General features: G+C 45.0%; 51 protein-coding genes (2 of these 51 running past the window's edge). 26 read left to right on the top strand and 25 right to left on the bottom strand.

The features are described from left to right. A protein-coding gene (locus tag ACYVD4_RS22705; RefSeq protein ID WP_460949648.1) for a class I SAM-dependent methyltransferase crosses the window boundary here: on the bottom strand, nt 1–714 show its 5' portion. Its footprint begins 30 nt before the window's first position; the window shows 714 of its 744 coding nt (coding positions 1–714); the start codon lies at nt 712–714; its stop codon lies beyond the left edge, outside the window. Nucleotides 715–883: 169 nt separating this feature from the next. Between ACYVD4_RS22705 and ACYVD4_RS22700 the strand changes: the two genes are divergently transcribed. From ACYVD4_RS22700 to ACYVD4_RS22655, 10 genes are all read left to right on the top strand, one after another. Continuing rightward, complete coding sequence (locus tag ACYVD4_RS22700; RefSeq protein WP_460949646.1) at nt 884–1273, top strand: c-type cytochrome; 390 nt, start codon at nt 884–886, stop codon at nt 1271–1273. 392 nt (nt 1274–1665) lie between these two features. After that, a complete protein-coding gene (locus ACYVD4_RS22695) occupies nt 1666–2154 on the top strand; it encodes a cold shock domain-containing protein (RefSeq protein ID WP_460949645.1) in 489 nt (162 codons plus the stop codon). 87 nt (nt 2155–2241) lie between these two features. Further along, entirely contained in the window at nt 2242–2598 is a 357-nt protein-coding gene (locus ACYVD4_RS22690) for a hypothetical protein (protein ID WP_460949643.1), read from the top strand. A 154-nt stretch (nt 2599–2752) separates the two neighbouring features. Beyond that, nucleotides 2753–2944 carry a cold-shock protein gene (locus ACYVD4_RS22685; RefSeq protein ID WP_460949641.1) on the top strand — a complete coding sequence of 64 codons (192 nt, stop codon included), beginning with the start codon at nt 2753–2755 and terminating at the stop codon, nt 2942–2944. 423 nt (nt 2945–3367) lie between these two features. After that, nucleotides 3368–3703, top strand: a complete 336-nt coding sequence (locus ACYVD4_RS22680) for a DUF6686 family protein (protein WP_460949639.1) — start codon at nt 3368–3370, stop codon at nt 3701–3703. 21 nt (nt 3704–3724) lie between these two features. Further along, the gene (locus ACYVD4_RS22675) at nt 3725–4060 is read left to right on the top strand and encodes a DUF6686 family protein (RefSeq protein WP_460949637.1); all 336 of its coding nucleotides are present in this window, start codon (nt 3725–3727) and stop codon (nt 4058–4060) included. A gap of 26 nt (nt 4061–4086) precedes the next feature. After that, nucleotides 4087–4371 carry a hypothetical protein gene (locus ACYVD4_RS22670; protein WP_460949635.1) on the top strand — a complete coding sequence of 95 codons (285 nt, stop codon included), beginning with the start codon at nt 4087–4089 and terminating at the stop codon, nt 4369–4371. Nucleotides 4372–4461: 90 nt separating this feature from the next. Then, nucleotides 4462–4947 carry a Fur family transcriptional regulator gene (locus ACYVD4_RS22665; RefSeq protein WP_460949633.1) on the top strand — a complete coding sequence of 162 codons (486 nt, stop codon included), beginning with the start codon at nt 4462–4464 and terminating at the stop codon, nt 4945–4947. Between the two features lie 163 nt (nt 4948–5110). Then, nucleotides 5111–6172, top strand: coding sequence for a glycoside hydrolase family 43 protein (locus ACYVD4_RS22660; RefSeq protein WP_460949631.1), 1062 nt, complete (start codon nt 5111–5113; stop codon nt 6170–6172). Nucleotides 6173–6206: 34 nt separating this feature from the next. Further along, nucleotides 6207–7355 (top strand): cellulase family glycosylhydrolase, encoded by a 1149-nt coding sequence (locus tag ACYVD4_RS22655; RefSeq protein WP_460949630.1) that lies wholly within the window; start codon nt 6207–6209, stop codon nt 7353–7355. Between the two features lie 103 nt (nt 7356–7458). Here the strand turns inward: ACYVD4_RS22655 and ACYVD4_RS22650 are convergent, their stop codons facing one another. The 3 genes from ACYVD4_RS22650 to ACYVD4_RS22640 are packed head-to-tail and all read right to left on the bottom strand — an operon-like array spanning nt 7459 to nt 12052. Further along, nucleotides 7459–10578, bottom strand: a complete 3120-nt coding sequence (locus ACYVD4_RS22650; protein WP_460949628.1) for a PAS domain-containing sensor histidine kinase — start codon at nt 10576–10578, stop codon at nt 7459–7461. A 32-nt stretch (nt 10579–10610) separates the two neighbouring features. Beyond that, nucleotides 10611–10967: a VOC family protein gene (locus tag ACYVD4_RS22645; protein WP_460949626.1), complete on the bottom strand. Its 357-nt coding sequence runs from the start codon at nt 10965–10967 to the stop codon at nt 10611–10613. A 47-nt stretch (nt 10968–11014) separates the two neighbouring features. Continuing rightward, the gene (locus ACYVD4_RS22640; RefSeq protein WP_460949624.1) at nt 11015–12052 is read right to left on the bottom strand and encodes an aldo/keto reductase; all 1038 of its coding nucleotides are present in this window, start codon (nt 12050–12052) and stop codon (nt 11015–11017) included. A 710-nt stretch (nt 12053–12762) separates the two neighbouring features. Between ACYVD4_RS22640 and ACYVD4_RS22635 the strand changes: the two genes are divergently transcribed. Then, on the top strand, nt 12763–15042 hold the full coding sequence (locus tag ACYVD4_RS22635) for an NADP-dependent malic enzyme (protein WP_460949622.1): 2280 nt from the start codon (nt 12763–12765) through the stop codon (nt 15040–15042). Nucleotides 15043–15139: 97 nt separating this feature from the next. Here the strand turns inward: ACYVD4_RS22635 and ACYVD4_RS22630 are convergent, their stop codons facing one another. Continuing rightward, on the bottom strand, nt 15140–15784 hold the full coding sequence (locus tag ACYVD4_RS22630) for a response regulator (protein WP_460949620.1): 645 nt from the start codon (nt 15782–15784) through the stop codon (nt 15140–15142). A gap of 11 nt (nt 15785–15795) precedes the next feature. After that, nucleotides 15796–18915, bottom strand: coding sequence for a ligand-binding sensor domain-containing protein (locus ACYVD4_RS22625; protein WP_460949619.1), 3120 nt, complete (start codon nt 18913–18915; stop codon nt 15796–15798). Between the two features lie 671 nt (nt 18916–19586). On the opposite strand from ACYVD4_RS22625, the gene ACYVD4_RS22620 reads away from it, so the two are divergent. The 5 genes from ACYVD4_RS22620 (at nt 19587) to ACYVD4_RS22600 (ending at nt 23110) form a co-directional block, all read left to right on the top strand. Continuing rightward, the gene (locus tag ACYVD4_RS22620; protein ID WP_460949617.1) at nt 19587–19877 is read left to right on the top strand and encodes a hypothetical protein; all 291 of its coding nucleotides are present in this window, start codon (nt 19587–19589) and stop codon (nt 19875–19877) included. A gap of 152 nt (nt 19878–20029) precedes the next feature. Beyond that, a complete protein-coding gene (locus ACYVD4_RS22615; protein WP_460949615.1) occupies nt 20030–20515 on the top strand; it encodes a hypothetical protein in 486 nt (161 codons plus the stop codon). Nucleotides 20516–21600: 1085 nt separating this feature from the next. Further along, nucleotides 21601–21834, top strand: coding sequence for a hypothetical protein (locus tag ACYVD4_RS22610; protein WP_460949614.1), 234 nt, complete (start codon nt 21601–21603; stop codon nt 21832–21834). 4 nt (nt 21835–21838) lie between these two features. Next, on the top strand, nt 21839–22144 hold the full coding sequence (locus tag ACYVD4_RS22605; RefSeq protein ID WP_460949613.1) for a hypothetical protein: 306 nt from the start codon (nt 21839–21841) through the stop codon (nt 22142–22144). Between the two features lie 63 nt (nt 22145–22207). Then, the gene (locus ACYVD4_RS22600) at nt 22208–23110 is read left to right on the top strand and encodes a transglutaminase family protein (RefSeq protein WP_460949611.1); all 903 of its coding nucleotides are present in this window, start codon (nt 22208–22210) and stop codon (nt 23108–23110) included. 9 nt (nt 23111–23119) lie between these two features. Here the strand turns inward: ACYVD4_RS22600 and ACYVD4_RS22595 are convergent, their stop codons facing one another. The 4 genes from ACYVD4_RS22595 to ACYVD4_RS22580 form a co-directional block, all read right to left on the bottom strand. After that, nucleotides 23120–24016, bottom strand: coding sequence for a bestrophin family protein (locus ACYVD4_RS22595; protein WP_460949610.1), 897 nt, complete (start codon nt 24014–24016; stop codon nt 23120–23122). A 189-nt stretch (nt 24017–24205) separates the two neighbouring features. Beyond that, the gene (gene rodA, locus ACYVD4_RS22590; protein ID WP_460949609.1) at nt 24206–25486 is read right to left on the bottom strand and encodes a rod shape-determining protein RodA; all 1281 of its coding nucleotides are present in this window, start codon (nt 25484–25486) and stop codon (nt 24206–24208) included. A gap of 35 nt (nt 25487–25521) precedes the next feature. Further along, nucleotides 25522–27468, bottom strand: a complete 1947-nt coding sequence (locus ACYVD4_RS22585) for a penicillin-binding transpeptidase domain-containing protein (protein ID WP_460949607.1) — start codon at nt 27466–27468, stop codon at nt 25522–25524. 131 nt (nt 27469–27599) lie between these two features. Next, the gene (locus ACYVD4_RS22580; RefSeq protein ID WP_460949605.1) at nt 27600–28643 is read right to left on the bottom strand and encodes an SMP-30/gluconolactonase/LRE family protein; all 1044 of its coding nucleotides are present in this window, start codon (nt 28641–28643) and stop codon (nt 27600–27602) included. A gap of 121 nt (nt 28644–28764) precedes the next feature. Between ACYVD4_RS22580 and ACYVD4_RS22575 the strand changes: the two genes are divergently transcribed. Together ACYVD4_RS22575 and ACYVD4_RS22570 are read left to right on the top strand one after the other, a co-directional pair. Then, nucleotides 28765–29205, top strand: a complete 441-nt coding sequence (locus tag ACYVD4_RS22575; RefSeq protein WP_460949603.1) for a DUF5990 family protein — start codon at nt 28765–28767, stop codon at nt 29203–29205. Between the two features lie 110 nt (nt 29206–29315). After that, nucleotides 29316–30752, top strand: a complete 1437-nt coding sequence (locus ACYVD4_RS22570) for a Gfo/Idh/MocA family protein (protein WP_460949602.1) — start codon at nt 29316–29318, stop codon at nt 30750–30752. 48 nt (nt 30753–30800) lie between these two features. Here the strand turns inward: ACYVD4_RS22570 and ACYVD4_RS22565 are convergent, their stop codons facing one another. Next, complete coding sequence (locus tag ACYVD4_RS22565) at nt 30801–33269, bottom strand: TonB-dependent receptor plug domain-containing protein (protein WP_460949600.1); 2469 nt, start codon at nt 33267–33269, stop codon at nt 30801–30803. Between the two features lie 72 nt (nt 33270–33341). Here ACYVD4_RS22565 and ACYVD4_RS22560 point away from each other — a divergent pair, with 72 nt between their 5' ends. The 3 genes from ACYVD4_RS22560 to ACYVD4_RS22550 are packed head-to-tail and all read left to right on the top strand — an operon-like array spanning nt 33342 to nt 35430. Continuing rightward, nucleotides 33342–33992 (top strand): oxidoreductase, encoded by a 651-nt coding sequence (locus tag ACYVD4_RS22560; RefSeq protein ID WP_460949598.1) that lies wholly within the window; start codon nt 33342–33344, stop codon nt 33990–33992. A gap of 56 nt (nt 33993–34048) precedes the next feature. Continuing rightward, nucleotides 34049–34504: a GNAT family N-acetyltransferase gene (locus tag ACYVD4_RS22555; RefSeq protein ID WP_460949596.1), complete on the top strand. Its 456-nt coding sequence runs from the start codon at nt 34049–34051 to the stop codon at nt 34502–34504. Next, a complete protein-coding gene (locus tag ACYVD4_RS22550; protein WP_460949594.1) occupies nt 34504–35430 on the top strand; it encodes a serine hydrolase in 927 nt (308 codons plus the stop codon). The genes ACYVD4_RS22555 and ACYVD4_RS22550 overlap by 1 nt, the downstream gene beginning before the upstream one ends. Nucleotides 35431–35500: 70 nt before the next feature. Here the strand turns inward: ACYVD4_RS22550 and atpH are convergent, their stop codons facing one another. The 5 genes from atpH to ACYVD4_RS22525 all read right to left on the bottom strand — a co-directional run bounded on the left by atpH (nt 35501) and on the right by ACYVD4_RS22525 (nt 39047). Continuing rightward, nucleotides 35501–36040, bottom strand: a complete 540-nt coding sequence (gene atpH, locus ACYVD4_RS22545; protein ID WP_460949592.1) for an ATP synthase F1 subunit delta — start codon at nt 36038–36040, stop codon at nt 35501–35503. A 5-nt stretch (nt 36041–36045) separates the two neighbouring features. Then, a complete protein-coding gene (locus ACYVD4_RS22540) occupies nt 36046–36540 on the bottom strand; it encodes a F0F1 ATP synthase subunit B (protein ID WP_460949591.1) in 495 nt (164 codons plus the stop codon). Between the two features lie 195 nt (nt 36541–36735). After that, a complete protein-coding gene (gene atpE / locus ACYVD4_RS22535) occupies nt 36736–36984 on the bottom strand; it encodes an ATP synthase F0 subunit C (protein WP_394355941.1) in 249 nt (82 codons plus the stop codon). A gap of 138 nt (nt 36985–37122) precedes the next feature. Next, nucleotides 37123–38238, bottom strand: a complete 1116-nt coding sequence (gene atpB, locus ACYVD4_RS22530; protein WP_460949590.1) for a F0F1 ATP synthase subunit A — start codon at nt 38236–38238, stop codon at nt 37123–37125. 437 nt (nt 38239–38675) lie between these two features. Beyond that, a complete protein-coding gene (locus tag ACYVD4_RS22525; RefSeq protein ID WP_460949588.1) occupies nt 38676–39047 on the bottom strand; it encodes a CoA-binding protein in 372 nt (123 codons plus the stop codon). Between the two features lie 282 nt (nt 39048–39329). Between ACYVD4_RS22525 and ACYVD4_RS22520 the strand changes: the two genes are divergently transcribed. Next, complete coding sequence (locus ACYVD4_RS22520; RefSeq protein ID WP_460949586.1) at nt 39330–39923, top strand: HNH endonuclease; 594 nt, start codon at nt 39330–39332, stop codon at nt 39921–39923. A gap of 37 nt (nt 39924–39960) precedes the next feature. Here the strand turns inward: ACYVD4_RS22520 and ACYVD4_RS22515 are convergent, their stop codons facing one another. Both ACYVD4_RS22515 and ACYVD4_RS22510 read right to left on the bottom strand, forming a co-directional pair. Further along, on the bottom strand, nt 39961–43797 hold the full coding sequence (locus ACYVD4_RS22515) for an ATP-binding protein (protein ID WP_460949585.1): 3837 nt from the start codon (nt 43795–43797) through the stop codon (nt 39961–39963). Between the two features lie 160 nt (nt 43798–43957). Then, complete coding sequence (locus ACYVD4_RS22510; protein WP_460949584.1) at nt 43958–44248, bottom strand: iron-sulfur cluster assembly accessory protein; 291 nt, start codon at nt 44246–44248, stop codon at nt 43958–43960. Nucleotides 44249–44380: 132 nt separating this feature from the next. On the opposite strand from ACYVD4_RS22510, the gene ACYVD4_RS22505 reads away from it, so the two are divergent. Further along, nucleotides 44381–44905 carry a DUF7935 family protein gene (locus ACYVD4_RS22505; RefSeq protein WP_460949583.1) on the top strand — a complete coding sequence of 175 codons (525 nt, stop codon included), beginning with the start codon at nt 44381–44383 and terminating at the stop codon, nt 44903–44905. Between the two features lie 106 nt (nt 44906–45011). Here the strand turns inward: ACYVD4_RS22505 and ACYVD4_RS22500 are convergent, their stop codons facing one another. From ACYVD4_RS22500 to ACYVD4_RS22490, 3 genes are all read right to left on the bottom strand, one after another. Further along, a complete protein-coding gene (locus ACYVD4_RS22500) occupies nt 45012–45851 on the bottom strand; it encodes a hydroxymethylglutaryl-CoA lyase (protein ID WP_460949581.1) in 840 nt (279 codons plus the stop codon). Beyond that, complete coding sequence (locus ACYVD4_RS22495; protein ID WP_460949580.1) at nt 45848–46198, bottom strand: transmembrane 220 family protein; 351 nt, start codon at nt 46196–46198, stop codon at nt 45848–45850. The genes ACYVD4_RS22500 and ACYVD4_RS22495 overlap by 4 nt, the downstream gene beginning before the upstream one ends. 62 nt (nt 46199–46260) lie before the next feature. Further along, nucleotides 46261–46980 (bottom strand): tetratricopeptide repeat protein, encoded by a 720-nt coding sequence (locus ACYVD4_RS22490; RefSeq protein WP_460949578.1) that lies wholly within the window; start codon nt 46978–46980, stop codon nt 46261–46263. 334 nt (nt 46981–47314) lie between these two features. On the opposite strand from ACYVD4_RS22490, the gene galK reads away from it, so the two are divergent. The 3 genes from galK (at nt 47315) to ACYVD4_RS22475 (ending at nt 50001) form a co-directional block, all read left to right on the top strand. Beyond that, the gene (galK, locus tag ACYVD4_RS22485) at nt 47315–48484 is read left to right on the top strand and encodes a galactokinase (RefSeq protein ID WP_460949576.1); all 1170 of its coding nucleotides are present in this window, start codon (nt 47315–47317) and stop codon (nt 48482–48484) included. Nucleotides 48485–48581: 97 nt separating this feature from the next. Then, nucleotides 48582–49241: a fructose-6-phosphate aldolase gene (gene fsa / locus ACYVD4_RS22480; RefSeq protein WP_460949575.1), complete on the top strand. Its 660-nt coding sequence runs from the start codon at nt 48582–48584 to the stop codon at nt 49239–49241. An 82-nt stretch (nt 49242–49323) separates the two neighbouring features. Then, nucleotides 49324–50001 (top strand): cell division ATP-binding protein FtsE, encoded by a 678-nt coding sequence (locus ACYVD4_RS22475; protein WP_460949573.1) that lies wholly within the window; start codon nt 49324–49326, stop codon nt 49999–50001. Nucleotides 50002–50022: 21 nt separating this feature from the next. On the opposite strand, the gene ACYVD4_RS22470 is transcribed toward ACYVD4_RS22475, so the two are convergent. The 4 genes from ACYVD4_RS22470 to ACYVD4_RS22455 form a co-directional block, all read right to left on the bottom strand. After that, the gene (locus tag ACYVD4_RS22470; RefSeq protein WP_460949571.1) at nt 50023–51336 is read right to left on the bottom strand and encodes a vanadium-dependent haloperoxidase; all 1314 of its coding nucleotides are present in this window, start codon (nt 51334–51336) and stop codon (nt 50023–50025) included. After that, nucleotides 51333–54740, bottom strand: coding sequence for a VCBS repeat-containing protein (locus ACYVD4_RS22465; protein ID WP_460949569.1), 3408 nt, complete (start codon nt 54738–54740; stop codon nt 51333–51335). The genes ACYVD4_RS22470 and ACYVD4_RS22465 overlap by 4 nt, the downstream gene beginning before the upstream one ends. A 117-nt stretch (nt 54741–54857) precedes the next feature. Beyond that, a complete protein-coding gene (locus tag ACYVD4_RS22460) occupies nt 54858–56462 on the bottom strand; it encodes a SusD/RagB family nutrient-binding outer membrane lipoprotein (RefSeq protein ID WP_460949568.1) in 1605 nt (534 codons plus the stop codon). Between the two features lie 8 nt (nt 56463–56470). Continuing rightward, a protein-coding gene (locus ACYVD4_RS22455; protein ID WP_460949566.1) for a SusC/RagA family TonB-linked outer membrane protein crosses the window boundary here: on the bottom strand, nt 56471–57671 show its end. 1901 nt of this gene lie beyond the right edge of the window; the window shows 1201 of its 3102 coding nt (coding positions 1902–3102); its start codon lies beyond the right edge, outside the window — the gene reads right to left on this strand; its stop codon occupies nt 56471–56473.

Genomic DNA, 57671 nt, shown 5'->3' with positions numbered 1-57671 from the left:
AATTGGGAACAGGACGCTACGTTCTCCTTCCCCCCAAGGTGCTTTCAACTGCTCTCCTAGCCCGATAATCGGGTCTTCTTCATTTTCATGAACGTACTGACGTACCGCCGACCAGGTCCGTAAATAATTCAGGAAGCGGTCGAGTGTCCAATTACGAAGGGCTGAGAACGTAGCGCGTTGAACGTTCATGAATGGAAAAGGTAACGTAGCATACGACGTATCAATATACTGGCGTTGTGGGTCCCAATACGGGCCGATACGATTCCGATAAAAATCCAGCATAATCGGGTCGAGATCATCTCCAAGCTGTACCAACCCATACCCCCATTCAGCAATTGTAGCACCGGGCTTAGCCACTCGTCTGACTTCCTGATGGAAATCCTCAATAGCAAACCAGTGCAGCGCCTGTGCTACTGTAATCAGATCGAACGTCTGATCGGCAAAGGACGTTTGTTCGGCCCGGCTAATCTGATAATAAATATTCGGTTTCTGAACCGCCAGTGCCAATTGTTGCTCGCTAATATCAGTTGCATCGACCCTATCAACGCAGGTTGCCAGTGCTCCTGCTACCTGCCCGTTACCTGTTGCACAGTCCCAGGCAGCCTGTCGTTCAGGCGTTTGGGCAAGAATGAAATCATATAATTCGGTTGGATAATCAATACGAAACTGGGCGTAAAGGTCAGCGTGCCCAGAAAAACGGTCGAGCGGTTGCATATAAATCTATTTTCACAAATTTTAAACGTTTCCTAACAATAACTGTCTAATGTTTAGTTTGATAGGAAAAACCGAAGCCAAAATTGGGTTATCGTCCGAAACCATATATTTTTGCGAGGCTGACCTAAAGTCCTTCATTAATCAGTTTACTCATTATCCGATTACCTACATGAAAAAACCATTTGGCATTCTCATGGCTGCGGCTGCATTCGTCGTAGCCACGTTCGACGCTAACGCTCAGGCACCCGCCGACATCCCGGCTGATATGAATGCCCTGATGACAAAATACACCTGTATTGCCTGCCACCGCCCTAACCAAAGGTTAGTAGGTCCAGCTTATGTCGACGTAGCGAAGAAAAAATATAGTGATGAAAAGATCGTTGAATTAATGTATAAGCCAGATCCATCGCACTGGCCAGGTTACCCACCAATGGCACCGATGACGCAGGTTCCGAAGGACGATGCGTTGAAACTGGCGAAGTGGATTAATTCGCTCGATGGTGGTTCGAAAACCACCACAAAGAAAACCACTACCAAGAAAACCACTAAGAAATCGTAATCTGGTTTTCAGATACCTAAAGCCCTTTCTCGGCTTGAGAAAGGGCTTTTTTAGAATTTGATTCTTTACTCAGAAACCGATGCCAATCATCGGTCTTCAGAAGTAAAACCCAACTTACCAGCAAGGCTATTCGTCGACGTAATTGACAGGCCAAGCTTTGGTACTATTGCAAAAGAGAACTTCTTTCATCTATCGTTAGTTACAACTACATACGCTCTTCATGTAAGCTTCTCTTTCGGCTGTATCCAGGCATTCCCACTCTCTCCTTCTTCTGGTATACAGTCGACCGATTTCCTTGTACTTGAACCGGAAATAATTTGCCCGGTTTTGCTGACTCGTATTGGCATGGCGTTAATAAATAGTTTTGATCACGAAACCAACAGGTCATATATATGGGTACATCCAGTGAAACTTTCAGTAAACGCGAAAAAGAAAAGGCACGACAAAAAAAGAAGCAGGATAAGCAAGACAAAAAGCAATACCGAAAAGATCAGGGCGGTAAAGGTCAAAGCCTGGACATGATGCTGGCCTACGTAGATGAAAATGGAAATATTTCGTCGACTCCACCTGATCCGCAAAAAAGCAAACCCATCAACCAGGAAGACATTCAAATTGGCATAGCCCGTCAGGAAAAAGAGGATTTACCAGACGTAGAACGACTTGGCATTGTGACCCTGTTCAACAAATCGAAAGGCTATGGCTTCATTCGAGATCAACAGAGTCAGCAAAGTGTGTTTGTTCACCAGAATGAACTGATTGACCCCATCCAGGAAAACGACAAAGTTACCTTCGAGATAAAAATGACCCCAAAAGGCGCTAGTGCTGTTCAGGTAAAAAAATGGGTCAAAAGCCCTCCTACTCCACCCGTTAATCAAGAGTAGTCATATAGATATGGTAGTTTTTGCAGATAAAATCCACTTATCATTGCAACAACATATTCATAAGCTTTTCATAAACCTTTTTTTACAATGAATAAACAGGCGTATATTGAGCAAGTAGCTAATTGGGCCAGGATTCGCGGCTTCGTTGATATAAAAGCCAATATAGAAGGATTCCCAAAACCGGGAGGCTACGGCCGCAAACAGGATGGTCAATCCTTTATACCAGACGTAACAGGGAGCCAATTTGATCACAAATCATATTTTGAAGTAGTTCTGAAGACCAACAATGTTGATGAACTACTTTCTAAACTAAAGCTCCTATCCCAATTGGCGGCTTTAAACGGTGGTCAACTTTACCTAATGGCGCCAAAAGGCCATATGCCATTTACAAAAAACCTCATAGCTGACAGCCGCATAACAGCAGAGCTGGTCAACTTAGTGTAATACACTTTTTCACTACGTTATTGGAGATAGAAGTTACTCAAATGATAAAAATAACGTAAGTGATCCTAGAAAAAATACTAAGTGCTCAAAATTTAGTCAAATTGCTTGCAAATTTGATTTATTATATAGTACTTTGGTGGAAACATAATATATAATGCAAACAGGAACAGTAAAGTTTTTTAATGAGACCAAAGGGTTTGGCTTCATTAAGCCAGACGACGGAAGCGAAGATATTTTTGTTCACGCTTCGGGCCTCATTGATCAAATCCGTGAAAACGACAAAGTAAAGTTCAATGTCGAACGCGGTAAGAAAGGGCTGAATGCCACTAACGTCGAAATGGAATAACCAAACATATTTCGTTCAAATAGAAAAACATGCTTCATAAGAGCATGTTTTTTTTGTTTTATTCCTATTCTAGAAAAGCCTATTTACAAACCTAGGTTAAAATCAACGTTCATTATGTGCAAACAGAAATTTTACGTATCTCTTTAGCATACTATCCATATAATTGGTAATCAATACATTATAATAAATATCTGTTAAATTTCTCTAAGAAAATTCTTCAAAAGTTTGCGTCTGACAAATTAGGCGTTTATGTTTGTTTAAAATTAGTCTAAATAAGCAATTGATAAGGATCAAGTTATATTAATCCTGTATTGCTAAATGATCTTAAGTCCTGTAGTCAGTGTGCATTCGTGATTCGTTCACTCTTCACCAAATTGGACACAGGCACAAATTTCGAAACTGAACCCACAACCGTTTGAGCCTATGACCACTTGCCAGCCAAACATGCTATTTTATCAGGAGCGTTTTTGCATCGCCCAATGTCAGCATTGCCAACGAGTTGGATTAACATTTCAAAACTTACTTCTCGGGTTTACTCAGGATGAATTTACGGTTTTTTGCCGCATCATTGATGGCGTTAATTTCGACAAGAGCAGTGCAGTTATGCCCGATGGCCAGCCGCAATTAATTGTCAATACTGGCCATTCTGATATACAGTTCAGCCTACTGAAACCCGAATTTGAGCGACTTAAATCTGGATTGCATGACGCCCTCCGGCGCATGAACCTTCATAAGTTACTCAAGCTACAAACGAATTAGTTCAACCCGTCTGAACCTCGTATGGAACATAAGCATCAGCTCAAATCGCTTTCCCAAACCGATAACGGATATGTTGGCTACTGCGCGGGTTGCCAGTCGTATAACGTAGCATTTAAAAATTCGCTGTTTATTCTGTCGGAAGAAGAATTTACGTGTTATCGACAGGTAATGCTGGATCGGACGGCAATGAGCCCTTTTTTTACCACCCATGGCAAAGAATGGCTGCTCAAAACACCGATGCCTAACTACTTTATTCTGTTTTCTGACCCCGAAATCGACGAGTTGATTCAGATGCTGAACGAAGCTCATCTGCTGCGCGAAGTCGAGCAAATTCTGGAAGCACCTACGAATCGTTAGTTCGACCTCATAACCTTTTCAACGTCATGAACATACCTACAACCCTTAACCGCCCTTATATAATACAGAGTGCCAGCGGATTAATCGAAATTCCGTTTAAAGGAAAATTACTCCGATTGAGCCAGCAGGATATCGATACGTTGCTGAGCGGATTGTCTAATGCGTGGTCGGTACTATACCGGATCGGTCTGTTCGACGTGTGGGATACCTGCATTCGAACGGGCTTTCAATCTAAAAATCTTCAGATAACACTTCAGGAATATGACGAACTCAGTCTGGCTTTGCAGGTAGCCTATCTGCAGTTCGACTAAAACGAACTTCACCAGGTAATCATAGGTTAGTAGAGAAAGAGCAAAGGAACTGGTTGCTGACCAGTTCCTTTCTGATAAAACTAAATTTGTATGCAGGAATCCGTTTCACTTTTAGACACCGCACGGGCCAAACTGGAAGAAATGTTGCTGGCCAAGGGACTACGTCGTTCCTCAGAGCGGTTTGCCATTCTGGAAGAAGTCTACTCGCGCAATGACCATTTCGACGCCGAGGATTTGTTTCAGGCAATGCACCAAAAATCATATCCCGTTAGCAGGGCAACCGTTTATAATACGTTAGAAGTACTGGTTGAATGCGGGTTGGTAAGCCGACACCAGTTTGGCGACGATGATAAAGTTAGAAGTCGCTACGAAAAATCGTTGGGACGGCAGCAACACGCCCATTTAGTTTGCACAGTTTGCCATCGTGTCACTGAATTTTGCGACCCGCGCTTACACCTCATCAAGACCAATGTGGGCCAATCCATGCAATTTCAGGTCGATTCGCATTCACTCATTTTTTACGGACACTGCATTGATGGCTGCGAACCTAAAGTTCCGAATACGGGTAATAACTAATTGATAATGAGAGTATAGAATAATGAACTGAACGATAATCTGTTTAACGTAGTGGCAGCTATCCTTTCATCATTCATTCCACATTATCCATTATTCCTTACATCACAAGAGGGGTAAAAACGTAGATTTTGGTCTTTACCTACCAACTACGTATCATTGCCTCATGACCTTTTCCTTCTTCTTAAATCGATTTAGTATTCTGGCTATACTGAGTTTTTGTCTGATAAGTCAGTTTGCCATTGGTCAGCGTACCTTCACCAATCCCATCAAAAATTCTGGCCCCGATCCGTGGGTTTATCAGAAAGATGGCTGGTATTATTACATGAACACAACGGGCCGAAACCTGACGCTCTGGAAAACCCGAAACGTAGCAGACCTTAGCACCGCCGAAAGTAAAGTTATTTATACCCCTCCAACGGGCAAACCTTACTCCCGCGAACTGTGGGCACCCGAAATTCATTCGTTCAATAATCGCTGGTACATTTATTTTTCAGCCGATTCACTCAACAATCTGACCCATCGCGTTTGGGTTATCGAAAACACATCGCCCGACCCCATGCAGGGCGAGTGGATCATGAAAGGCAAAATCGGGGATAAAGACGACCACTGGGCCATTGATATGTCGGTAATTGATTTCAACGGTCAGTTATATGCAGCCTGGTCAGGCTGGGAAGGACGTACCAACGGTCGGCAGGATATTTACATTGCCCGCCTGAAAAATCCGTGGACCATCGATGGCGACCGTGTAAAACTCTCCCAGCCCGAACTACCCTGGGAACGTCATGGCGATGTGCCACAGGAATGGCAGAAAAACGGCGAAGTACCCAAAATTTACGTAAACGAAGGCCCGCAATTTCTACTCAATAAGAACAGGCTCTTCATTGTGTATTCGGCCAATGCCTGCTGGCTAGATTATTGTTTGGGCTTACTTACTTATAAAGGCCAGGGCGATATACTCGAACCGAAAAACTGGACCAAAAGCCAGCGACCTGTCTTTACACAGTCGGCCGAAAATGACGTATGGGCACCGGGACACGGCGGTTTTTTCCGCTCGGCCGATGGAAAAGAAGACTGGATGATTTATCACGCAAATCCGTCAGAAACGGATGGCTGCGGCAACAAACGTGCTCCGCACATTCAGCCTTTCACATGGAATGCCGATGGGTCGCCTAATTTTGGCAAGCCCTCCCCCAAAAAACCAATGCCCATCCCTTCAAGCTCTTAAACTGACGTATTACCTTAACTCCAATTAACTATACATGAAGCGATTATCAATTTTAGTTCTCTTTTTTGTTAGCACATTCTCACTAGCGCAACAAAGTGCTCCGGGCCGCTGGTCGGCCGCTAAAGCAAATGCATGGTACGCTAAACAACCGTTTTTGGTAGGTGCCAACTACGCTCCTGCCAACGCCATTAACGAGTTGGAAATGTTTCAGGCCGATACGTTCGACCCTGCTACTATCGATAAAGAACTGGCTATGGCAGAAGGACTGGGCATGAATACCATGCGCGTGTTTCTGCACGATTTATTATGGAAAGATGCCGCAGGTTTCACTAAACGGCTCGATCAGTTTCTGGCACTTTGCGCTAAACATAAAATTAAGCCAATGCTGGTTCTATTCGACTCCTGCTGGGACCCGCACCCAAAACTGGGCAAGCAGCGCGATCCACAGCCGGGCATTCACAATTCGGGATGGCTACAAAGCCCCGGTGCCGATGCCATTGCCGATGCCTCTCAATATCCACGACTCGAAGCATACGTAAAAGGCGTAGTGGGCGCGTTTAAGAATGATAATCGTATTCTGGCCTGGGATACATGGAACGAACCCGACAATGGCAACGATAACAGCTACGGTAAAAATCACCTGAAAACCGAACTACCCAAAGACAAAAAAATCGAGCTGGTCACCAAGCTCTTACCACAGGTATTTCAATGGGTTAGGGCTGCTGGTGCTACGCAACCTCTAACCTCCGCGCCCTGGATTTTTAATGGTACGCACGACTGGAGCAATCCTGCCAAATGGACGCCAATGGAAAAAGTACAGTTCGAAAATTCCGACATCATTACGTTCCACCAGTATTCGACAACCGACGATTTAGAGAAAATTATTCCGGTGTTGCAGAAGATGGGCCGTCCGGTTATCTGCACCGAATACATGGCTCGTGGTGCTAACAGTAAGTTTCAGACACACCTACCCATAGCCAAGAAAGCAAAAGTTGGTATGATTAACTGGGGATTCGTTGCCGGAAAAACACAGACTTTTCTACCTTGGGATAGCTGGCAGAAGCCTTATGTAAATGGCCGTGAACCTGCGATCTGGTTCCACGAAGTATTCAAAACAGACGGTACACCTATCGACCCGGCAGAAACTGCGGCTATTAAGCAAGCCACTGGAAAAGGAAAATAAGGATTTAAAAAGTTGTAGGTTATACGGTTGTACAGTTGGTTGACGCGAAAGCAATTCGCGCGTCAGCCAACTGTACAATCGTATAACCTACAACTTTTTAACCCTAAGCAGGTAGGTAAATTATAAACGTAGCACCTTCGCCCGGCCGGCTGTGAGCAGTAATGGCTCCGCCGTGATTTGAGACTACTTTTTCGCAGATAGCCAGCCCTATACCGGTACCCGCATATTCGTTACGTCCATGCAACCGCTGGAAAACCTGAAAAATACGGTCGATATACTTTTGATCGAAACCAATTCCATTATCAATAATCTCAATACAATGATATATTGGACTCAGGCGCACAGGTCTGGCAGTAGCTGGTAGCTCATTCAAATCAATTTCGTGCGACAGTATCTGTATAATCGGAACAACGTCTGGTTTCTGAAACTTGAGGGCATTACTCAATAGATTCTGAAACAACTGTCGAAGTTGTGATTCATCTCCCAAAATAGTTGGCAAGCCTGTTAACCGAATCTGGGCGTTCGCCTGTGTGATGGCAACCTCCAGATTGTCGATCACTTCATCAATCACCCGATTGAGGCTCACCGGATTGGCGGTTTCCTGTCGGGTAGAAATCCGGGAAAATGCGAGCAAGTCTCTTATAAGCAGCGACATCCGGCTCGATGCCATTTGCATACGTTCCAGATACGTAACACCCTCACCCAATTGCGGCCCATATTGTCCTTTTAAGATATCGCCAAACGACTGAATCTTACGTAGCGGCTCCTGCAAATCGTGGCTGGCAATGTAGGCGAACTTCTCCAGATTTTCATTTGAACGCCGAAGGTCGTTATTAATTGCCGTCAACTCTTCAGTACGTGCCTGCACCTGTTGTTCGAGACCCGTAGCGAGCTCCTCTATCTGTTTCCGAATAAGCACCTGATCCGTTACGTCGATAGCCATATTCAGAATAGCATAAACCTGCCCTTCGTCGTTGGTTAATGGTTTGTAGGTGAAGTTGAAATAGTAAGTTCCAAGCACTCCATCCACAAACAGATCGGCCCGCGCTTCTTGCGTATGGTAAGTTATTCCAGTCGTAAATACGTCATCCAGAATGTTCAAAAATGGTTGTCCTTGTAGTTCGGGGATAGCTTTGTGCAAAGGTTGCCCAACAACCGATTTCTCCTTGCCCCACAACTTCAGCATAGCCTCGTTGGGCATGTCGATGATAAATTCCCGACCCAGATAAATGGCTGTAGCCACTGGAGCTTCGGCAATCAGATCCCGAAAACGCTGTTCACTCTTTTGAAGCGCTATTTTTGCTTTTACCTGCGTAGTTACTTCCGTTGCAACCACCATCACACCCGTGATACCCTGCTCATTCCGAACAGGCGCGTAAACAAAATTGAAATAACCATCTTCCAGTTGCCCTTTCCGGTACAAGCGAGCCAGAGTTTCCGTACCATAATAAGGAATACCGGAGTCGTAAACACCTTCGAGCAGTTCCATAAACCCCTGTCCTTCAAGCTCAGGAATCGCATCAAGCAGCGGAAGGCCAATAATGGCTGGCATTTTTCCCCAGATTTCCAGCATCGACGTATTCGCCAGTTCGATGGCCATGTTACGTCCATCCAGAATACTAATTGCCACAGGTGCCTGAGTAACCATATTTCGGAACCGCACTTCAGAAGCACGTAGCTTAGCCTCTGTCTCAATCTGTTCCGTAATATCGTAGGATATAATGACCATCCCCTCGGCATCATTCTGTGAATCGATCAGACGCGTTACGTTCATCTGCACCCACCGATACGTTCCATCTTTACAGACGTATCGTTTAACCAGATTGAAGAATGGCTTTTTCCCCTGCGCAACTTCCTGAAACAATACTCGATTATACTCGCGATCGTCGGGGTGCGTCAGTTCGATACTATTTAGTCGGCTCAATTCTTCGACCGTATAGCCCAACAAATGGGTGTAAGCTTCGTTGACCAGCGAGAAATTAGCATTCCGATCGGTAAAAGCCATTCCAACCGACGTATTGGCAAAGGCAATCGAGAAGCGTTCTTCAGCTTCTTTCAGCGCACTCGCTTTCTCTTTCTGCTCAGTAATATCAATCACAATACCCGAGAAAGAAGCCGCTTTCCCAGACGTATTGAAAATGTATTGTCCAAGTACTTTGATCCAGTGCGTAGAGCCATCGTTCCAGATAAACCGGACTTCATACGTAATCGTACCATTATGTGCTCCATCTTTGTAGGCCTGATCACGAATGGCACGGTCATTGGGATGAATATATTCAATAAATACGTTTCGGGTAATACCGCTGACTGCATCGCCAGTTAATACACGGGAGAATGTAGGCGAATAAATAATTTCATCGGTTTGCAGATCAACCAAAAATGAGCCTGCTCCCGAACCTTCGAGCGCAATTTTGGCCTGTTGTTCCGACAAATCCGATTTTTCTCTCGCTATTACTTCTTCTGTAATATCTTGAGCGACACCCGAAAACCGATACGCCTGCCCGTTTTCATTGAAGTAAGTTTGGCCAATAAATCGAACCCAGCGCGTTTTTTTGCTAGCTTCATCAACAACCCGAAAACTCATGTCGTAACTACCCCCAGATTCGACATTAAGCGCCCATTCAACAGCGTCCTGCACCCGTTTTTTATCTTCAGGATGAATAATCTTCAGACTCTGGGTGTAGGAAAGGTTTTCTATATTGGCTAAACCCACAATTTCCTGACAGCGCACATCCCAATGAAGCACTCCCAGTATAGGATCTAGCTCCCAAGTACCCAACTGTGCCGATTGCAGCGCAAACTTCAGGCGTTCTTCACTTTCTGCCCGCGCTTTTTGTAACGCAACGCGCTCCGAAATATCCTGCATCGCGCCAACCATGCGCACGGCTTTACCATCGCGGTGTAAAATATAGCCCCTATCGAACACATAAGCGTATGTACCATCGGCACGGCCAAATCGGTATTCTTCTGACCAGTGCGTCCCCCCCCTTTCAATAACATCGTGGATCGAGGACCATACGCGCTCTTTATCGTCAGGATGAATATTATTATACCAGGATTCTGGCCCGCTTTCTGTCCGAATATAGGCATGGCCAAACAGTGTGGAGAAACCTTCGTTCCACCAAACTGTATTTGCTACCAGATCCCAATTCCAGACAGCGTCGCGTGTGGCTTTGGTGAGCAGGTCAAACAGCTCACTGGTTATTGCTGAGTCGGTATTCAAGCGCTTATGCTACGTTAAAAGAGTATGTTAAGTTATTCAGAATATTCCAGCATTTCGAAGCGATTGCCAAATGGATCGCGAAAGAAAAACCGTTGCCGACCTTCAATAAGTGACGAATATTCAATGGCAACGCCTTTCTTTTCTAACGCTCCTTTGGCAGATTCCAGATTGCCAATTTCAAAAGCCGGATGGCGCTTCGAAAAATTGCCGCCCGCTTCTTCCCGAATGTGCAATTCAATATCGCCCATCTGAAACCACATTGCTCCATCAGGATGCTGGCCCACTATTTCCGGAAGTTCCAGTACGTCGGCATAAAAAGCATGCGCATCGGACGTAGCACCTACCGGAATACAAATCAGTACGTGGTCTAGTCGTTTAAAATCAATCATATTTCTGGTTAAAGAAAAGTTCGTTTTGCAGTATATCTAACTGACTATCAATAGAATTTTGGAGGGGGATTCAACGTCAGATTTTGCCGCTGGTGCCAATACGGATAAATGGTTGGTACTTCGCTCGCAGCGTCGAGTTTTTTCAATTGGTCTGTGGTCAAATTCCAGCCAACAGCACTCAGATTCTGCTGCAACTGCTCTTCGTTACGTGCTCCAATTATAATGCTCGAAACGGTTGGGCGTTGCAACACCCAGTTTAATGCTACCTGCGCTACGGTTTTTCCGATTTCGGCAGCTATCTCTTCCAGAATATCGGTGATGTTATAAAACGTTTCTTCGGGCACTACCGCCTGCGGCACCGGACTCCCGCCTTCTACAACCCGACCTTCAGTTGGCTTTGGTTTGTTACGTCCGTATTTACCACCTAACCGACCACCAGCCAGCGGACTCCAGACCAACGCGCCCACCTGCTGATCAATACCTAACGGCATCAACTCCCATTCATATTCCCGATTCACCAGCGAGTAATACACTTGATGCGCTACGTAGCGATTCCAGCCGTATTTTTCTGAAATCGCCAGCGACTTCATCAGATGCCAGCCCGAAAAATTCGAACAGGCAACGTAGCGAACTTTACCGCTTTGTATCAAATCGTCAAGGGTACGTAGCGTTTCTTCGACCGGCGTATTTCCGTCGAAACCATGCATGTGGTAAATATCGATATAATCCGTTTTGAGTCGTTTAAGGCTACTTTCGCATTGACGTAGCAAATGAAATCGCGACGAACCCTGATTATTTGGCCCCTCACCAAACGTAAATGTAGCTTTGGTTGAAATAAGGACGTTATCGCGTTTTCCTTCCAGTACTTTTCCCAGAATTTCTTCCGAAAGGCCATTCGAATAAACATCGGCCGTATCGAACAGATTGACACCCGCGTCCAGACATAGGCCAACCAACCGGTCAGCTTCATCTACCTGGGTATTCCCCCATGCTTTGAAGAATTTTGTTGTGCCTCCAAATGTGCCCGTCCCGAAACTAAGCACCGGTACGTTGAGCCCCGATGCTCCTAGTTGTCTATACTCCATAAAGTTAGAATTAATTCAGCGCTATTTTTCCGCAAATTAGACAACAGAATCACTTCCACAACGTAACCAGCCCGCCAGTGTTTCGGCTCAATGGGTCCGTTTTAGGTAATGGCACAGCCGCAATATTTTTATCGACCTGCGGGCGCTCACCAGTTCACCACGTAATACGTCATAATCTCGCTCGTCAGGAGAGTCTCCCACAACACCAAAATCGGGCGACGATTCCAGTTTTTCAGGCCCAGCACCTGCTGAAATCACGATAATATCGCCCGCCCGATACGTTCACTTTACAGGTACGTTGTTTCGTCTATAGCCTTCAGGTCAATGCTATAAATGCAACAACTTTTTCTTGAATTACGTCAGGATTTCCTCTCTCAGCTCCTCCAATCACGTTACGTTCAATCTGCCATTGGGGCCGCTGTTGCTACGTACTACAGCCAATTACCAATCCCAATCTATTTAAATTCTCAAAACCAACTCACCCAGATAGTTGTGCAGATTTTTACTTTGGGCCCAAATCAATCAAATCTATATCTAAAAATTTAGGCACATAGACAGTATTTATTGTGTCGCTGACACTTATGTACAATTTGCTGTAAATCACTCGATTGGCAATAGCAGCGTTAAGTAGCGTTGCTATACAGTCTCAAGAAAACACACAGCTAACCGTCTGGTAGTTAACGTAGTAAACCACAACTTTTTCCTGTTTCATGCAACAAAAAATTCGCCGTGAAGATGCCCTTGCGTATCATGCAAAAGGCCGCCCGGGTAAGTTAGAAGTTATTCCTACGAAAGAATACAGTACGCAAACCGATTTATCGCTGGCGTATTCGCCGGGAGTAGCCGAGCCTTGTCTGGCGATTGCCGAAAATCGCGAAGATGTTTATAAATACACTGCCAAAGGGAATCTGGTAGCCGTTATCAGCAATGGAACCGCCGTGCTCGGTTTGGGTGATATTGGCCCCGAAGCCAGCAAACCTGTGATGGAAGGTAAAGGGCTGCTTTTTAAAATCTACGCCGACATCGACGTATTTGATATTGAACTCGATACCAAAGACGTCGATGAATTTGTACGCATGGTCAAGATTCTGGAGCCAACTTTTGGGGGCGTTAATCTGGAAGATATAAAAGCGCCGGAATGCTTCGCCATTGAAGAGCGACTCAAAGCCGAGCTGAACATTCCGATTATGCACGATGACCAGCACGGAACGGCTATTATTTCGGCGGCTGCGCTGCTGAATGCATTGGAAATTGTCGGCAAAAAAATTGGCGATGCTAAAATTCTGGTCAATGGTGCCGGAGCATCGGCCATTTCGTGTACAAAACTCTATATCTCCCTCGGTGCCAACGTTGAGAACGTAGTAATGTGCGACAGCAAGGGCGTAATCCGGGCCGACCGTACCGACCTCGATGAACGGAAAAGTCTGTTTGCCACAAAACTTGATCTGAACACGCTGGAAGAAGCATTCGTTGGCGCCGATGTATTTATTGGTTTGTCGAAAGGAAACACGGTTAGTCAGGATATGGTACGTTCGATGGCCGAAAATCCAATCGTTTTTGCGATGGCCAATCCAACCCCCGAAATCAGCTACGAAGCGGCTCTGGAAGCCCGTCCGGATATTATTATGGCCACGGGTCGTTCCGACTATCCGAATCAGGTGAACAACGTACTGGGTTTTCCGTACATTTTCCGGGGAGCGCTCGACGTTCGGGCCACCGAAATCAACGAAGCGATGAAGCTGGCTGCCGTTCACGCACTGGCTGATATGGCGAAACGGCCTGTCCCTGATTTGGTCAATATGGCTTATAGCACTGATAATCTGCTTTTTGGCAAGAGTTATATTATTCCAAAACCTGTTGATCCTCGTCTGCTCGAAACAGTAGCTCCGGCAGTAGCAAAAGCCGCAATGGAATCGGGGGTAGCTCGTCAGCCCATTACCGATTGGGATGCTTACGAACAGCAACTCGCCCGGCGGCTGGGGCAGGATACGCGCATTTCGCGGGTAATCAACAACAAGGCACGTAGCAATCCGAAGCGGGTTGTCTTTGCCGATGCCGAAAACTTAAAGGTGCTGAAAGCTGCTCAGCAAGTGAAAGATGGCGGTATCGCCCACCCTATTCTGCTGGGCGAACGTGCAGTTATTCAGGAAATGATTACGCAGAATAACCTCGATCTAGGCGACGTACCGATTATTACGCCCCGTAAAGAACAGGAGTTGATCGACCAGTTTGGCGACCTGCTTTATAAAAAACGACACCGGAAAGGAATAACAGCCGCCGATGCCCGCAAACGTATGTTGTCGCGAACGCATTTTGGTGCCATGATGGTTGAAACGGGTCAGGCCGACGCGCTGATTTCTGGTTTAACGCATAACTACCCCGACACGATTCGTCCGGCGCTTCAGGTTATCGGTAAAGAGCCGGGCGTCCGGAAAGTGGCCGGGATGTACATTCTGCTTACCAATCGGGGGCCATTGTTTTTCTCTGATACAACGGTCAACATGAATCCGACGGCCGAAGAAATTGTCGAGATTACCGAGTTAACCGCCCGCGCCGTTGAGCGATTCAATATCAAGCCACGTATCGCACTGGTTACGTACTCCAACTTTGGCAGTGCCAACGGTGAGGATGCCGATAAAATGCAGCAAGCTGCCGATATACTTCATGCCAAACATCCTGATATGATTGTGGATGGCTCGATGCAGGCTCACCTCGCGTTTAATGTCGATTTGCTACGTCAGAATTACCCCTTGAGCAAACTCGTCGATGAGGGTGCCAATACGTTGATTTTCCCGAACCTGTCGGCAGCCAACATCGCCTACAACCTCATGCGCGAAGCGGCTGGCCCGCGTTCGGCTGGTTTTGATGCCATTGGCCCAATCCTGCTAGGTATGCGCAAGCCAGTCTACGTATTACAGCTTGGTTCGTCGGAGCGCGAAATTGCCAATATGGTTGCGATTGCCGTAGTAGAAGCGCAGGCAACGACGTAAGAAAAGTATGATGTATGATGTAGGGTATATGATGTATCATCTCATTTCATCATATACCCTACATCATACATCATACTTCTTATATCGTACATTCCATTCAAATTCCCTGTTCATTGGCAAAGCGGATGAGGTCGGCCAGATTGTTGATGTCGAGTTTGAAGTAAATATTTTTGCGATGTGTTTTTACCGTTTCTTCGGCCAGAAATAGCTGTCGGGCAATATCCTGACTCGATAGTCCCCGTTTCATCAGCCCAATGATTTCGATTTCGCGTGGAGAAAGCTTAAAGCGTTTTACAAACTCATCTTCCTGAACTACACCATCGTTTTTCTCGGTAAGTTTTGAATCGAAGTAGGACTTCCCATTGCGAACATTTCGAAGACACGCGATCAGTTCGTTCTGCGACGCACTTTTCAGCAAATAGCCCGAAACGCCTATCTCCTTCGCTTCCTCAACAAACTTCTTGTAGCTATACATCGAAACCATCACAACGCGAATACCTGAAAATTCGCGGATAATTTGCCGGGCAATGTCGAGTCCATTTCGGTTCGGCAGGTTAATATCCAGTAAGACAATATCGGGATTAGCTTTGTGAATGGCCGGAATGACGTCGTTGCCGGTATATACCTGATCGACAACCCGATATGGGGAGCCATCGAACGCTAACAAATTTCGCAGACCGTCATTAAATAACTGATGATCGTCGGCAATCAGGATATTGGTGAACGTAGCACCAGATTTCATTTTTCAGGTCGCTAAAGAGGCACTTCCAGCGTAATGGTTGTCCCTCTTTCGCCAGAATCGATAAGTAGTTTCGAATGCAGATAGGCCACGCGCGAACGAATGTTACGTAGTCCTATACCAACCTGATCTTCAGTATCGGCGGCCTTATAACCCTGCCCATCATCTTCGATGAGTAAAAATACCTGTTTTGGGTAAAAAATCAACTGAACCGTGATATGTTGCGCTTTGGCATGTTTCATGGCATTACTAATAAGCTCAACGGCTATTCGATAGATAGTCAGCTCGGTTTCATCATCCAGCCGACGTTCTTCGCCATGCGTAATAAACAGAAACTGAATAGCCGAACCCGCCTGAATCTGACTGACAATTTCCCGAATCGACTCGGCCAGACCGAGTTTTCTAAATTCCGGGGGCATTAGATGGTGCGAAATATGCCGGAGATCGACAATAGCTTTCTCCATCAAACGGATTGGTTTTGCTAAACGCTCCGATGATTGCGAAATGGCCTGCAATTGCCCTTTGATAACCGACAACGTAGCACCCAGATCGTCGTGTAAATCGGCCGCCAGTCGTTGCCGTTCTTCTTCCTGTGCCTGCAAAACCCGCTTCATTTCGCTACGTTGCCGACGCAGTTTATTCTGTGTATAGATTCGAACACCCGCATAGGCCACCAACAATAGCGCAATAGTAGCTATCAGCCGAAACCAGTTTGTTTGCCACCAGGGCGGTCGGATGATTACCTGAATCGACGTACCAGTTTCGTTCCAGACGCCATCGTCATTCGATCCTTTGACCCGGAGTGTATACGTTCCCGGATTAAGATCGGTGTAACTAACGTAACGTCGGTTTTCGCTGTAAACCCAGCTTTTATCTACTCCTACTAACTGATAAGCGTACTGGTTTTTGGCGGGACTGGTATAATCAAGTGCGGCAAACTCAAACGACAGGAAGTTTTCGTTATGATCTAGTTCAATTTTTTGCTCGTTCTCCGCCCTAAGAATAGGCTTATCGAAGAGTTTCACCTGCGTGATACGTATCGGCGGAACGTACTGATTCGTTGTTAAACGATTGGGGTTGAAGGCCGTGAACCCATTATCACCACCGAAATATAACGTACCATCTTTGCCTTTGCAGTGGGGCCTACCAAAGGAGTTGTTTTGCTGGCCATCGTTAATTTCATAGTTGCGGAAGGTTTTATTTTTGACCGAAAAACGCGACAGTCCCTTATACGTACCAAGCCACAAAAACCCCTGATCGTCTTCCTGAATGGAAAACACCGAATTATCGGCCAGTCCGTCCGCTTTTGTAAACGCTTGAAAGGTTTCCTTTTCATAATTGAACAGACACAATCCTCCGCCAATTGTGCCTAGCCACAGATTCCCTTTTGTGTCCTGAACGATGCATGAAACACCATCGGAAGATATACTACCCGACTTCAGTCGATCAGGCCGATAATGAGTAAAGCGGCCCGTTTTTCGATCCAGCCGATTGAGCGCCATACTTTCGGTGCCTAGCCACAGATTTCCCCGATTATCTTCCAGAATGGCCCGCACATAAGCTTCACTAATTCCGGTTGTGTCTTTTGGGTTATAGGCATGGTGAACAACCTTGCCCGTCTTTGCATTAAACGACTTCAAGCCATTAGTCGTGCCGAGCCAGAGCAACCCCTGTCTGTCCTGATAAATCTTAAGAATCTGGATGTTATCGCCAAGTCCCGGATATCGCTGTCGATTACAGCTAAGGCAGGAAAATTCGCCAGTTTGCCGATTAAAAAGAGCCAGTTCACCATTACTGGCCACCCACATATTTCCGTCCCGATCTTCGAGCATGGCCTCTGCATCCTCGTTGGGCAAACTCTTCAGGTTATTCGATTCGTGTCGATAGTGGGTAAATTCGCTGGTTTGTTTGTTCAATCGATTCAAGCCCTTACCTGTACCAACCCAAACCGTTCCGGCCCGATCTTCGCAGATAAAACTCACGAACTTATAACTTAACGAATGATCATGAAACGGCAATGGCCGATAATACGCAAACGATTGCCGGCTTGGATTGGCCTTGTCGACCCCTTCGCCCCAGGTACCTACCCATAACAACCCAGATTTATCAATAAGCATCGACCGAATATGCACGCTACTTAACCCGGCCGGATCGGCCGGATCGGGCAGTTGATGCGAAAACAGCTTCCGCACCGGATCAAATTTGATTAACCCGGCACTTGGCGAACCAATCCAAAGATTTCCCTCCTGATCGTCGGCCATATACCAAAAGCTTTTTTCGAGCGACCTATTCGCTTCCATTACTGGATTTAGGGTATACCGATGATGGGTAAACGTTTCGGTTTTGGGATCGAACCGATTCAGGCCATTATCGGTGCAAACCCAAAGTATACCAGCCTTATCTCCGTATACGCGCCAAACCTGATTATGACTTAAACTATGTCTATCGGCGGGGTCATGGCGATACGTAGTAAAGCTTACCTGTGACGGTTTCCCTAGGTTGTTCGTTTTCAGATTAAGGCGGTGAAGCCCTCGTTCACTACAGACCCAAATGGTTCCTGCACGGTCGCGATGTACGGACGTTACTATAGGTGTTGCAGACGTATCGTTCTTTTTATGGGCCAACAGATTAGCATAGTTTACCGTGGAGAACGTACCATTTTTTTTGTCGAATCTTCGCAGTTCATCCCGCCAGTTCGATACCCATATATACCCTTCCCGGTCTTCGCCCATTGTAAAAATAGTTCCCTGACTCAGCGTTTTCGGGTTAGGCCCATAATGGGTAAATTTTTCGGTACGTGGGTCAAACTTACAAAGTCCCTGCCCAGCCATACCCAGCCAGATATAGCCCTCCTTATCTTCCATCAACTGGTAGATAACATTACTCACCAGCGACGTAGTGTCGCCCGGTATTTTCTGGTATGTCGTAATGCTGTAACCGTTGTATTTGTTGAGCCCATTATCCGTCGCAAACCACAGAAAACCATTTCTGTCCTGAATTATGGCATGAACAATCGGGTTCGAGAGTCCCTGATTAATGGTCAGGTGCTCAAAGCGAAGTCGCGGGTTTTGTGCGTTACTCCATGAATTCAGGAGCATGAAGTAAATCAGCACGAAACCCGATACGCGGTTCATAATAAAGTTTTCAGAAGGAAATACAAGCAATGATCACGAAAATACAGCTTGAATTACTACCGAAAAATACCCCGAAAGGGGTATAGACTTGTGTATTCGATAATACCGAATTTTACATATGAAATAGTAGTTCTTCTGATCGACAAAACGGAGCAGATGACATTTATCACTTATCTAGTTTTGGGTAACTGAATCGTACGTACTTATTTTTCTATTTACATGAATTAGCAATCACTTTCCGCTTTATACCACACCATTGCCGTAACACAATCGCCGTTCAATCAAAGCTTTATGCATTGTATTGAATGGCGATTTAGCTTTCGTAATCAGTCGGCTTTAGTTAATCAATAACGCGGATTCTTATGAAAAAGCCCCGTGGTTGCCTATATAGTTTGGTTGTACTTGTCGTTGTTACGTTTACTCTGGGGAATATAAGTTTTTATAGCAGCAAATTTTTCGACCGTTTTAGAAGTCCCTGAGCCTATAGCTCTACCGAGCCACTCCTGATTGGTCATTGGAAGGGTCATTTTCGAGACCCTGACGGCGTTTCAAAAGATCTTGACGTAATAATTTCCCCGCCTGATTCAGACGATGAACGTTGGAAAAAAGCGTTCAGAACCCGCCGTCGTCGCCACAGTCGTTCGTCGAGTGCTAAACGATCTTTCGATGGTTTGGCCAACGTAGTAAGTCGGTTAGGGCGCGAAGAATATGAACTATCCGGATCGGTCGGGAAAGATGATTATCATCAAATCAGGCTGAGCTTTACCGCCGACGAAAAACAACCGCTCAACGTAATGAATTTCTACATCAGCCATACCGAACAAGGGCACTGGCAAAACGACGAACTAAGTTGTCTACTTAACTTCAGTTATCGTCGCCCCGACAATTCGAGCTACTCCTCCACCGCCGATCCACGTTTTAGTAAACAAGTTTCGATCCATCTGGCGCGTGTACCCGATTGATGTTCAGATATGCTACGTTACTTATTTGCCAATAATCTCAATAGTAATGTTAACAATAATCAACAGAAAAGTACGAGTAAAAATACGCATCAATTGATCGAAATAATAGTAACTTCACAACATCCTGAACTCCCTTGAACGCAAGCGTTATTATGGCTCAACCTGCCTCATCGAATCGGTCAAAATCTTTAGCTACTGTTATTCGGGCTGGCTTGATTGCTGGCATACTGGACGCTATTGCAGCAATGGTCATGCTTATGGTACGGGGTGGTAAAGACCCGTCGGCGGTTTGGTTATACGTAGCCAGTGGTGTATTTGGTCAGGATGCTTTTACGAGTGGTGCCTCTATGGTTATCTGGGGATTAGCTTTTCACTTCATAATTGCACTGGCCTTTGCCGGCTTTTTCTTTCTGATTTTTCCGCTTATTCATCAATACATCAGTCAGCCCGCCGTTATCGGTTTACTGTATGGTATTCTGATCTGGCTCATTATGAACCGAATTGTGCTCCCACTAAGCAATGTCTCTCCGGCTTCGCAGGTCGATCCGATTCGAGTGGGCATTGGCATGGTTATTATTATGGTTTGCGTAGGATTACCTATTGCGCTCATCGTGAATCGACACTACGTAGCACGATAAAAACTCAGTAGCTAAACAGTGCTTGCCAGTTAACAACGTCTATTGTTCTAGCCAGCGGTTGCCTGCTTTTCTATTTTATCCTGATGTCAACCTCTATGAAATCTGGGGCTTCAGCCGTTTCCTTTGATTTCAATACGTTCAAACCACATCGAGATGAATGCCTTTGAGTACTTGTTTCTCTTCTGTCGGGCTGAAGAGTTTCGCCTGATTCACATGAAATATTCGCTTAAAAGTGGTGAACGCACGTTCTATTAAGTTATTTCCCTGTTCAATTTCAGAGATTGAATAACTTGCTCTTGCCCACCTTCCTATAAATTTACGCACAATACTCCTCCACAACGCCAGAAGCAATTCCTTCGTTAAAATCAGGAATCAAGTACGTTGTCGCTACGACGGGTTACGCATAGACTACTCCCCTACTCTTTCTTATTACGATTTTTGTAGGAGCTGTTAGCTTGACTGAGTTTTCTGGCCTTTTGTTTTAGTTCCTTGTGAAGCTCTTTGTCTCTGGGTACAAAGGTGATGCTACGATCTAGCCCATTTGGCTTTATAATCCAGTAAGCAGCATCTGAAGTATCTGGAATTGAGGTATACATAGATTGAATCATTAGGCAAAGGTAACTCTTAATATTCAAAGAGTTACCCTTTTTATATTACTAGCAGGTATTTAAGTGAAGTAGGCATTCAACAGTTTCTAGTTTTGCCAACGTATGGATATATGGCGACTATATTGTAGTTGTTGGTTGAATTATTTCACTATAGCAAGCTTATCGATAAATGGCCAATTTAGGTATTTTGGAAAAGAATTAGCGTATTCGTAATCATTTTCAAGATTACTGAGTTATAACAGATGAAGCCATGTTGCGCACTTTTGCTCGGCTGTCAACTGCCCCCTTTACTAGTCAACTTCCCTGATTTACTCCAGAAAATAAACGGATTGGTTTTATACATAATCCAGCATTTCTGAGTCATTATGGGCTAACAGCCTGCTTTTTCTAGCGGCTACCTGCATATTCCCCTTTATAGGTCAGTTGTTTTTGCATTTCTTAAGAACCCTGACCGACTTACTCCTTTATAGAACAGTTATGCGAATAAATTTTGATGATCTTTTCACGGTTATAGATCAGGTCATGATTCCCAAAGTACGGATTAACATTATGAGCGTAATCCGGGGTGGCCCTGAAATGCGACTAGCTAAAGATAGTCTAACAATTAATGGCGTAGATCCGGTTAGCTGGCAAGGAAAAGACCTGCTTGTTGATCTGCGAAAATTTGGCGAAGTCAAAGAATACTATATTCTGGGCTTAGCTGTTGCCTAACTATATGAGCGTCTGTTTATCTATTTATCTACCTGATAAACAGACGCCTTTAAACTTACTATCGCGTACCAGTTTATCACTAAACGAAACCACAGCTATGGCTACTAATACGTTAGTTATCATTACGGGCTACGTGTCAATCAAGCCCAAGCCCCATAAACGAGCTTACCTCAACACGAGTATCGAAGAAGCAAATCAACGATTTAAGAAAGAATACCCGCAAGCCCGAGATATTACTACAGTAAGTGTTTTATTCGACGATGAATTTATAATCAGTGGTAATGGAGATATCTCATCCGACTATTATTAGTCTGATTTTAGCAAGATATATCTATACTGTCTGGTATATAGGCATTTAACTTCTCCCTTCTTAATGGATATTCGAATCCAGCTTAATCACCAGACGTTATACCAATATGATCAAACGGTACATCTGTCAACCCAATTAATCCGACTCAAGCCGAACGCTTATTGTCAGGCCATTATTGAGGACTATTCCTTATTAATTAAGCCAGACAATCACGTACTACGCTGGCAGCAAGATGCATTTGGTAATTTTATCGCCCGTGTTGATTTTTCAGGGGAAGTATCTTACTTGTTGATTCAGGTTCAGATAACGGTCAGCCTCCAACCAGTCAATCCTTTCGATTTTTTAATTGATGACTATGCTCTCTTTTTCCCGTTCCAGTACACTGATTCACTTCAGCATGATTTAGCCCCCTATCGAGGTGCTACTGAGCAGGGATCTTACCTTACCCAATGGATTGGACAGATAAAACACCAACCTCGTCAGGAAACGGTTTCCTTTCTGATTAACCTTAACCAACAGGTTTTTCAGGCTATTTTCTATCAAGTACGGCTTGAGCCTGGTGTACAGTCTGCTGATGAAACGCTCCGGCGTTCTATTGGTACCTGCCGCGATAGTGCCTGGCTATTAGTTCAACTGATTCGCAAATTAGGACTGGCAGCCCGCTTTGTATCAGGCTATCTGGTTGAATTATCCCAGTCATCTAACAACACCTCGGCCGATGCTATTAAGGATTTACTGGCCTTACACGCTTGGGCAGAGGTATACGTACCGGGAGCGGGTTGGATTGGGCTCGACCCCACTTCGGGAATGCTGGTAAATGAAGCTTATATTCCACTAGCTAGTACGCCTTCTCCAGCCGCTGCCGCTGTTATTACCGGTACGACAGATATTGCACAAGCTACACTTTCTTATTCAAGTACTGTCGTTCATTTACCTAATCTCAACCTGACTAATCCATTACGATAACGTATCGTTTTATAAAGAATAGTATTTTTCAGGGACTAGCGGTGCGGGAATTGGGCTATATCCACTCATACTTTTAAGACTAATTTCAATCGAGCGAGCTATCGTGGTGACAGGCGTATCGGTGGGTTTGTTCTCGAATGGGTCTTGTAATTGAATCGCGCTTTTTTCGATTAAAATAAAAGCAGACGATATAAGCGTCACTAAGGGTACATCCAGATAAAAATACTGTTCATCAAAACAGAAAGGAAGAATTGTCGCAAATAAGTAGATAAATACCTGCATATTGAAGGTATAGGTCCGGGGGAAAACAGTATTTTTAATACGTTCACACCGGCCCATAGAATCTGTCAGATTATTGAGTGTAATGTTTAACTGTACCATCTGATAGTCAGTAATCAACCCATCGTCATACAGCCGCCGAGCCGCTAAAGCATGGTTTACTAGTAGCATATTCGGTGGGTTTTGAGAATCAGCAATCTGTTTGGCCTCGTGTGTAGGCAGAAACTCCTCCAGGCGCTGCAATACCGGCTGTTTACGCAATGTATCTCCCAATACGTAACACCAGGCACATTGACGCTGAACAAAAGTATATAGATAAGTTTCTGGGTTCACGTTAGAAGGCAAAAACATTTGAAGCTGACGAATAAAACTACGACTATCATTAACAATAGCTCCCCAAGCTATTCTAGCCTCCCACCAACGATCATAAGCCTGATTGGTACGAAAAGCCAGTAACAGCGAAATACAGGTTCCCAGAATTGCAGCAATCGAAATGGGAATCTGAAAGGACCAAGGGATAAACCATTTACTGATGACAACCAGATTTGCAAATAAAAAAACCAGAAAAGCCTGTCGAAGTATATGTCGAAGATAGAAACTTATCGAAATCTTATTGTTGAGTAGCATGAGCCTATTTTATGCTAGTAGCTATTGTAGAAAGCACTAAAATAAGCTTGTAGAAACCTTCGCTACCATACGATTTATGTAAAGCTAGGCCGTTTTAAACTAATTGAAGGAGTTTATCGTATTCTTTTCTGCCTAGTTGCTCCTAATGAACTGCTTTTTATTACATATATGCGTATCGACATGATGTAATTACCTGCGTGTAAGCGCTGTCCGGCGAGAATCAAGTTTTATAAAAATGAATAACAGTATCGAGAACGACCAGAGCGACGACCCACCATAACTAAAGAACGGCAAAGGAATACCAATAACGGGCATCAGACCGATGGTCATGCCAATGTTGACCAGTACGTGAAAGAAGATAATACCAGCCACACAATAGCCATACACGCGCGCAAATTTGGTACGTTGTTTTTCGGCAAGTATAACAATTCGGGAAAGCAAGCCCACGAAGAGCGCAATAATTACTAGAGCACCAACAAAACCGTGTTCTTCGCCAATGGTACAGAAAATAAAGTCCGTACTCTGTTCGGGCACAAAGTCAAACTTGGTTTGTGTTCCTTCCAGAAATCCCTTTCCCTGAAGCCGGCCCGAACCGATTGCAATTTTCGCCTGTGTTACGTTCCAGCCTACGCCGAGCGGGTCAATAGTTGGGTCAACAAGCACTTTAATCCGGTTACGCTGGTGCTTCTGTAATACGTCGTTCACAAAGAAATCGACACCCGTAACAAACACCATCATACCCACACCAACCAGCCCTATCGACAGCAAATTCTGAACAGACCGATTGTGACGTGGCATCAAAAGAATAACGATTACAGCCAGAGCTGCAATGCCGATAAAGATGTATAGCTTAGGAAAGACCAGCGCCAGAATCAACAGTGCTACTGCCGCAATACCAAGAGCCGGAATCCAGCCGGGTAGTCCCTCCCGATAAAGCATAATTACAAACGAGGCAAAGACCAGCGTAGAACCCGTTTCGTTTGACGCGATAATCAGAATACAGGGCAGCAGGATGATGCCCCCAACATAGAGTAAATCTTTCTGTTTTGACAGATTGATGCCCGGTACGTCCAAATATTTTGCCAGCGCCAAAGCCGTTGCTACTTTGGCAAATTCGGCCGGTTGAAGTAAAAACGAACCAAGTTTAAACCATGACCTTGATCCTTTTACATTGCTCCCGGCCACCAATACCAGCAAAAGCATCAAGATCATGAAGCCATAAAAGACAAAGGCAAACGTATCGAAAACGGTATGATTAATGACCAGAATACAGATAATGAGTATTAAAGCCGTACCGATCCACATGAGCTGTTTCCCGGCGTTGGTCGACATATCGAACAAGCTGGTATGGTCTTCGGGGCTGTAAACTGCCGCGTACACATTGAGCCATCCCAACGTAACACAGGCAAAATAAAGCAGCAGTGTAAGCCAGTCGATGTTTTGAGAAAAAGGGTCGTTTCTACGAGCCACAGTACGTTATGAATTAGAAATAGGAGTGCGACTGATTAATATCCGGCTACTCCTGTTGATGTAGTTGATTTGGGTTGCGTTGCCGCCATTGGCTTGACCGGCTGTTTCTGCGTCGTATCTTTTTTCGGCGCAACGGGCTTTCTGGCTCCCGGCATCATGTTGGCGGGTGGTAAATAGCTTGATGCTTTCACTTGTGCATCGAGGGCCAGCGCTTCTGTTTTGCGCTTCAGATACCGTTCGGCAACCAGAGCCGCCACCGATGCAGCCGCTTTACCACCCCAGCCAGCATTTTCCACGAAAACAGCCACAGCAATCTTGGGATTATTCATCGGCGCAAAGCCAATAAAAATCGAGTGGTCAAATTTATGGCCGTATTTGGCGTTTTGCGACGTACCACTTTTACCGCACAAATCTATGTTGGTTGTATTTACCAAAGGCGTAACTGTTCCGGCAAGTACCGCCATCCGCATACCATCAATTACAGGCAGGTAATGTTTGTAATCAATTCCTGTTTCATGCCGTTCTCGATACTGGTTTGGCACGCCAACGCCCGATTTTCCGAATCCTTTTATATAGTGTGGAGTAATGTACCAGCCCCGGTTTGCAATAGTAGCCGCCAGATTAACCAGTTTCATCGGGCTGATAAGCAACTCACCTTCGCCGATACTGAGCGAGTATACGTTCGAAAACTTCCAACGTAACGCGCCCCGATATGCTTTGTCGTAATATTCGGGAGTCGGTAAATTACCTTTCAGCTCACTGGGCAAATCAATACCAAGACGGTCAGCCATACCAAATTTTTCGACCATGTCATGCCATTCGTGCAAACCAATTGCCGACGCTTTGAACGTATTATGATTGCCGTTATGGTAAATAAATTTGCGGAATACGTTGTAGAAATAGGGATTGCAGGAGTTCTGAACAGCTCCCCGCAGGTTATTTCCTCCCCGACAGTGGCACCGCATTGGCGAACCACCATGTCCATAGAACGTACTGGTAAACAGTGTACCCTGTTGCTGAGCAATAAGCGCCTGTATCAGCTTAAACGTAGAACCTGGCCGGTAACTCGCCGTAGCCGGGCGATTGATAAGCGGCTTATACGGATTTTTGAGCAGTACCCGATAATTCTTAGAAAAGAACCGGCTCGACAGCATATTCGGGTCATAAGTTGGTGCCGACACCGAAACCAGAATTTCACCCGTCGAAGGCTCGACCGCCAGAACGGCTCCCACTTTATTCTTCATCAACGTATCGGCATATTTCTGTACTTCTACGTCAATGCCTGTAATGAGGTTCTGCCCAGCTACTGCTAACGTATCGTATTCGCCGTTTTTCCAGGAGCCTTTGTTCACACCGTGAACGTTCTGCATCATGAATTTTACGCCACGTCTGCCACGCAGTTGCTCTTCATACTGCTCTTCCAGCCCGTTATGACCGATATAGTCGCCCTGCCGATAATAGAGAATATCCTGTTCGTCGAGTTGTTTCTTGGTAATTTCACTGACGTAGCCCAGCGCATTTGCCATTGTATGCGCCGGATAGGTACGCATGGAGCTAATGACAGGTTCAAAGCCCCGATAATCGACAAGAGCGTCCTGAATTCGGGCAAAATCTTCTTTGGAAAGCTGCCGCAGAAACAACGACGGTTTCACCTTTGAATAATTTACCGCCAATCCCATAATACTGTCGAACTCAGTACGCGTAAGATCCATCATCCGGCAGAAAGCCAATGTGTCTGGAATCTTAACCTGTTTTGGGGTGACGTATAGGTCGTAAACGGGGGTGTTGTAGACAAGTAATTGATTATTACGGTCATAAACCTGCCCTCGATACGGTATCTCAACAACTCGCTTAATGGAGTTTTTCGAGGCTCCCAGCGAATACGTATCGTCTAAAACCTGCAAGTAGAACAATCTGGCCAGATACGTTAACCCAACCAGGCAAAAAACACCAATGATAACCCACTTCCGATTCTCTAACATGAGAATTAACTCCTTTCAATCAAGCTATATAAACAAAGTTAGTGAATAATGGATAATGAAAAATGGATAATGACGATTAAAGAATGCATCTCTTCGTCATTATCCATTTTTCATTATCCATTATCAATTTTTCACCAGCCTTTTGCGGTAGTTCGGATTCGGCAGAGGTACATATCGGCGGTGATGTAAAGTACGGTTCCATCGTCGCCCCAGGCGCAGTTTGCCGTAGCAGCACCAATTTTGATGTGGCCTAAAAAGTCGTAAGAACCTGTTCCCTGCGTGGGAGCCAGTACAAGAACTCCCCCACTTCCAGTTACCCACAAGTTACCATCCCGGTCAACTTTCATTCCATCGAAACCGCCTTCAAGGCCCTGCTTTTTCATGTTGTCAGGCCCAAAAACGATACGTCCTTTTCCTACCGAACCGTCGGCCTGTAACGGATATGCCATCACTACGGGACGCATTGGGTCTGATTGAGCCACAAAAAGAGTTTTCTCATCGGGCGACAAAGCAATACCGTTCGGACGGGTAAGATCGCTCACTACAATCGATACCACGCCCGGAACTCCTCCCCGTTCAGGAGCAATCCTGTAAACACCATAGCCATCTGTTTCACGACCGGGATCTTTTTCTTTTTTCGGCATGCCGTATGGTGGGTCGGTGAAATAATAGCTTCCGCTTGAATGTACCACTACGTCGTTAGGACTGTTGAACCGTTTGCCGTTAAAATTATCGGCCAGCGTCCGTTTACCTCCTCCACCAGCCAGCGGCATCGCCGAGATACGTCGGTCACCGTGCTCACAGGCAATAAGGCGCCCCTGTTTGTCGATGGCTAGCCCGTTTGAGCCCGGTTCATCGCCATACGTACCAACGCCACTAAAGCCGGATGGTTTCAGGAACGTAGTGACGCCTTCCTTATCGGTCCATTTGTAAATCGTGTTCTGTGGAATATCGCAGAAGAGCAGATAGGCTTCGTTTTTCACCCAGACCGGTCCTTCAGTCCACATAAACCCATCGGCAAGCACTTCAATTTTAGATTCGGCCGGAATTAGCTTATCAAGGCGCGGGTCAGCCCGCACTACCTGACCAATTGTCGGTAATGGAGTGGTTTGAGCAACAGCCGGAGCCAGCGACGTAGCGAGCCAGCCAGTAAACAGTAAAACGGTGGTTTTCATAGATCATGTCAGGAATTCAGGACAATATATCATTAATGAAGCAAAACGGAACGAAGGTACATTTTACTATATGCTACGTCGTTATCAGTCTATAAAAAGTAATCGAAAGCTAAGAAATAAGATGGATCAGGAAATTCGACTACGTATCATTCTGGAAAAACCAATGCCCGATATTGATTTTGGTCTTCAGAAAGGAAGTGGACGTATATACGAAACCGTTCAGAAGCAACGCGCCAACGTAGCAGATCTGGTTTTTGATTTTAGCATACGTATCAAAGGCAATCCGGACGAGCAACAACCTCCCGGCTTAAGTGGGCACTACGTACAAGGGCCATCTAACAGCCGATTCGTTTACATCGATATTGGTACGTATGCCGGACAACAAAACGCTTCCTGTTCAGGTCGATTAAAAATTCCGCTTCAGAATATAAGCTGGGATATGGTTCATCAAATTGCCGCTGATTCAAGTTTAGTTTTACAAACACGGGTTTCTGGAACAACCAAAGATGGGAAACCTGCTTTAGGTACAGTGAAGCCATTTAATGGCTGGCACGTAACGTAGCATTTCTAGTAATGTTCGGTTGGGAATCGAAAATCCGGCAGATTTCAGGTTACGACTTTAGCCGATTTCGCTTATTTTTATAGGATTTTTCTTCCCAATCCTAGTTGTACATGAAAAACAAGAAGCAAGCGAACTCGCCGAATAATCAGGAAGATTCTTCCCGGCGGTCGTTTCTGAAAACGCTTGGGCTGGCCGGTACTGCCGCAGCCACGGCTCCAGCCGCACTGGCCAACAGTACCTCACCTACCGTTATTCCTCAATACCTAAATCTGGTACGTAGTCACAGCAGCACGGCGGCCAATGATAAAATACGTATTGCGCTAATCGGTACGGGTGGTATGGGTATTGGCGATACGCAAACGGCGCTGATGGTCGATGGAATCGAAATGGTAGCCGCCTGTGATCTTTACGACGGTCGCCTTCGTCGGGCCAAAGAACTTTGGGGTGATAACCTTCCCGTAACGAAAGATTACCGCGAGATTCTTGAACGGACGGATGTCGATGCTATTATCAATGGTACAACCGACCACTGGCACGAAAAAATCTCGACCGACGCTATGCGCAAAGGCAAGCACATTTATTGCGAAAAGCCGATGGTGCAGAAGGTTGAAGATGGGCATACGCTGATTAAAGTAGCAAAGGAAACCGGTAAAGTTTTTCAGGTTGGTAGCCAGTTTGCCAGTTCGTTACTCATCTCAAAAGCGCGTGAGCTTCTGAAAGCTGGCGATATCGGTGAGCTTGTGTTTGTCGAAGCTATCTATGATCGGCACAGTGCGCAGGGAGCGTGGCAGTATTCGATTCCGCCTGATGCCTCCCCGCAAACGGTTGATTGGGATAAATACCTTGGCTCGGCACCAAAACGCCCTTGGGACCCGCTCCGTTTTTTCCGCTGGCGTAACTATACCGACTATGGTACCGGCATTGCTGGCGACCTTTACGTTCACCTGCTGACGTCATTACACTGCATCACCGGCTCAAAAGGCCCAACGCGTGTGTATTCGACGGGTGGTACACGTTATTGGAAAGATGGTCGTGATGTGCCTGATATTCAACTAAGTATCTACGATTACCCAAAAACAGCCGAACATGGCGAGTTTAACCTGACCACCCGGTCTAACTTCGTTGATGGTGGCGGGGGTAATTATCTGGTACGTCTGGTGGGTACCGAAGGCGATCTTTCGCTTGGTTTCGATAGCCTGACGGTTCGCCGGAATAAATTCCCGAAGGCACCGGGTATGTCCATCGATAATTTCCCGAAAGATCAGAAAGAGCTGTACATCGCCGAATACAACAAGCTTTATCCGCAAACACCGGAACTCGTTGGGCCGAAGGAGTTCAAATACTCGTTCCCGAAAGAGTATAAAGGAGATCGGTATGAGCACTTTGTAAATTTCTTCAACTCGATTCGTACGGGAGCGCCAAATGTAGAAGACGCTACGTTCGGGTTACGTGCCTGCGGACCGACACAGTGCGGAAATATGAGTTACTTCCAGAAAAAAATTGTTGGCTGGGACCCCATCAACATGAAAATTCTGGGAGCCGTTTAACAAAAAACCCCCACCCCGAAAACGCTACGTTCCGGGGTGGGGTTTTTTTTATTCTACCCGCAACGTAGCACGACCAACGCCGGGCATTCCAGATAACGTAGCACCTTCGGCCTGAAGCCGAATCGTTGTTTTTGCATCCGATGTAAAGAAAGAAACCGTTGCTTTTCCTTGCGCATCTGTCTGAATCAAGGGAGCCCAATGCAACGTAGTACGGTAATCGGGTCTGATATGTTCGGGCTTCTGCACATCGTAACGAGGGGTATAAAACTCACGTATCGGAGCATATCCGGGTATTTTAGCCACTAATGTTCCGGGCGTTTTATCCTTCGAAAAATCGTAATTGGGCGAACCGCGCTTCGTCAGCACAGAGATAACCCCTCCCGACGATCGTGAGCCGTAAATAGCCGCCGACGCGCCTTTCAGTACGTCGATTCGATCAACATCCTGCACCGATATACTCATAATACCCTGCAAATCCATTGGCATACCATCTAACAGAAACAAAGGCTCAACAGGTCCACTGAAATTAGTCGCTCCCCGAATTTGCACGCGTGCGTTGAAACCAGAGCCAGTTACCTGCACCCCCGCAACCTGCCCCTGAAGCACATCCAGAATTGTCATTCGACCGGCTGTGTTCATATCATTAAGTTTAACAGTAGCATCGGGAGAGCCATAAATAACGCGCGAATCACGCTCCGGTGTTTTTTTAGCTTTTACCATAACCGACTGTAACAGAACCTCGCCGTTACGTCGAATTTGTCGTTCAATTTCCTGATATTCCTTAGTACGTCGGATAAATTCGGCGAAGTCATCACGTTCAAATTCGAGCGAATTGTACGGAACTTGGGTAATCGTTACGGGCGGTGCCAGTAATTGATCGAGCGAAATAACAAGGTTGCGATTGGCGCTCCCCTTTACCCCTTGAATCAGCACGGTAGTCGTATCTTGTAAATCGAGATTGTAAGCCCCGAAGTTTCCTGCCGGATCGGTTTCACCCATCAGAAACTCACGGGTGCTATCTCGCTTAGCCAACAGAAACGTTAATTTCACCGCGCCACCAATATCTTTCTGATTAGGACGTACTACACGACCCGTCAAAGATAATCCAGCTTCAACCGGAAATTTTGTGGGCGGAATATTTCCAGACAACACGTCGGTCCACATAAATCGACGCCAGCCCTGCGTCATGAGTAAAAGGTCAAGGTTAATCAAACGGTCTTTATGGTCTGGATTGAAATAATAACCCGGCTGTTCAATAATTCCGGCAAGATCCGACGTTAGCAATAAGTGAGAAACAATGGTCGTGCGATTGGAGTCTGTTTCAGGCGCTAATCGATTATCAATGGCCGAAAGTGATACGTTAGCTGCAACTGGTTTTCCATCGGCATCGGTGGTGGTAACAGCAACAGCAACCCGCTCACGATTCCGAAACAAGGGTTTTGCCGTACTCAGCTGAACGTTTATCTGCTCTCGCTTATCAATAAAAACCAGCCGTTCGGCCACCGGCTTGCTTGTCTCGTCGAAAATGGTCAACTGCGCAATTCCCTCCGGAAACTCTTTTCTTGGTAAGCGCACAACCAGCATTTTTTTAACCACCGGAATTTTAGCGGCCTGTACCATTTGTCCACGTGTTTGAGCAACCAACGTCAACGTAGCGTTCGCATCTGCACTTGATTTGTTATGGATCACATATACTATTACGTTGTCTTTATTGCTCAGATTATCTACCTGCATCGTTACGCCCTGTGGCTGTACGGCAAGCATCGAATAGGTCTCTAAAGAACCATTTGTTGTTTGAACAAACGCCGTATATACTTGCTCAGGCTCGGGTTTGAATGTAAAAAAGCCCATTCCCAAATGCCGACTTGCGAAACCAATGACCGTATCTTTCTGAGTATTCAGGACAAATCCTTTTATAGCTACACTACGTCCAGAGGCATCAAGTGCCTTAAAAGCAACTCGTCCTTCAATACCTGCCACCAATTGGCCACCCTCAGGCAAAAACTGTACATCGAGCTTGCTGGCGGTTACTGACGGTGTGCGTTTGTTTACAGCATTACTTTCTTCCGGACGTAGTACAGTTATTGTTTTCGTAAAAAAATAGTCATCCGGAAAATTTCGCATGTAATTCGTATACGCACGAAGCTGATACGTTCCGGCAGCTAATGTATCAGGCAGATTGAGCTGGCCCGGTGCATAACTATTCGTTGACCGAAGTGCCATTCGCAATCGCGTTTTTCTGGCCGCTAATTCAACCAAGTCAACATAAACCACGTGACTTGACGTATCAGCATTGTGGGTGTTACCATGAAAAACCGATCCCTTCAGCCATATTGTTTCGCCAGTCAGATAGGTGTCGCGGTCCGTATGAATATAGACCTTTTCAGTGGGTCGCTGCTCATTAAACAGCCGCAGGCGCTCAAGCAACTGTTTAACAAAATCGTCGTCTTTAAGACGAAATGCAACCAGCAATGCAGTAACAATAAATGAGAAAATAAAAAAAAGTGTGTGACGCATAGAATAGGTTTCGCAGGAATGTATCTTCCTATATAGACATTGCAACTAAATTAGCAGAAATCCTCTTTCGACATGACTGGTTCAATGCATAAAACCGCGCTGGTTGTCGGCGCAACAGGCTTAATTGGAGACTTATTAACCCACTATCTTGTCGATTCCCCCATTTATGAAAAGGTAAAAGTATTAGTCCGTAAATCGTTAAACTGGCAACATCCCCGCTTGCAGGAAATCCAATTCGATTTCGATCACCCTAATGGATTACTCACTCAAGCCGACGATATATTCTGCTGTCTGGGTACAACCATAAAAAAGGCAGGCTCAAAAGACGCTTTTCGAAAAGTTGACTATCAATACCCGCTTGAAATAGCCAAATTAGGTCTGGCTAACGGAGCACAACAATTTGCAATCGTTACGTCATTAGGAGCCGATCCTGATTCTTCAATTTTTTACAATCGGGTAAAAGGTGAAATTGAGCGTGATTTGACGGCGTTGAATTACCCTACTCTGCACATTTTTCGTCCTTCCATTCTGCTAGGTAACCGCTCCGAAAATCGTTTGGGCGAACGAATCGGGATTGGTTTTGTAAAATTATTCAACCCACTTATTCCGGCTAAATACAAAGGAATTGAAGCCAGTAAAGTAGCGAAGGCTATGCAAAAAACCATGCAGGAAGGACTACAAGGAAAGCACGTTTTTGAGTCGGATCAACTCCAGAATTTTTGAATAACCCGATTTCATTCGGCTGTAACTAGTATCTTTAATCTATCAATCAGCATCTTGTGTCCGCTTCTTCATCTGCTCTGCTATCTATTCGAAAAGCGACGCTTGCCGATGCACCTGTTATTTATGATTTCCTCTGTACGCTTGAAGAAATAACACTGGATGTCATTGCATTTAATCAGGTTTTCAGCCAGAATTTGGCGAATCCAGCCATTCATTATCTGGTTGCCGAACAGGAAAATAACGTGCTTGGGTTTGTAAGCTGCCATATTCAGGTACTCCTGCATCATGTTGGTAAAGTGGGCGAAATTCAGGAATTGTTCGTCCGTCCCGACGTTCGTAATCAACGTATCGGTCATCAACTTATAGAAGCACTTACTACGTTAGCTAAGCAGGAAAATCTTGTAAATCTGGAAGTTACCACGAATCAGAAACGAGTGGATACCGTCCGGTTTTATGAACGGGAATCATTCAAACAGACTCATTTTAAATTGGTTAAACCGATTCATACGTAATGCGTTTTATACTTTTCCCTTTACTTATTCTCTTATCATCAGAATCAATTCAAGGTCAATCCACACCGACACCACGCCTACATAACGATGCAACACTGGAGCGAACACTTCAAACGGCACTGGCTGGCTTTCAAGGGCAAGTCGGTATTTATGTTCGTAATCTGCGCACAGGACGTAGCGTAGCCATCAACGCTGATACGTTATTTCCAACAGCCAGTACAATCAAGGTTCCGATTCAATGTGGCCTGTTTGCTAAAATCCATCAGGGCGAATTGACCTACAATCAGGAATTGATTTATAAAGATTCGTTGCACTATGACGATGGCATTGTTGGTTCATTGAAAGATGGTGCCAAAATACCACTCAGTCAGGTCGTTATGCTGATGGAAACCATTAGCGACAATACCGGAAGTTTATGGTGTCAGGCACTGGCCGGTGGAGGAACTGCAATTAATAACTGGCTCGAAACCAACGGATTTCATCAAACTCGGCTTAACTCGCGCACGCCCGGTCGCGAAGCAAATCGAACGCAATACGGTTGGGGCCAAACAACGCCCCGAGAAATGGCAGAACTGCTGGTTTACATACGAGTAGGGAAAGCGGTTAGTGCCGATGCCAGCGAAGAAATGTATCGAAATCTGGGTCGGCAGTTTTGGGATAGTAATGGCTTGTCGCAGATTCCACCGGATGTAAAAGTGGCAACTAAAAATGGGGCTGTGAATCAGGCACGTTCAGAAGTATTGCTGGTTCATGCGCCCCATGGCGAATATGTTTATTGCCTGATGACCAAAAACCAGAAAGATGAAAGCTGGGAACGTAGCAATGAGGGTTCTACGCTTTTACGCAACGTAGCGTCCATACTCTGGCACCATTTTGAGCCAAAATCTACATGGAAGCCAAGCGAAGGCCACGAAAAATGGTATTAGCTTCCATTTACTGAAATCAAAAAAGCCGCAATCTGTATGCAGATGGCGGCTTTTTTTCTAATCGAATTTATTAATTCAAGAACTTCAAACGCAGATCGTTTAACTGGCTGCGAATCGAACCGTCGACTTGCTGATCACCAACACGTAGTACATAACCACCAATCAGTCGCGTATCGATTTTCTCATCCAGCTCAACCAGCTTTCCGCCAGTTGTTTTGGCTACCATGTCTTTGAATTTAGTACGTAGCGCATCGGTCAATGGTACGGTAGTGATAACGGTAGCCCGTTCTACACCTTTTTTCCGGTCATACTGATTGATGAACTCATCGGCAATGGCATCCATTATGCCTTCCCGATTCTTTTTTCCGATGATCTGGAAAAACGCCATCGTTACTGGATCGACATGACTGGCAAAAACAGCTTTGATAATTGCGCTTTTCTTTTCAGCCCGGACAATGGGGTTCTTCAACATTAGTAACAGTGGACGGCTATCAGCCACCGTTTTTTTGAAGAACTGCATGTCTTTATACATTTTCTCGGTCAGGCCCTTTTCTTCTGCCAAATCTAACAATGACTTGGCATAACGGGCGGCTACAGTAGCGACTGCCATATCAGTTAGTTAAGGTTTGAATTAGCAACCAGATCGGCAACTAGTTTCTCCTGTGTTGTTTTATCGCTAAGTTCTTTACGTAATACTTTCTCGGCAATATCGAGCGACAACGTAACAACTTCTTTTTTCATTTGCATCACCAGCGCCTGACGCTCATTCTGCATCGATTCGCGGGCTTGTTCCAGAATTCGCTTGCCTTCAGCCTCAGCTTTGTCACGCGAATCAGCTACCATTTTGTCGGCAGTTTCTTTCGCACCACGCAGAATAGCTTCACGCTCTGAACGAGCTTCTGCTAACAATTTCTCATTGTCGGCTTTCAGTGCCGTCATTTCCAGACGGGTTTTTTCGGCCAGATCAAGGGCACTTTGAATATTATTTTCGCGCTCATTCAGACTTTCTGTAATGGGTTTCCAGGCAAAGGCGCGAAGGATCAGAAACAGGCCGAGGAAAACAATTACCTGCCAGAATAAAAGACCAAGATCGGGAGTAAGCAAATCCATGGATTTACAGTTTATGTTTTTTGACTTACAACTTATGTTTTTGTAGTACGGCACAAACCGTACAAAATACGTTTCAATCTTTTGTTAGATATTGTTTGCCCACCGGCAACCCCAAATAGGCAAACAATCTCCAGAAATTGGCGAGTAGTGGCGCCAGTGCCTAATGCAACCAGCCTACTCAAGTTGAGTTGCTGCTTAAGCCGTAGCGACCAGCAGACAGATTACAGCTGCGAACAGAGCAACAGCCTCGATCAGAGCCGCGATGATCAGCATGGCGGTTTGGATACGACCAGCCGCTTCTGGCTGGCGAGCAATACCTTCCATAGCACTACCACCGATACGACCGATACCCAGACCAGCACCGATAGCAGCCAGACCAGCGCCAACAGCAGCACCCATAACCGAAACACTACCAGTAGCTTCTAAAAGCAGAGCAAATAACATGGCAAACATAAAACTCAAACAGATTTATAAGTGAAACAAAAGATTGCAAACTAAAAAAATGGATAATGTGAAACGGGGAATGAATAATTGTCTTATAACTAGCACTTTACATTATCCATTTACACTATTCATTATGAATTAATGCGCATCTGCGCCTTCGTAACCGATACCGTGGTCAGCTTCGTGGTGTTCTTCTACCGCGCTGCCGATATACATAGCTGTCAGCAGGGTAAAGATGAACGCCTGAAGGAAAGCAACCAGCAGCTCAATAATATTCAAAAACAAGGTAAAGAATAAAACGACTGGACTAATAGCAATACTGGTGCCCATACCGCCCATGTGATTGGCCATGAAAATCAGGCCTAATAGGCTCAGGATAATAATGTGCCCGGCAGTAATGTTAGCGAACAGCCGAATCATAAGAGACAAGGGCTTCATAAATACACCCACAATCTCAACCGGAATCATGATTGGCAGCAGAGCAACTGGCACACCCGTTGGTTTCAGAATGTGTAGCCAGTAATGTTTATTTCCGCTGAACGTAACAATCAGGAACGTAATAACTGCCAACACCAACGTAACGGCAATGTTGCCCGTCAGGTTAGCCGCGCCTGGTAATAAACCAAGCAGGTTATTCGTCAGAATGAAAAAGAACAACGTTAATAAATAAGGTAGGTATTTGGTGTATTTAGGTCCAATACTTGGCTTTGCAATCTCATCGCGAACAAACAGGATGATTGGCTCCAGAAACGATTGAATCCCTTTCGGCGCTTTCCCTTTGTTTTTGGCATACCCCTTGCTCACAGCCGAAAACACCAGCAACATGATCGTAGCACTCAACAATAAAGACGCTACGTTCTTGGTAATTGAGAAATTGTAAACCTTGGCTTCGTGATCTACTTTACCAGCTTCATCAACACGGTGAATTTTACCATGTTCATTCTTGTAACCGTTGTAGATTTCACCATGAGCTAACCTCGACGAAGAGAAAACTTCAAGTCCCCGATCGCTTGAGTAAAGTATAACCGGAAGTGGCAACGTAACACCGTGCGCAAACTCCCAGCCATGATCGTCTTTAATGTGGTGCATGATCATGCTACCTACATCAAATTTTCCTTTTTTTTCTGCACCTTCTCCAGCGTGCTCCGTATGCGGTTCTCCCGCGTGTTCGTGCTCCTGCGCGCGAACTCCAACTAACGAACTCAAAACCAGAGCCGTTGCTAATAAAAATCTATTAATAACCGAACGCATCATATGATGTGACAGATCGTTTTTACGAATTGCGTCGCAAGTTACGAGTAAGCGTCCAAATCTCAAAGCTCGTGTAAAATATATATAGTACAAGAAAGTCCAATATGAACACCCGACGCAACTCAACATGACGGAACAGGAAAAAACCAACAAAGGCCAGACCTAACACCATGCGGGCCACTGTGGCAGCTAAATATAGTGGTATCAACCGCTCACGATTGTCCTGTAAACCAGTCTCTACCAGTCGCTGAGTTAGGATGGAGACACAACAAAAAAAGACAAGTATAACCTTCCATAATGGATGTAGCCAGGGCGACACAAAATATTGTTCGGCTACAAAAAATACAATTGCTAAAAATACAGAAAAGAGAACAGGGCGAAGCATGAAATGAGTAGCTCATCGATATGGCGATAAAGCTACGGCGAAATGTAGTAGATTATTAATACGTACCAATCGATAACATCACAAGCGTACAAGCTTCGACAGGTTCAATACCTTCTTCACGAAGTTGCTGCTCAAACTCAGGGTTTTCGGCACCCGGATTAAAAATAACCCGGCGCGGTTTCAGGCCTTTAATATATTCATACAAGTCACCCTGATTTCTCGGCCCAACGTACATTGTAACCGTATCAATATCTGCAAGTGATGGCTGACCTATCTGGATAGGCTGCCCTTGAATTTGCCCTTTTTTTAATCCAACTAATTCAATCGAGTGCCCATGACGTAACAAGCTATGCGCAGCCATGTACGCATAACGACTCGGATTTTCGGTTGCACCCATTACTAATGTCTTCTTTCCGTTCGTATTCATAACAGTTGTGGTAGAGCCAATTTTAAACGGCTCTATCATGTGTATAACCATTCCTACAGTCGGGCGGTTTCATGAACGGATATGTATCATATAGCTGCGTTAAAATTAGTTGCCATTTTTTATCTCATCACTTACCTAATGTTATAGCAATTTGAAAAATGAAATATAGGAAAGGGAAATTGGTGAAAAAGCCATAACTATTTCACCCTAATCTTGTTAACCTGATACCTCATGAGCGTTTTACAGCTCTAAACAAAACAATCCACGTATAATAATTTGGTCATGGAAACTAAGGGAAACCAGAGTTTTTGGAATGAGAATTGGGTACCTATTCGATTTGAAGATGTGCCAAATCCACCCCATTATGAAGTTTCAAACTATGGACGGCTACGTAGTTTTCAAAATTCGACTACGGCACGATCTGACAAACCCAATAATAAACCATTAAGCAGCCTGATAAAAGGCTCTGTGATTCAGGGATATCGTTCGTTAAATATTCGTTCGGCCGGAAAAACGCTCAACCGATACGTACACAAATTAGTAGCAGAGCATTTTGTAAAACGTGTAAATCCTGAGCAGCTCTTTGTTATTCATCTTGATCATGATAAACAAAACAATTATTATCAGAATCTACGTTGGGTAACAAAAGATGAAATGATTGAGCACAATCGGAATAATCCAAATCTTAAAAACAGGCAGCTTCCCCGACAGACCCGTAACTATAAACTAACCGAAAGCAAGGTAAAAATGATCAAGAAACTTTTACTAAATGATAAGAATCGGTTAAAAATGATCGCCAAACAGTTTGGCATTACACACACCCAACTCAATCGTATCCGATCAGGAGAAAACTGGAAACACGTAACAATCGAATAGATTCGTCAAACATTACTTCACTCAGAAATACCTAAATTTAGCGGGCCGAACGAAGGACGTCGTTACGTTCGTTTTTGTACGTACTCGATTGATTTACTGGCTGTTCGGCGCCCAATGCTAAAGGAAGTGAAAGGAAGAAAGACGTACCGACGCCTTCTACGGTCTCAAACCAGATTGTACCACCAGCATGTTCAACGCCCCGTTTGGCAATAGCTAACCCTAGGCCTGAGCCACCTTGTTTGGTACTGAAATTAGGCAGGAAGACTTTACTTTGAATGGCTTCTGGAATACCAGCCCCATTGTCGTGAATCTCAATTTGTACAGCATCACTGTTTGTATAAAGCTTTATTTCAATAGCAGGTTTACGACCAGGAGGTACCGATTGAATAGCGTTGACTATCAGGTTCGTAACGATACGTCCTATCATCTGCCGATCGCCTGTCACCATCACAGGGCCTTTTGTAATTTGCCGGTGCAACGTAATGCGCGGGTCGTCGGCATACAAATCGGCGGTTTTATTCAATACGTTGGTTACTTCAAATGTTTCCTTTTTCGGCATGGGCATATTGGCGAAATCGGAAAATGACGTAGCAATATCGCTCAGGTTATCAATCTGGTCGAGCAATGAATCAAACGTGCGCATAATAATTCGCCGGGCAGGGTCATTGGTGCCATTGGCAGCATTGGCCTGGTTAGGCAACGTTCTTTGCAGATGTTGCAATGTCAATTTCATTGGCGTCAGCGGGTTTTTAATTTCGTGAGCAACCTGCATCGCCATTTCGCGCCAGGCCGATTGCTTCTCTGTTTGCGCCAGCACCTGCTTGTTTTCTTCCAGTTTCACCAGCATCCGGTTATAAGCCCGAATCAGTAGCCCAATTTCATCATCAGTACGCCAAGGCAATGGTTCATTTGGGTGCTCGAGGTTCGTCTTTCTGATTTTCTGCGTCAGCAATTTCAACGGTTTTATCAGAAAGTGTAAAGCGATATACGATAAGATCAGAAATACCAGAAATAAAATTGAGAATACACTCAACGCCGATGCCATTACCTCAATAATCTGCCGGTCGAGTTCAGGTTGCGCATAGAAATATGGAATGCTCAACACGCCTAATAGTCGACCATCGTATGTTTTCACACTGACGTAGGCTGTTCGATACTGCTTATTTCCTAATGACTCTTCGAGCAGACGTTCACTTTCTTTATCTTCAAGAATATGGATATAGGCCTCTGGATTTATTTGTTTCGACAGATAGCCACTTTCATAAATTAACGGTCGAGTCGACGTATATAAACGGCCTTTTGTATCGAATAAATTAATGTCGAGGTCAGCATCACGGGCTATTTTAGCCAGCTCTTCTTCCATTGATGCCTTACTACGTTTCTTCGCACTCAGGTGTTCATCCAGATAAGTCAGAAAGTTCGTAGCAATGTTACGGGTATTGCTCAGATACGTACTTTTCTGGTTTTCAATATAATTTGTACCTATATCTTTCGAAATAAGGAGAATGACGAGGGCGAGCGGTAAAAAGAACGCAAAATTCAGCAGCATCTGAATCTTGGTCGAATAGTTAATTCCGTAGCGGGAGAAAAAGTATTTGATGGCGTAACCAATGATGACCACAATAACTGTTACAACCAACAACAGATATAAAAATGAAAAATTAGAAAAGATATTTTTAAACGGATACGCTTCCGAAGACACAACCACGATACGTCCATCCTGACCACGTAGCGCTACGTGATGATAGCCATTACTATTCAATCCGGTCGTAAACAGAGATGGATTCGTTAAAAGAGGCAGATCGAACTTACGGTCATAGTTATAACTTCCAGTACTGAAAATCAACCGGGGCTGCGATTGCCCCAGCGAACGATTACCAAGTTGAGGTCCACTAAAAAAAGCGTAGCTATACTTCTGGCTATCAGGATTCTGAGTAAACTTTGTATCGACCAGAAGCTCTGGGTAAACACTTTTGGGTAACTCGTTTCTCAACCGAAGGTCCAGTACTACGTAGCCCACCGTATCGCTGGAAGCTTGTGATGACCACCCTCCTAAAGTAGCTGTCTGTGTCTGCTTCCGTAAACGAATATCAATAAAACAGAGATATTGCTTTACGAACTCATTCCCTACTTCATTTACAAAATAAATTCCCGGATAGTCCGTCTCGTAATTTTTCTGGCGATATCGGTCAGTCAGTGTCGATAACGGGATGGCATTCGAGCTAATATCGAGAGGGCGTCCGTTGGAGCGAAAAGAAAACACTTCGATATCATATTTATCAAAGTATTTGTCGAGGTGTAAATTTTTTACCCGATGTTGAATACGTTCACGAACTAATAACGTATCGGTCTGAATTGCCCTTGCAATGTCGTTATCTTTTCGAATCGACTCCTGCGCTTTACTCATCAGAAACTCTCCTAATTGGTCATTTTCGGCCAATAACTGAGTAGCAAATTCCTGTTTATGAACCAGTTGCTTTCTGATTTCTTGCTTATAAACCACATAGGAAGTCATAACCGCGCAAATCAGAGCGGCCAGAAACAGATACGAAGACGTTTTATAGCGGAACGAGTATAGACTTCGGGGAAGCTCCGATATATAAATCAGGACAAAATAAAAACCATTCAGCAGAAAGACACTTTCTAAACTTCCACCCAAAGCTAGCCAGAAGCCAGCACTCAGAATTGTGCCAGCCAGAATCAGCAAAGAGCCTATAAGAATTGGTTTAGCACGATTGAACCGTAGAAATAAGCTGGCCAGTACGTGAATTATCAGGAAGTAAATAAAGGAAATGGTAATAAATACGATAAGGCATATGATTTTCAAAAACGAGAAGTGTATGCTTAACGTAATATCGAGCGTAAACTGCGACTTTTCGTAAATGTTATTCAACTCTCCGTAACAGAAAGCAAACACAATGTAACTAAATGCTACACATATCACGGATAAGGCTATCTGCCACCATGAAGGCAGGTGCAACAGCATCGTATACATTCGTGAACGATAGTAATGACGAACCCAATAAAACGCCAAAACCATCACGACAAGCGCATTCAGCAGTAAATCGCCCAATGAAGGAACCAGAACCGACGATGCATAATATTTCGGATTAAATAGATCAATATCGAAGAACAGAAACGGTACGCCGTAGTACAGCATAACCGCCCGAAGCAGTAAAAGATAACCCGCCAAGAAAACAAAACCTAATTCGTACCGACGCTTTCGCATCAGCCGAAGCATGATTTGCATGATATAAATACCCAGAAGCAGAATTCCGACGGTCGCCAGAATCACCGTATTTACAGGAGTTGAATCATTACGGTACGCATCGACTACAGGCGGCACAACAGAGAAAAGAAAAGCTGATGTGTTATCATATATTGCCTGAAAATCTTTTAGCCGATCAGGCGTAACATCCTGGGGATCAAGCGTAAAAAGAGCTGGATTATATCCTGTTTTTAGGTATGAATTGTTAGAATGATAATATCTGTAAACGTTTATAAGCGAGAATACATCCACTAAATCACCATTGGCCTGTATGCGCTGGTGACTAACAATGTAGCGACTCTGCTCAAAATCAATCAGTTTAGGATTTGTAATAGCCTCAATCCGAGCATAATCGGGGATGAACCGATAATCAGACCAGAACTCAAGCTGTTTGTTCCGAAACACAAAATACGGATACCGTGAATCGATACGTAGCTCCGAAAATGTAGGATTTGGCTTTGCTTTTAGAATGGCGGTAACGCTGGCCAGCTCGTTGGTACTGACCTGCATTTCTTCTTTTACCCGTTGTTGAACAGAATAGATATATTGCTCGTCTGTAGCGCCAGGAGCACTTCGCTCCAAAAGCGAGTAATATATCGCTGACATGCTAATGAATACGATAGCCAGCAGCAAGAAAATATGTTCGACTATTCGTTTCACTAACGGGTTGTATTATTTTCCCTATACTACCCTAAAATCATGCCAAATTTCTAGGGTAAGCCAATATTTTCGGTAAAATTGTAACTTTATTTATGATTATGAATGATTATTTTTCAGGCTTCTCAATAGTGTATCCGCCTGTCTCGTAACCAATTTCAGCACCTAATACGTAGAGTAAATGTTTCCGGTCGATAATGACTCGTACATCTTCAACGTTATACACTTCGTCGGTGGGGCCGGGCAGATCGAATCCTAACAACCAGGATGAACCACAGCCTCCTCCCCGAACACCAACACGTAAACCATAATCACCAGGAATTTTGTTAGCCTGCAATGTGTCCAGAATTTGTTGGCGCGCTTCCGGTCGAACGTAAACAGGTTTATCGAGTACTAACATACATTCTGAATGAGATTACAGGTTCTGTCTGGGTGATACTGAGCCAGACAATCATAACAACTGATGATGCTTACCTAACTCGTTTTTCTTTATCAAAATTACTTTTTTTCCGCTAAATAAATTTATTCCTGCATGGACCTGGTGAGTGATTTCCTAAAACTGATTGTACCGGCTGGTTTGGTATTATACGGTATGTATCTGACTGTCAAACTACTACTGGAGCGTGAAGCTGACCGCCATCGATACGATGTGCAAGGGCGTTACACAGAAACTGTTGTACCAATTCGTTTGCAGGCCTACGAGCGAATGGTGTTGTTTTTGGAGCGGATCAGTCCTAATAATTTATTGCTACGTCTGGGAGGAAGCTCTACTACGGTGCTTGAACTTCAGCAACGGCTTCTACAGGAAATTCGGGAAGAATACAACCACAACTTATCACAGCAAGTGTATATGAGTCAGGCGGTTTGGGATCAGATTCAGGCGGCTATGAACGACGTAATGACCTTGATTAACCAAGCCTCGGGCGACACACGCCCCGATGCTCCGGCGCTTGACCTATCGAAGCGTATTTTCGAACGTATCATTCAAAAAGACAAACAGCCTACAGCCGATGCACTCAAAGCCGTAAAGGAAGAGATTCAGGCGATGTTTATGTGAACATGATGGGCTTGCAAGGTGCTTTGCATGAGGATGGCATGGGTAGCCTTCAGAAATTAATAACGAGAAAACTCATGCAATCCATGCGAATCCCTGCTCTCACCTATCAAAACACAGCAGCTGACAACGTCATAGCTCTTTTTAAAGCTTCTGGACTTATTGTAACCGATTTCCCTAGCTCAGCTAGCGTCTGAATAATCTCTTCAGTAGGAAGATTACCCGTAAGTTTATCGGCCGCCATCGGACAGCCACCAAAACCACGTAGCGCGCCATCAATTCGCTGTACACCTGCTCGTATTGCCGCTCGTACTTTTTCGGGACCTTCTCCGGGCCGAGCGTGTAAATGTGCACCAAACTCAATCGCAGGAAATTCAGCAATCAACTGCTTAAACAACATTTCAATAGATTCTGGTGTCGACGTACCAACCGTATCAGAAGGAGCAATAATGCCAACTCCGATCTGTGCCAGACGCGCAGTAAAATCGCGTACTAGTTCAGGGCTGTATGGATCGCCATATGGGTTGCCAAAGCCCATCGACAGGTATACAACCAGTTCTTTGTTTACTGCTACGCACAAATTCTGAATAACCGCAACTTCCTGCAAGGCCTGTTCAATTGACTTGTTGGTATTACGTTGCTGGAAGGTTTCGGACACAGATAGCGGAAAACCAACGTAACGAATCTGGTCAAACGTAGCAGCTTGTTCAGCTCCCCGAACATTCGCAACAATAACTAATAATTTAGTCTTTGACGATACGTCGAGTCCAGCAAGTACATCGGCAGTATCGCGCATTTGTGGAATGGCTTTGGACGATACAAAACTGCCGAAATCGAGCGTATCGAATCCCACCTTAAGCAATACGTTCAGATACTGAACTTTAAGCGCGGTTGGTACAAAATGGCCCAAACCCTGCATGGCATCACGAGGACATTCAACAATCTTCATCGACGTAGTGCTTTACGTGTTAAAAAAGCTAACCAACCCATTACCAGCGCACAGATCGCAAGCCCTCCAGACTCACGAGCCAGTTCGATATTCAGGCTACGCATTTTCATTTCACCGAATAAAAAACCCTCAAATTCGGGTGGCCACTGATTTACGGCAGCTACAACATATATGACTGCCATTGCGGCAAAAAACCACCAGCGGCCCACGCCCGCATACGCCATAAAGCAGGCTACCGCTGCCATACCGTAAATGGGTATCCAAACTTCCGGATCTGGATCGTTATACTGAAAGGCCGCAAACAGAATAAACAACAATCCAGAAACAAGAGCAATTACTTTACGCATAATACATTGTCGGTCAATCGTCGTTAGTCAATAAATCACCACACAGCTATCGACTAAACGACTCATTTACAATATTGTGCCACAGCATTGGCAGCATCGGCATATCCTAGTGTTTGTGCCTGTTTCAGATTCAGACAACCCTGATCATGCTGATCCTGAAGCATCTGCGCGATTCCTAAACCATAAAAAGCTTTACCAAACTTAGAGTCGGCTTGAACGGCTTGCTGAAAATCGGACGTAGCACCAGCGAGGTCTTTCTGTTGAAACCGTAGATTCCCTCGGTTGTATAAAGCCATGGCATTTTGAGAATCTAATGTAATAGCCTGCGAAAAATCGGTAATTGCGGGCTGAATCTGTCCTTGCGTAGCAAACAATTGCCCCCGATTCAGATACAACTCGGCACTAATCCGCTTGCTCGTATCAGGAGCGAACCGTATGGCATCGGAATAATCTTTCAGTGCTCCGGCCAAATCATTTTGAGCGACTTTCAGCAGAGCGCGATTGTAGTATGGCCGGTAAAAGTCAGGTTTTAGCTTAATAGCCTGATCGTAATCGAGCGTAGCGTTGGCAAATTCTTTTAATTCAAAATACGCTACTCCGCGTGAATTGAACGCTTCAGAATTATCGTCATCAGCTTCAATGGCCCGGTTTAACACTTGAATGGCTTCCCGAAATTTACCTTCCTTTAAATATGTTCGCCCAAGTTCAACATCCGAATTAGCCGAATTACAGGCAAGAGCAAGAAATAACGTGCAATGAAAAATAATAACTAAACGCTTCATTTTTTGAATGATAAACTGATTGAGAGATGGAATGATAAAGTCTGGTAAGCCCATTCAATTATTCCATCTCTCAATCAATCAAAATTGATTTTGCACAAAGGTACGGTTGAAATTTGGTCGTTTAATTAAGAATTGCGTAACTTTGCATCGGCAAATCGGTGCTACCAGCTCCTGCTGAATCCCCCAGGTCTTGACCGAAGCAAGGGTAGGTGGTCGTAGCGGTGAGACATTGGTTTGCCATTTTTTGTTTCTACCCTTCCCGTTTCCTTCGTTTGGCTACGTTTATTTAGTGAGTTATGCAGCTCTTTGGCTCGCTAAATTCGTTAAACCCACTATGAATCTACTGACCCAACTATCCGATACTTTTCGGGATTCATTTCATACCGAACCGCTCCTTATCTGTTCTCCCGGTCGCGTAAACCTTATTGGCGAACATACTGATTATAATAACGGTTTTGTGTTGCCCGCTGCCATCGATAAAGCCATTTATCTGGCTATAGGTCCCCGCACCGACAACGAGTTTCATTTTATTGCATACGACCTCAATAAGACGTATAAGGGCACTGTAGATAACCTCGCTCCTACTCATAGCTGGGCCGATTACCTATTAGGCGTAGTGGCTCAGTTACGACTTGGTGGGTATGCCATAGGTGGTTTCAACTGTGTTTTTGGGGGTACAATTCCGATGGGCTCAGGTCTGTCGTCGTCGGCTGCACTCGAAAATGCGGTTGGTTTTGCGTTGAACCAACTATTTAGCCTTGGGTTAGAGCGTATCGATTTGGTCCGTCTATCACAACGAGCCGAGAATGACTTTGTTGGTGCTAAAGTAGGGATTATGGATATGTTTGCCAGCATGATGGGCAAAGCCAACCATGTGATTAAGCTCGACTGTCGTTCACTCGACTATACCTACGCGCCACTACGTATGGAGGGCATTAGTATCGTCCTCTGCGATTCGCGGGTGAAACATTCACTCGTTACGTCGGAATACAACACTCGCCGGGCGGAATGCGAATCAGGTGTTCGGTTCCTTCAGACATTTTATCCGGAAATAGAGAGTCTGCGCGATGTAACGATGCCCATGCTCGACCAGCATCTGCGCGACACTGACCCGCACATTTATCGACGCTGCGCCTACGTAGTACAGGAAAACGAACGTTTGCAAAAAGGCGTATCAGCACTGGAAGCGGGCGACGTAACGACATTCGGACAACTGATGTATGGTTCTCACGAAGGCTTAAGTCAGATGTATGAGGTAAGTTGTCCTGAACTCGACGTACTGGTCGATATTGCCCGTCAGCAACCGGGTGTACTGGGCGCTCGAATGATGGGTGGAGGTTTTGGTGGATGTACGATTAATCTGATTCGGGAAGACGTACTGGATGCATTTACAGAATTGATTACGAAACAATACAAAGCACGAACCGGGAAAGATACGTACATTCACGTTTGTAAAATACAGAACGGTACAAATCTCATTAGTGAGCCATTACCCTTAACGTAACAGGCCTGAAGTGGGTATATTTGGGGCGTGGCCGCTTATATTAAGTACATGTTACTACGTACCAACAGATTGACTCAATAAATTAACATTTTTTATCATGAAATTTTTCATTGATACGGCTAATCTGGCCGAGATTCGTGAAGCCCAGGAAATGGGAATTCTCGATGGTGTAACCACCAATCCATCGCTAATGGCAAAAGAAGGCATCACTGGTAAAGACAATGTGATGCGCCATTATAAACAAATCTGTGATATCGTAAAAAACGACGTTAGCGCGGAGGTTATCTCGGTTAAGTTTGAAGAGATGATTAAGGAAGGTGAAGAATTGGCCGAACTTGACGAAAATATCGTTGTGAAAGTGCCCATTACTGCCGATGGTATAAAAGCAATCAAATACTTCTCCGAAAAAGGCATCCGTACCAACTGCACGCTGATATTCTCGGCAGGTCAGGCATTACTGGCGGCTAAGGCAGGTGCCACATACGTATCGCCATTTGTCGGTCGTCTGGACGATATTTCGACGGATGGTGTAGCTCTGATTGAGCAAATCGTTACTATTTATACTAACTACGGCTATACAACCGAAGTACTTGCTGCTTCAGTACGTCACCCAATGCACATCATCCAATGTGCTGAAATTGGTGCTGATGTTATGACAGGTCCATTGAGCGCGATTAAAGCTTTATTGAACCACCCGCTGACCGATAGCGGATTAGCCAAATTCCTGGCCGATCACGATAAAGCAGCTAAAAAATAAATTTCTGCGCCGTATTGCTAGTCGTTTATAAATTTAACGTTTATAAACGACTAGCAACTGCTTACCAACGACTAACCCATCCATGTTTTCCTCTGACCCCGTTCTTACCCTAAACCACGCTGATATTTTTCAGGGAACCAAGTTGATTTTAGGCGATGTATCGTTTCAAATCAACAAGGGAGAGTTTGTCTATCTCATTGGTCGAACGGGAAGTGGAAAGACGTCGTTACTCAAAACATTATACGCTGACCTTTGGCTACAGAGCGGTCAGGGTCGTGTAGCTGGATACACGCTGGAAGGTTTAAAACCTCGCGACATTCCGCAGCTACGGCGGAAAATTGGGATTGTTTTTCAAGACTTTCAATTGTTTTTCGACCGCACGGTTGAAGACAATCTGAAGTTTGTACTCAAAGCTACCGGCTGGAAAAAACAGGACATGAACAACCGCATTGCAGATGTGCTTATGCAGGTGGGTTTGGGAACGGCACAAAAGAAAATGCCCCACCAGCTATCAGGTGGCGAACAACAGCGCGTGGTTGTTGCTAGGGCCATGCTCAACGAGCCTCAGATTCTGATTGCCGATGAGCCAACCGGCAATCTCGACCCTGCCGTATCAGACCAGATCATGAAAGTGTTTCAGGCAATTAACAATGCTGGAACGGCTGTGCTGATGGCTACCCACAACTACGATTTGCTGAATAAATACCCGGCTCGGGTGCTACGCTGTCAGGAAGGGCAGGTCATTGAATTACGCGGCTAATCACTACGTATTCTTGGTCTTTCATAAGGCAGGTTTGACGCCTGCTTTTTTTAATTGCGTAATAATATACGTAGCAATTGCTTTACCTTGACCCTGTCCATTCTCAATGGCATCGCGGTAGTGAATTCCGCCATATAATCGCGAAATAGACGCTTCTTCAGCCGCTTGTCGAAACGATTTAAACGAGCGTTCGGGCAATTCAAAAATCACTTCGGTATTATCGGTAAAGGCAAAGTTTTCGCCTAGTAAATACGTCAGCGTTTCGGAAACAGCAGTCGAAATTACACTATGTCCGCTTGTATATTCAGGAAATGGTGGCGTTTGCAGAAGCGGTTGCCAATGCACATCGATATAGCGATTGATAACCGTTTCGGGCCGAATCCGATTCGTGCGGTATTTTTCATCCCAGCAACAGATAAAAGCATCCATAAGCGTCATAGCCGCAACAGAATGAACCATCAAAGCTTTATCGAACGAGAACTTTGCCTGCGCAGTAGTAATACCGACAATGTTCATCCAGTGACCGCCGGGACTAATTTTCTTGAATCCAATGGACATGTGTCCCGACGTATTGACAGCGAATGGATTACAATCCCAATAAGAGGCAATAGCCCGCTGTTGATCCGTTAAGGTTTTACCTGTCTGATACACTTCGTACGTCAGCTTATAAAACGCGCTGGTGCTGTCTTTACTAAATGGAACAGGTTTTTGTGCTTTAAACTGGCCACACGAGTCGATCAGCATCGGACGGATGGTGCGCCAGTGAGGTTCAATGGCTTCGATATAAGCCGGGGGCGTTGGGTACCAATAGCCATCGCCTTTGGTGGGCCGATACCGTAATCGGGCACTTAGTTTCCGGTAATTATCATCTACAGAATACCGAATTATCTGTTTTGCTACGTGCTGTGCAACCTCCGTAGCTTTCTGCAACGTAGCGTCGCTGTAACCTTCTTTTTTTAGCTTAACGAGCAATTTTTGCTGTTCTTCTTCCAGCATATGACCCGATGGTAAAATCAGACGACCGGTTTCATAAATGCAAAGCAAAGCCGCAACCTGATAATCGTAGGGTGTTGTTTCCAGCACATCAAGCGGTTTGAAATGGCTAACCAGCTTCGAAGGTGAAACAATGTCTGTCTGGTGACGTGCCACGATTTCGTGCGCTCCCAGCAAGCAGTATGTATAAAAACGAGTGGCCGCTGGCGGATTCACTACGTCGTGAATCATAACCATCGTAACGGCAAACATGGTGGGTTGCAGGTGCTTACTAACATCAGGTTTGGGTTTAGCCCAACCTGCATGTACGAAAAGCACTACAAAAATCAATACGTATCTCATGGTTTTGGCATATCGTATACCTGTAGCGGCTGATTAAACGCCCCAATTAGCATACACTTTTCCTGAGCAGCCTTTATCTCAATAACTGATTTCACATCGCCCAATACCCAGAGGCCAGATTCGGGCTGGGTAACGTAGCGAAAGTTACCTTTTCCGTCGCCTACTAATAAACAACCGTAATTAGCATCCATGCTACCAAGTTTCAGCCGATTATCGCTTCGGTTACCAAACAGTACTACGTCGGGGTGCCCGTCTTTATTTACGTCACGTATCAGACTGGCGATTACGGGCGAAACTTGAGCTTGCATTGGAAGTAGTTGTTTCTCGAACGTACCGTTTTTAGCTAAAAAACACACCGTATGGCATTCGTTAGCACTGAGCTTTTGTGCTTTAGATAACTCTTCAGGAGGGAAGACGACCTGTATATTGGCATTTGCGTAATCTTTATAAAAGCCAAACTTTTTGCGCATGGCGTAAATCTGATCATTCAACTCATCACGGCTAACAAATGGATACGACTGTCCCTGTACATAAAAATTGAGAAAAGGATCAATAGAGCCATTATTGTCGAAATCAGCATAGTATAGCTCAGCCGGTTCTTTATCGGAGAAATGCAGTTGCGAATTGATGCCAATGTTTCCGGCGATAATATCTTTCTGCCCATCGCCATTCACATCGGCAATCGCCAATGACGACCAAAGGCCATAGGATGGGGTTGGGAAATAAACTTTTGTTCGGTCAACAAAACCGTCTTTTGTATTTAGATAGACCTTGATGGGCATAAACTCGCCACACAAAACCAGATCGGCACGTCCGTCATTATCTAAATCCGCCCAATGCGCATCGGTAATCATACCCGCACGAGCAAATGGAATCGGCATGGGTTTAAATTGACCGTTGCCTATATTCTGAAGCAAATACGAAACCGCTGGTTCTGGAAATCGCCCCGGCACAATACGTCCGCCAACAAACAAATCAACATCGCCATCGCCATCGTAATCAAAAGGTCGCACACACGATTTGCTGCTGCTGCTCACATTAGGAAGACTGGTTAACGATAACTTCAGATTTCCTTTGCCATCGTTCAGATAAAGCTCATCCTGCAACGACGTAGTGTTGATTTCAAATTGCGAATAGCCACCCTTTGCTACGTATAAATCATCGTATCCATCGCCATTAGCGTCGAAAAAAACAGCCGCTGATACCGACGATACGCTTTCATCGCCAATAGCTAACGAATCAATTTTCTGAAACGTACCACCCGGTTTCTGTAGCCAAACTTGTCCCGGTTTATTGGCATCACCACTGACAAAAACGTCGTCTAATCCGTCTTTATTTACGTCGCCTTTGGCCAGCACCGGCCCCGGATGCGAATACATCCAGAGCATCAGTGGTTGCCGCTTGAAGTCGTTTTCGTGCAGCCCTTCGTGTGCGTACGACAGCATTGGCTCCACTTTTTTGAAGACAGATGCTACGTTCGCAGGAGTCGCTAAAGTTGCTACGTTCGTTTCTGGCTGTTTAACTTCAAGCAGTTGATTGACTGTTACGTTCTTAAGAAGTTGCTGCCTCTGATCGGGCCAGTTGATACGTATCGAATCGACTAACGTAGCGTTACCCAACCCAAAGTGCAACGTTTGCGGCTGCGACGATAAATAGCCACGTACCGTATTAAGCTCTAGATATTGCCGATTACCGTTTGTATACAACGTAACCTGTGCGCCCAATGCCTGTTTATGACCGTTTGCAGGAACAAGCTTTACGGCCAAGTAATTATTTTTCGATTGCTCGCGACTTAGGTTTTTGTAGATGAAGGCTGGCTCGTTCGTGTTGTTGATAATCAATTCCAGATCTCCGTCGTTGTCGAGATCGGCAAAAGCGGCCCCGCTGGAAATACTGGGCGTCTGAAAGCCCCACTCCTGCTGCTTATTCGCGAAGGTTAAATCCTGATTATTCCGGAAAATATAATTCGGTATTTTGGTCGATGGCATCGCCCGAACCAAATCCATCAATTGAACAGGCTCGCGATCAATGGCTTTTTTAATCTTGTAGTCACCCCAGTAGCGTAGAAAATCTTTATTGGTGTAATCGCGCAGGTAACCGTTGGTAATGAAAAGATCTTTATAGCCGTCGTTGTCGAAATCGGCCAGTAATGGACTCCAGCTCCAGTCGGTATTCGAAACGCCAGCTAATTGGGCAATTTCGGCAAAGCGCGGAGCAGTGATGGCAGTTGCTGAATTGGTAGGAGAGTTAGTAAATTTATCGATGCCCAGATTCAGTTGCAGCATATTTCGCATGTACTGTCGTTGAAGACCCTGCTGCTGCATGAGTTCGAAAGACTCGTAGTTTTCCTGAAGTTGAAGTAGTTTCTGACGACGGTTATCTTCCGGAAGCATATCGAGCGACATCACATCTGGTAAACCGTCATTGTTGAAATCAGCAATATCGACACCCATCGAGAACTGGGGCAGATGCCGAAAACTGTGCTGTGTTACGTCCTGAAAAGTGCCATTCTTCTGGTTTATATATAGGTAATCAGGTTCGTTATAATCATTTGTTACGTAGATATCTGGCCAGCCATCCTGATTGATGTCGGCTACCGCTACGCCCAGCCCAAACGTAAGCGGGTACTGATGTATTCCCGCTTTTTTCGATACGTCGACAAAGTGATTATTCTGATTTTCAAAAAGTTTGTTACCAGCCAGTGGGTCAGTTTCCGTCCGAAACCGGGCTAGCTCCATATTGTCAAATTTCTTGACGTTATGATTTAGGAGTAACAGGTCGAGGTCGCCGTCTTTATCATAGTCGAAAAACGTGGCCTGTGTGCTGTAACTGGGGTCATCGAGACCGTATTCTTTGGCTTTATCGACAAAATGAATCTGTCCATTTTTACCCGTAGGCCCCTGATTGATAAATAGTTGATTTCGACGTTTGGCTTCGTCAACCTTACCAGAGTAACAAACGTAAATATCCAGAAGGCCATCATTATTGACGTCGGCCATGCTAACGCCCGTTTTCCAGCCGCCGGGTCGGCCAGCCAGTTCGGCACCTGCTTCTTTGGTAATATCTTTAAACGAAAGTTTACCCTGATTGAGGTAAAGCTTATTGGATTTCAGATTAGCTGTAAAGAAAATATCGAGCAGACCATCATTATTAAGATCACCAACAGCAACACCACCACCATTGTAAAAATACTCGTAGGCTAATACGTTAAGCTGCTCATTCTCATCAATATCGTTGCGAAATGTTACGTTCGTATGGCTGGCTGGGAGTAATTGAAACAAAGGCGACTGCGCATAAGCTGTCGATATGAGCAGAAACGCACCTGCCCAGATTAAACAGAATCTACGAAGATTATTTTTATAAAACTGATGCATCACAACACATAGAAACTGAATCGATTTCACTCGTTGACAACGTAATGGTCTTACTTTCTTAAACGAATAGGACCTTCCGGCATATCTATTATAAATAAAAAAGTAAGGCCCTTTGCAGGTACCTTACTTTTTTAAGAATCTAATCGATTACTGTTTGTCCCACCAGCCCCGGGTAACCCAGTTATCGGTACCCAGCTTGCTTACTGCAGTCTGATAATTGGCCGTGTTAAGCGTTGCTTCGTTGGTTGGATATGGCTGACGACGAGGAATAGCTCCACCGGAGAAATTACCCGTATAATTTATTGGCGTCAGCACAGGATAGCCCGAACGTTTCCAGTTATTCCAGGCTTCAGAGAAATTCATGAGCAGACTCGTTGTAGCCCAGATTTGTTCGTTAATCTGCTTCAGCGCATCGGCTGTTCTCAGCGGATTTGCATCTGCATAAGCTGTAGCTGTTGCCGCATCAATAACCGCCGACGCGCCATATTTTCCTAACGATTGAATACCTGCTACAACGCCGTTTTTGTAGTGCTGTGCAGCCGTCGTGCTTCCTACCGAGAAACCACGGGTAGCTGCCTCTGCCAACAATAATTCTGTTTCAGCATACGTCAGTACGAAAATCGGCGCATTCCGGTTACGATACATCAGTGTTGGACGCGAATACCGACCGATAGGCGTTGCATCAGCACCTGTGCCCGTACCACCCGGATAACCAGCCGTCTTGCTGATATCGGTGGCGCCACCGTTCAGGTCATATCCATTTGGTAGACCTAATTGAGTAGCAGGAGTGGTAGTACCTCCAGTATTCAAATCCTGATTGGCAGCCAAACCAGCAGGTGGCACTTCAGCTACTTTGCTTAAGCGAGGGTCGTTCGTTGCTTTCAGGTAGTCGATCATTACTTTACTCCAACGAACCTGATATACATCGGCTAAAGTTGCCAGAGCAGCACCGTTTCCATTGTCATATCCATTTGCGTTATCACCAAGTACATAAGCATCGTCATCAACACTTGTAAATACGCCACCAGCAACCGCTTTTTCAGCATAGGTTTTTGCTGTGGCTGCATCTACTTTCGTCAGACGCATAGCCAGTTTCAGCATCAGCGAGTAACCGAACTTTTTCCATTTTGCAATGTCACCTTTATAGGTAAATGCGTCATTAGTTGGCTTGGTACCCGATGCATTCAACGCAGCCGTTGCAGTTTCCAGCTTGGCCAGCAGGCTTTTGTAAACGCTCTCCTGTGTGTCATACACAGGTAACGTAACGCCTGCCTTTGCCTGTAACGCTTGTGTATACGGAATATCCCCATACACATCGGCAAGGTTCGCAAAGCTCAAAGCCTGCATAATGATGGCGACGCTATTTAGGTTTGCCAATGCAGGTTTGCCTTTCGTCAACTGCTCCATTTCATAGGCAAAGCTGGCAGCTTTATAATCGGTATTCCAGGTGCTGGCTAAATACGAATTAGTATTGCTTGAAATAACGTATTTATCACCATTGGAGTAGTAGTTGGCCGCTCCCGACGTAGTAGATGACAAAGCCTGCACCCACATACTCTGAAACAGAATCGGTCCATTATAGCCTGCATTAGCCGCTACGTGATTCCACTGAACACTAGGCAGCAACAAATTTGCGTCAAATGCTCCGGTTGATGCCTTGGTTGGGTCGGTATTCAGCACATCCAGATCCTTTGTACAAGACAACTGAAGTACTCCGGCTAAAAATGATATTGCTATTAATCTCTTCTTCATGATTGGGATCATTTAAACTTGATGTTCACGTTAACGCCATAGTTACGGGCAGATGGCAAGCTGGTTCCTTCAATACCCGAGTATTGCAGGTTAGCACCAAACGTTGCTTCTGGATCGATGTTGTCGGTTTTCTTCATGAAATAGAAGAGGTTACGACCTACGAACGATACGTTTACAGCACGAATCAGCGGAACTTTCTCTAACAGACGGGCGGGCAGGTTATACCCTAACGTGAACTGGCGCATTTTAATAAAGTCTCCATTCTCAACGGTCACTTTCGTTACGTTGGTAGCCAGCGCTGTATAGTAATCCTGAGGAGTAGCTGTAACGGTGTTTGTAGCACCATCAGCCGTTACGCCGGTTTTGATCCCGCCTTCACGACCCACCAGCGTTTCTTTGTGCAAGCCCCGACGATACGCATAGTATTCAGTAGCCGACAGAATTTTGTTACCATAGTTGTAGTCAACGAGGAACGACAGGTTGAAATTACCAATCGAGAAATCGTTGTTCAAACCACCATAGAGAGTTGGCAATACGGTTCCCATTTTAATAAGATCACCCCGAACTGGTAGACCCGATGCATCAACTACGATCTGTCCGTTCGTGCTATACTTATAATCGTAAGCCAGAATCTGAGGACCAGCATAGCCAGGTACGAAAGCAGTTATAGCATTACCTAACGTACCCCGGTTCGAACCTAGCGAGATATTATTATTGTTGGCGTCGGTTTGAATGATCCGGTTTCTCACCGAAGTCAGGTTCAGCGACACATTCCAGTTCAATTTGCTGGTTTTAATAGGTGTACCCGTCAATTGCAGTTCAAGACCAGAGTTTTGGGTCGATCCTGTTCCAACAACGCCTTTTGCATAACCTGTTGCCCAGCTATAATTAGCCGGCATGATTTCGTTATGCGTTTTCTGGGTGTAATAAGCCGCATCAAGTCCCAGACGGTTACCGAAGAAGCGTAATTCTAAACCTACTTCAACTTCTGATTTGGTAAATGGCCCGAGGAACAGGTTAGGAAGTTCTTCACCAAAATTGCCCGTTGCAACACCATTCATAGCGTTTCCAACACCGTAGTATACGCTGGTACCATAGGCCTTTGTTGGCTCACCGCTCGTTACAGCATATGACGCCCGCAGTTTACCAAAGCTCAGGTTTGGTACTCGTATCAGATCCGTAAATACCAGAGCGCCTGTAACTGACGGC

Source organism: Spirosoma daeguense, from assembly GCF_054776875.1.
This window is presented reverse-complemented; position numbering and strand designations above follow the sequence as displayed.

What these genes read in the sequence shown, in the direction of transcription:
- ACYVD4_RS22575 (WP_460949603.1), top strand. Translation starts at nt 28,765, where the DNA reads ATGGATCAGGAAATTCGACTACGTATCATTCTGGAAAAACCAATGCCC.
- ACYVD4_RS22520 (WP_460949586.1), top strand. Translation starts at nt 39,330, where the DNA reads ATGGAAACTAAGGGAAACCAGAGTTTTTGGAATGAGAATTGGGTACCT.
- ACYVD4_RS22625 (WP_460949619.1), bottom strand. Translation starts at nt 18,915, where the DNA reads ATGAACCGCGTATCGGGTTTCGTGCTGATTTACTTCATGCTCCTGAAT.
- ACYVD4_RS22460 (WP_460949568.1), bottom strand. Translation starts at nt 56,462, where the DNA reads ATGAAGAAGAGATTAATAGCAATATCATTTTTAGCCGGAGTACTTCAG.
- ACYVD4_RS22690 (WP_460949643.1), top strand. Translation starts at nt 2,242, where the DNA reads ATGAATAAACAGGCGTATATTGAGCAAGTAGCTAATTGGGCCAGGATT.
- atpH (WP_460949592.1), bottom strand. Translation starts at nt 36,040, where the DNA reads ATGGCAGTCGCTACTGTAGCCGCCCGTTATGCCAAGTCATTGTTAGAT.
- ACYVD4_RS22635 (WP_460949622.1), top strand. Translation starts at nt 12,763, where the DNA reads ATGCAACAAAAAATTCGCCGTGAAGATGCCCTTGCGTATCATGCAAAA.
- ACYVD4_RS22525 (WP_460949588.1), bottom strand. Translation starts at nt 39,047, where the DNA reads ATGAATACGAACGGAAAGAAGACATTAGTAATGGGTGCAACCGAAAAT.
- ACYVD4_RS22660 (WP_460949631.1), top strand. Translation starts at nt 5,111, where the DNA reads ATGACCTTTTCCTTCTTCTTAAATCGATTTAGTATTCTGGCTATACTG.
- ACYVD4_RS22670 (WP_460949635.1), top strand. Translation starts at nt 4,087, where the DNA reads ATGAACATACCTACAACCCTTAACCGCCCTTATATAATACAGAGTGCC.
- ACYVD4_RS22540 (WP_460949591.1), bottom strand. Translation starts at nt 36,540, where the DNA reads ATGGATTTGCTTACTCCCGATCTTGGTCTTTTATTCTGGCAGGTAATT.
- ACYVD4_RS22470 (WP_460949571.1), bottom strand. Translation starts at nt 51,336, where the DNA reads ATGAGATACGTATTGATTTTTGTAGTGCTTTTCGTACATGCAGGTTGG.
- ACYVD4_RS22640 (WP_460949624.1), bottom strand. Translation starts at nt 12,052, where the DNA reads ATGGAGTATAGACAACTAGGAGCATCGGGGCTCAACGTACCGGTGCTT.
- ACYVD4_RS22645 (WP_460949626.1), bottom strand. Translation starts at nt 10,967, where the DNA reads ATGATTGATTTTAAACGACTAGACCACGTACTGATTTGTATTCCGGTA.
- ACYVD4_RS22495 (WP_460949580.1), bottom strand. Translation starts at nt 46,198, where the DNA reads ATGCGTAAAGTAATTGCTCTTGTTTCTGGATTGTTGTTTATTCTGTTT.
- ACYVD4_RS22675 (WP_460949637.1), top strand. Translation starts at nt 3,725, where the DNA reads ATGGAACATAAGCATCAGCTCAAATCGCTTTCCCAAACCGATAACGGA.
- ACYVD4_RS22655 (WP_460949630.1), top strand. Translation starts at nt 6,207, where the DNA reads ATGAAGCGATTATCAATTTTAGTTCTCTTTTTTGTTAGCACATTCTCA.
- ACYVD4_RS22610 (WP_460949614.1), top strand. Translation starts at nt 21,601, where the DNA reads ATGCGAATAAATTTTGATGATCTTTTCACGGTTATAGATCAGGTCATG.
- ACYVD4_RS22490 (WP_460949578.1), bottom strand. Translation starts at nt 46,980, where the DNA reads ATGAAGCGTTTAGTTATTATTTTTCATTGCACGTTATTTCTTGCTCTT.
- ACYVD4_RS22695 (WP_460949645.1), top strand. Translation starts at nt 1,666, where the DNA reads ATGGGTACATCCAGTGAAACTTTCAGTAAACGCGAAAAAGAAAAGGCA.
- ACYVD4_RS22505 (WP_460949583.1), top strand. Translation starts at nt 44,381, where the DNA reads ATGGACCTGGTGAGTGATTTCCTAAAACTGATTGTACCGGCTGGTTTG.
- ACYVD4_RS22700 (WP_460949646.1), top strand. Translation starts at nt 884, where the DNA reads ATGAAAAAACCATTTGGCATTCTCATGGCTGCGGCTGCATTCGTCGTA.
- ACYVD4_RS22685 (WP_460949641.1), top strand. Translation starts at nt 2,753, where the DNA reads ATGCAAACAGGAACAGTAAAGTTTTTTAATGAGACCAAAGGGTTTGGC.
- ACYVD4_RS22615 (WP_460949615.1), top strand. Translation starts at nt 20,030, where the DNA reads ATGGCTCAACCTGCCTCATCGAATCGGTCAAAATCTTTAGCTACTGTT.
- ACYVD4_RS22680 (WP_460949639.1), top strand. Translation starts at nt 3,368, where the DNA reads ATGACCACTTGCCAGCCAAACATGCTATTTTATCAGGAGCGTTTTTGC.
- ACYVD4_RS22570 (WP_460949602.1), top strand. Translation starts at nt 29,316, where the DNA reads ATGAAAAACAAGAAGCAAGCGAACTCGCCGAATAATCAGGAAGATTCT.
- ACYVD4_RS22560 (WP_460949598.1), top strand. Translation starts at nt 33,342, where the DNA reads ATGACTGGTTCAATGCATAAAACCGCGCTGGTTGTCGGCGCAACAGGC.
- ACYVD4_RS22595 (WP_460949610.1), bottom strand. Translation starts at nt 24,016, where the DNA reads ATGCTACTCAACAATAAGATTTCGATAAGTTTCTATCTTCGACATATA.
- atpE (WP_394355941.1), bottom strand. Translation starts at nt 36,984, where the DNA reads ATGTTATTTGCTCTGCTTTTAGAAGCTACTGGTAGTGTTTCGGTTATG.
- ACYVD4_RS22605 (WP_460949613.1), top strand. Translation starts at nt 21,839, where the DNA reads ATGAGCGTCTGTTTATCTATTTATCTACCTGATAAACAGACGCCTTTA.
- ACYVD4_RS22630 (WP_460949620.1), bottom strand. Translation starts at nt 15,784, where the DNA reads ATGAAATCTGGTGCTACGTTCACCAATATCCTGATTGCCGACGATCAT.
- ACYVD4_RS22475 (WP_460949573.1), top strand. Translation starts at nt 49,324, where the DNA reads ATGTTTTCCTCTGACCCCGTTCTTACCCTAAACCACGCTGATATTTTT.
- ACYVD4_RS22515 (WP_460949585.1), bottom strand. Translation starts at nt 43,797, where the DNA reads ATGTCAGCGATATATTACTCGCTTTTGGAGCGAAGTGCTCCTGGCGCT.
- ACYVD4_RS22665 (WP_460949633.1), top strand. Translation starts at nt 4,462, where the DNA reads ATGCAGGAATCCGTTTCACTTTTAGACACCGCACGGGCCAAACTGGAA.
- ACYVD4_RS22550 (WP_460949594.1), top strand. Translation starts at nt 34,504, where the DNA reads ATGCGTTTTATACTTTTCCCTTTACTTATTCTCTTATCATCAGAATCA.
- ACYVD4_RS22510 (WP_460949584.1), bottom strand. Translation starts at nt 44,248, where the DNA reads ATGTTAGTACTCGATAAACCTGTTTACGTTCGACCGGAAGCGCGCCAA.
- ACYVD4_RS22600 (WP_460949611.1), top strand. Translation starts at nt 22,208, where the DNA reads ATGGATATTCGAATCCAGCTTAATCACCAGACGTTATACCAATATGAT.
- fsa (WP_460949575.1), top strand. Translation starts at nt 48,582, where the DNA reads ATGAAATTTTTCATTGATACGGCTAATCTGGCCGAGATTCGTGAAGCC.
- ACYVD4_RS22565 (WP_460949600.1), bottom strand. Translation starts at nt 33,269, where the DNA reads ATGCGTCACACACTTTTTTTTATTTTCTCATTTATTGTTACTGCATTG.
- ACYVD4_RS22580 (WP_460949605.1), bottom strand. Translation starts at nt 28,643, where the DNA reads ATGAAAACCACCGTTTTACTGTTTACTGGCTGGCTCGCTACGTCGCTG.
- galK (WP_460949576.1), top strand. Translation starts at nt 47,315, where the DNA reads ATGAATCTACTGACCCAACTATCCGATACTTTTCGGGATTCATTTCAT.
- ACYVD4_RS22585 (WP_460949607.1), bottom strand. Translation starts at nt 27,468, where the DNA reads ATGTTAGAGAATCGGAAGTGGGTTATCATTGGTGTTTTTTGCCTGGTT.
- atpB (WP_460949590.1), bottom strand. Translation starts at nt 38,238, where the DNA reads ATGATGCGTTCGGTTATTAATAGATTTTTATTAGCAACGGCTCTGGTT.
- ACYVD4_RS22500 (WP_460949581.1), bottom strand. Translation starts at nt 45,851, where the DNA reads ATGAAGATTGTTGAATGTCCTCGTGATGCCATGCAGGGTTTGGGCCAT.